General features: G+C 69.4%; 52 protein-coding genes (2 of these 52 cut by a window edge). 21 read left to right on the plus strand and 31 right to left on the minus strand.

Annotated elements, in window-relative coordinates:
- The 4 genes from wrbA to paoA form a co-directional block, all read right to left on the minus strand.
- Nucleotides 1-356, minus strand: partial view of an NAD(P)H:quinone oxidoreductase gene (gene wrbA, locus ASF49_RS13835; RefSeq protein WP_056473694.1) — the 5' portion only. 244 nt of this gene lie to the left of the window's left edge; 356 of the gene's 600 nt are visible here — the first part of the coding sequence; the start codon lies at nucleotides 354-356; its stop codon lies beyond the left edge, outside the window.
- A gap of 394 nt (nucleotides 357-750) precedes the next feature.
- Entirely contained in the window at nucleotides 751-2,970 is a 2,220-nt protein-coding gene (paoC, locus tag ASF49_RS13840; protein WP_056473696.1) for an aldehyde oxidoreductase molybdenum-binding subunit PaoC, read from the minus strand.
- A 3-nt stretch (nucleotides 2,971-2,973) separates the two neighbouring features.
- Nucleotides 2,974-3,924, minus strand: coding sequence for an FAD binding domain-containing protein (locus ASF49_RS13845; protein WP_056473697.1), 951 nt, complete (start codon nucleotides 3,922-3,924; stop codon nucleotides 2,974-2,976).
- Nucleotides 3,921-4,520, minus strand: a complete 600-nt coding sequence (gene paoA / locus ASF49_RS13850; RefSeq protein WP_056473698.1) for an aldehyde dehydrogenase iron-sulfur subunit PaoA — start codon at nucleotides 4,518-4,520, stop codon at nucleotides 3,921-3,923. Before paoA ends, ASF49_RS13845 begins: the two co-directional genes overlap by 4 nt.
- Before the next feature lie 591 nt (nucleotides 4,521-5,111).
- Between paoA and ASF49_RS13855 the strand changes: the two genes are divergently transcribed.
- Nucleotides 5,112-5,528, plus strand: coding sequence for a hypothetical protein (locus tag ASF49_RS13855; protein ID WP_056473699.1), 417 nt, complete (start codon nucleotides 5,112-5,114; stop codon nucleotides 5,526-5,528).
- Between the two features lie 12 nt (nucleotides 5,529-5,540).
- Here ASF49_RS13855 and ASF49_RS13860 read toward each other — a convergent pair whose 3' ends face one another.
- From ASF49_RS13860 to ASF49_RS13880, 5 genes are all read right to left on the minus strand, one after another.
- Complete coding sequence (locus tag ASF49_RS13860) at nucleotides 5,541-5,801, minus strand: hypothetical protein (protein WP_056473700.1); 261 nt, start codon at nucleotides 5,799-5,801, stop codon at nucleotides 5,541-5,543.
- A 269-nt stretch (nucleotides 5,802-6,070) separates the two neighbouring features.
- Entirely contained in the window at nucleotides 6,071-6,754 is a 684-nt protein-coding gene (locus ASF49_RS13865; protein ID WP_056473701.1) for an MgtC/SapB family protein, read from the minus strand.
- Between the two features lie 48 nt (nucleotides 6,755-6,802).
- Entirely contained in the window at nucleotides 6,803-7,813 is a 1,011-nt protein-coding gene (locus ASF49_RS13870) for an inorganic phosphate transporter (RefSeq protein ID WP_056473703.1), read from the minus strand.
- A gap of 8 nt (nucleotides 7,814-7,821) precedes the next feature.
- On the minus strand, nucleotides 7,822-8,478 hold the full coding sequence (locus ASF49_RS13875) for a DUF47 domain-containing protein (protein ID WP_056473705.1): 657 nt from the start codon (nucleotides 8,476-8,478) through the stop codon (nucleotides 7,822-7,824).
- Between the two features lie 99 nt (nucleotides 8,479-8,577).
- Entirely contained in the window at nucleotides 8,578-9,018 is a 441-nt protein-coding gene (locus tag ASF49_RS13880; protein ID WP_056473707.1) for an Lrp/AsnC family transcriptional regulator, read from the minus strand.
- A 198-nt stretch (nucleotides 9,019-9,216) separates the two neighbouring features.
- Here ASF49_RS13880 and ASF49_RS13885 point away from each other — a divergent pair, with 198 nt between their 5' ends.
- The gene (locus ASF49_RS13885; protein WP_056473709.1) at nucleotides 9,217-10,473 is read left to right on the plus strand and encodes a D-amino acid dehydrogenase; all 1,257 of its coding nucleotides are present in this window, start codon (nucleotides 9,217-9,219) and stop codon (nucleotides 10,471-10,473) included.
- Nucleotides 10,474-10,478: 5 nt separating this feature from the next.
- On the opposite strand, the gene ASF49_RS13890 is transcribed toward ASF49_RS13885, so the two are convergent.
- The gene (locus ASF49_RS13890) at nucleotides 10,479-11,408 is read right to left on the minus strand and encodes an AEC family transporter (protein ID WP_156653005.1); all 930 of its coding nucleotides are present in this window, start codon (nucleotides 11,406-11,408) and stop codon (nucleotides 10,479-10,481) included.
- Nucleotides 11,409-11,696: 288 nt separating this feature from the next.
- Between ASF49_RS13890 and ASF49_RS13895 the strand changes: the two genes are divergently transcribed.
- Genes ASF49_RS13895 through uraD form a run of 4 tightly spaced genes read left to right on the plus strand, consistent with a single transcriptional unit; the run spans nucleotide 11,697 to nucleotide 14,488 of the window.
- Nucleotides 11,697-13,037 (plus strand): MFS transporter, encoded by a 1,341-nt coding sequence (locus tag ASF49_RS13895; RefSeq protein ID WP_056473711.1) that lies wholly within the window; start codon nucleotides 11,697-11,699, stop codon nucleotides 13,035-13,037.
- 18 nt (nucleotides 13,038-13,055) lie between these two features.
- Complete coding sequence (locus tag ASF49_RS13900) at nucleotides 13,056-13,547, plus strand: hydroxyisourate hydrolase (protein WP_056473713.1); 492 nt, start codon at nucleotides 13,056-13,058, stop codon at nucleotides 13,545-13,547.
- Between the two features lie 51 nt (nucleotides 13,548-13,598).
- Entirely contained in the window at nucleotides 13,599-13,952 is a 354-nt protein-coding gene (uraH, locus tag ASF49_RS13905) for a hydroxyisourate hydrolase (protein WP_056473715.1), read from the plus strand.
- A gap of 5 nt (nucleotides 13,953-13,957) precedes the next feature.
- Nucleotides 13,958-14,488: a 2-oxo-4-hydroxy-4-carboxy-5-ureidoimidazoline decarboxylase gene (gene uraD / locus ASF49_RS13910; RefSeq protein ID WP_056474410.1), complete on the plus strand. Its 531-nt coding sequence runs from the start codon at nucleotides 13,958-13,960 to the stop codon at nucleotides 14,486-14,488.
- 6 nt (nucleotides 14,489-14,494) lie between these two features.
- On the opposite strand, the gene fghA is transcribed toward uraD, so the two are convergent.
- Nucleotides 14,495-15,328 carry an S-formylglutathione hydrolase gene (gene fghA, locus ASF49_RS13915; protein WP_056473717.1) on the minus strand — a complete coding sequence of 278 codons (834 nt, stop codon included), beginning with the start codon at nucleotides 15,326-15,328 and terminating at the stop codon, nucleotides 14,495-14,497.
- A 184-nt stretch (nucleotides 15,329-15,512) separates the two neighbouring features.
- The gene (locus ASF49_RS13920; RefSeq protein ID WP_056473718.1) at nucleotides 15,513-16,649 is read right to left on the minus strand and encodes an S-(hydroxymethyl)glutathione dehydrogenase/class III alcohol dehydrogenase; all 1,137 of its coding nucleotides are present in this window, start codon (nucleotides 16,647-16,649) and stop codon (nucleotides 15,513-15,515) included.
- Nucleotides 16,650-16,670: 21 nt separating this feature from the next.
- Between ASF49_RS13920 and ASF49_RS23695 the strand changes: the two genes are divergently transcribed.
- From ASF49_RS23695 to ASF49_RS13935, 4 genes are all read left to right on the plus strand, one after another.
- Nucleotides 16,671-16,832 carry a hypothetical protein gene (locus tag ASF49_RS23695; protein WP_156653006.1) on the plus strand — a complete coding sequence of 54 codons (162 nt, stop codon included), beginning with the start codon at nucleotides 16,671-16,673 and terminating at the stop codon, nucleotides 16,830-16,832.
- Nucleotides 16,833-16,865: 33 nt separating this feature from the next.
- Nucleotides 16,866-17,501 carry a DUF938 domain-containing protein gene (locus ASF49_RS13925; protein ID WP_056473721.1) on the plus strand — a complete coding sequence of 212 codons (636 nt, stop codon included), beginning with the start codon at nucleotides 16,866-16,868 and terminating at the stop codon, nucleotides 17,499-17,501.
- The gene (locus ASF49_RS13930; protein WP_056473723.1) at nucleotides 17,501-18,520 is read left to right on the plus strand and encodes an arsenic resistance protein; all 1,020 of its coding nucleotides are present in this window, start codon (nucleotides 17,501-17,503) and stop codon (nucleotides 18,518-18,520) included. Before ASF49_RS13925 ends, ASF49_RS13930 begins: the two co-directional genes overlap by 1 nt.
- Nucleotides 18,521-18,874: 354 nt before the next feature.
- Nucleotides 18,875-20,536: an OFA family MFS transporter gene (locus ASF49_RS13935; protein WP_056473725.1), complete on the plus strand. Its 1,662-nt coding sequence runs from the start codon at nucleotides 18,875-18,877 to the stop codon at nucleotides 20,534-20,536.
- Between the two features lie 57 nt (nucleotides 20,537-20,593).
- On the opposite strand, the gene ASF49_RS13940 is transcribed toward ASF49_RS13935, so the two are convergent.
- A complete protein-coding gene (locus ASF49_RS13940) occupies nucleotides 20,594-21,862 on the minus strand; it encodes an EAL domain-containing protein (protein ID WP_056473726.1) in 1,269 nt (422 codons plus the stop codon).
- A 177-nt stretch (nucleotides 21,863-22,039) separates the two neighbouring features.
- On the opposite strand from ASF49_RS13940, the gene ASF49_RS13945 reads away from it, so the two are divergent.
- Nucleotides 22,040-24,166, plus strand: a complete 2,127-nt coding sequence (locus tag ASF49_RS13945) for a CHASE2 domain-containing protein (protein WP_056473727.1) — start codon at nucleotides 22,040-22,042, stop codon at nucleotides 24,164-24,166.
- Between the two features lie 29 nt (nucleotides 24,167-24,195).
- On the opposite strand, the gene ASF49_RS13950 is transcribed toward ASF49_RS13945, so the two are convergent.
- The 10 genes from ASF49_RS13950 to ASF49_RS13995 all read right to left on the minus strand — a co-directional run bounded on the left by ASF49_RS13950 (nucleotide 24,196) and on the right by ASF49_RS13995 (nucleotide 34,086).
- Entirely contained in the window at nucleotides 24,196-24,591 is a 396-nt protein-coding gene (locus ASF49_RS13950) for a DUF3307 domain-containing protein (protein WP_056474413.1), read from the minus strand.
- A 122-nt stretch (nucleotides 24,592-24,713) separates the two neighbouring features.
- Complete coding sequence (locus ASF49_RS13955; protein WP_056473731.1) at nucleotides 24,714-25,361, minus strand: FecR family protein; 648 nt, start codon at nucleotides 25,359-25,361, stop codon at nucleotides 24,714-24,716.
- Nucleotides 25,362-25,676: 315 nt separating this feature from the next.
- On the minus strand, nucleotides 25,677-27,098 hold the full coding sequence (gene pyk, locus ASF49_RS13960; protein ID WP_056473733.1) for a pyruvate kinase: 1,422 nt from the start codon (nucleotides 27,096-27,098) through the stop codon (nucleotides 25,677-25,679).
- A gap of 338 nt (nucleotides 27,099-27,436) precedes the next feature.
- A complete protein-coding gene (locus tag ASF49_RS13965; protein WP_156653008.1) occupies nucleotides 27,437-27,679 on the minus strand; it encodes a hypothetical protein in 243 nt (80 codons plus the stop codon).
- A gap of 256 nt (nucleotides 27,680-27,935) precedes the next feature.
- Nucleotides 27,936-28,496, minus strand: coding sequence for a helix-turn-helix transcriptional regulator (locus ASF49_RS13970; RefSeq protein ID WP_243214446.1), 561 nt, complete (start codon nucleotides 28,494-28,496; stop codon nucleotides 27,936-27,938).
- Nucleotides 28,497-28,732: 236 nt separating this feature from the next.
- Nucleotides 28,733-29,263, minus strand: a complete 531-nt coding sequence (locus ASF49_RS13975) for a gamma carbonic anhydrase family protein (protein ID WP_056473740.1) — start codon at nucleotides 29,261-29,263, stop codon at nucleotides 28,733-28,735.
- A 30-nt stretch (nucleotides 29,264-29,293) separates the two neighbouring features.
- Complete coding sequence (locus tag ASF49_RS13980) at nucleotides 29,294-30,079, minus strand: enoyl-CoA hydratase (RefSeq protein ID WP_056473742.1); 786 nt, start codon at nucleotides 30,077-30,079, stop codon at nucleotides 29,294-29,296.
- Complete coding sequence (locus ASF49_RS13985) at nucleotides 30,076-31,311, minus strand: CaiB/BaiF CoA transferase family protein (RefSeq protein ID WP_056473745.1); 1,236 nt, start codon at nucleotides 31,309-31,311, stop codon at nucleotides 30,076-30,078. Before ASF49_RS13985 ends, ASF49_RS13980 begins: the two co-directional genes overlap by 4 nt.
- Before the next feature lie 64 nt (nucleotides 31,312-31,375).
- Nucleotides 31,376-32,632, minus strand: coding sequence for an MFS transporter (locus tag ASF49_RS13990; protein ID WP_200930050.1), 1,257 nt, complete (start codon nucleotides 32,630-32,632; stop codon nucleotides 31,376-31,378).
- 278 nt (nucleotides 32,633-32,910) lie between these two features.
- Nucleotides 32,911-34,086, minus strand: a complete 1,176-nt coding sequence (locus ASF49_RS13995) for a pyridoxal-phosphate-dependent aminotransferase family protein (protein ID WP_056473748.1) — start codon at nucleotides 34,084-34,086, stop codon at nucleotides 32,911-32,913.
- A gap of 264 nt (nucleotides 34,087-34,350) precedes the next feature.
- Between ASF49_RS13995 and ASF49_RS14000 the strand changes: the two genes are divergently transcribed.
- Nucleotides 34,351-35,079, plus strand: coding sequence for a GntR family transcriptional regulator (locus tag ASF49_RS14000; protein ID WP_056473751.1), 729 nt, complete (start codon nucleotides 34,351-34,353; stop codon nucleotides 35,077-35,079).
- 40 nt (nucleotides 35,080-35,119) lie between these two features.
- Here the strand turns inward: ASF49_RS14000 and ASF49_RS14005 are convergent, their stop codons facing one another.
- Nucleotides 35,120-36,166 (minus strand): threonine aldolase family protein, encoded by a 1,047-nt coding sequence (locus tag ASF49_RS14005; protein WP_056473753.1) that lies wholly within the window; start codon nucleotides 36,164-36,166, stop codon nucleotides 35,120-35,122.
- Between the two features lie 133 nt (nucleotides 36,167-36,299).
- On the opposite strand from ASF49_RS14005, the gene ASF49_RS14010 reads away from it, so the two are divergent.
- Nucleotides 36,300-39,293, plus strand: a complete 2,994-nt coding sequence (locus ASF49_RS14010; protein WP_056473754.1) for an FAD-binding and (Fe-S)-binding domain-containing protein — start codon at nucleotides 36,300-36,302, stop codon at nucleotides 39,291-39,293.
- Nucleotides 39,294-39,402: 109 nt separating this feature from the next.
- The gene (locus ASF49_RS14015; RefSeq protein WP_056473756.1) at nucleotides 39,403-40,233 is read left to right on the plus strand and encodes an oxidoreductase; all 831 of its coding nucleotides are present in this window, start codon (nucleotides 39,403-39,405) and stop codon (nucleotides 40,231-40,233) included.
- Between the two features lie 32 nt (nucleotides 40,234-40,265).
- On the opposite strand, the gene ASF49_RS14020 is transcribed toward ASF49_RS14015, so the two are convergent.
- Nucleotides 40,266-41,342 (minus strand): hypothetical protein, encoded by a 1,077-nt coding sequence (locus ASF49_RS14020; protein ID WP_243214443.1) that lies wholly within the window; start codon nucleotides 41,340-41,342, stop codon nucleotides 40,266-40,268.
- A gap of 260 nt (nucleotides 41,343-41,602) precedes the next feature.
- Between ASF49_RS14020 and ASF49_RS14025 the strand changes: the two genes are divergently transcribed.
- Entirely contained in the window at nucleotides 41,603-41,890 is a 288-nt protein-coding gene (locus ASF49_RS14025) for a hypothetical protein (RefSeq protein ID WP_056473758.1), read from the plus strand.
- A 27-nt stretch (nucleotides 41,891-41,917) separates the two neighbouring features.
- Here ASF49_RS14025 and ASF49_RS14030 read toward each other — a convergent pair whose 3' ends face one another.
- From ASF49_RS14030 to ASF49_RS14045, 4 genes are all read right to left on the minus strand, one after another.
- On the minus strand, nucleotides 41,918-42,637 hold the full coding sequence (locus ASF49_RS14030) for a spermidine synthase (protein ID WP_056473761.1): 720 nt from the start codon (nucleotides 42,635-42,637) through the stop codon (nucleotides 41,918-41,920).
- A gap of 354 nt (nucleotides 42,638-42,991) precedes the next feature.
- The gene (locus ASF49_RS14035; protein ID WP_200930051.1) at nucleotides 42,992-44,428 is read right to left on the minus strand and encodes an MATE family efflux transporter; all 1,437 of its coding nucleotides are present in this window, start codon (nucleotides 44,426-44,428) and stop codon (nucleotides 42,992-42,994) included.
- Nucleotides 44,421-46,334 (minus strand): monovalent cation:proton antiporter-2 (CPA2) family protein, encoded by a 1,914-nt coding sequence (locus ASF49_RS14040; RefSeq protein WP_056473766.1) that lies wholly within the window; start codon nucleotides 46,332-46,334, stop codon nucleotides 44,421-44,423. Before ASF49_RS14040 ends, ASF49_RS14035 begins: the two co-directional genes overlap by 8 nt.
- A gap of 189 nt (nucleotides 46,335-46,523) precedes the next feature.
- The gene (locus ASF49_RS14045; RefSeq protein ID WP_056473767.1) at nucleotides 46,524-46,853 is read right to left on the minus strand and encodes a DUF1127 domain-containing protein; all 330 of its coding nucleotides are present in this window, start codon (nucleotides 46,851-46,853) and stop codon (nucleotides 46,524-46,526) included.
- Between the two features lie 119 nt (nucleotides 46,854-46,972).
- On the opposite strand from ASF49_RS14045, the gene ASF49_RS14050 reads away from it, so the two are divergent.
- The 3 genes from ASF49_RS14050 (at nucleotide 46,973) to thrB (ending at nucleotide 50,606) form a co-directional block, all read left to right on the plus strand.
- Nucleotides 46,973-48,397 carry an aminotransferase-like domain-containing protein gene (locus tag ASF49_RS14050; protein WP_056473770.1) on the plus strand — a complete coding sequence of 475 codons (1,425 nt, stop codon included), beginning with the start codon at nucleotides 46,973-46,975 and terminating at the stop codon, nucleotides 48,395-48,397.
- A gap of 136 nt (nucleotides 48,398-48,533) precedes the next feature.
- Complete coding sequence (gene ispH / locus ASF49_RS14055; RefSeq protein WP_156653009.1) at nucleotides 48,534-49,535, plus strand: 4-hydroxy-3-methylbut-2-enyl diphosphate reductase; 1,002 nt, start codon at nucleotides 48,534-48,536, stop codon at nucleotides 49,533-49,535.
- 90 nt (nucleotides 49,536-49,625) lie between these two features.
- Entirely contained in the window at nucleotides 49,626-50,606 is a 981-nt protein-coding gene (thrB, locus tag ASF49_RS14060) for a homoserine kinase (protein ID WP_056473773.1), read from the plus strand.
- 102 nt (nucleotides 50,607-50,708) lie between these two features.
- Here the strand turns inward: thrB and ASF49_RS14065 are convergent, their stop codons facing one another.
- The gene (locus ASF49_RS14065) at nucleotides 50,709-51,191 is read right to left on the minus strand and encodes a peroxiredoxin (protein ID WP_056473774.1); all 483 of its coding nucleotides are present in this window, start codon (nucleotides 51,189-51,191) and stop codon (nucleotides 50,709-50,711) included.
- A 216-nt stretch (nucleotides 51,192-51,407) separates the two neighbouring features.
- On the opposite strand from ASF49_RS14065, the gene ASF49_RS14070 reads away from it, so the two are divergent.
- Nucleotides 51,408-52,016, plus strand: a complete 609-nt coding sequence (locus tag ASF49_RS14070) for a YqgE/AlgH family protein (RefSeq protein WP_056473776.1) — start codon at nucleotides 51,408-51,410, stop codon at nucleotides 52,014-52,016.
- Between the two features lie 10 nt (nucleotides 52,017-52,026).
- Here the strand turns inward: ASF49_RS14070 and ASF49_RS14075 are convergent, their stop codons facing one another.
- Nucleotides 52,027-52,998: a hypothetical protein gene (locus ASF49_RS14075; RefSeq protein ID WP_056473778.1), complete on the minus strand. Its 972-nt coding sequence runs from the start codon at nucleotides 52,996-52,998 to the stop codon at nucleotides 52,027-52,029.
- Nucleotides 52,999-53,438: 440 nt separating this feature from the next.
- On the opposite strand from ASF49_RS14075, the gene dnaK reads away from it, so the two are divergent.
- Nucleotides 53,439-55,352 (plus strand): molecular chaperone DnaK, encoded by a 1,914-nt coding sequence (gene dnaK, locus ASF49_RS14080; protein WP_056473781.1) that lies wholly within the window; start codon nucleotides 53,439-53,441, stop codon nucleotides 55,350-55,352.
- A gap of 154 nt (nucleotides 55,353-55,506) precedes the next feature.
- Nucleotides 55,507-55,910, plus strand: the 5' end (the start) of a protein-coding gene (dnaJ, locus tag ASF49_RS14085; RefSeq protein ID WP_056473782.1) for a molecular chaperone DnaJ. Its footprint extends 757 nt past the window's final position; the window shows 404 of its 1,161 coding nt (coding positions 1-404); the start codon lies at nucleotides 55,507-55,509; its stop codon lies beyond the right edge, outside the window.

The raw sequence follows: 55,910 nt of genomic DNA on the forward strand, positions 1-55,910 counted from the left end.
TGCTGGCTGGCCGTCGAGGTGAAGGCGCCCCCGACCTTGCCGATGAGCTTGCCCTGGAACCAGAGGCCGCCCGTGGTGTCCCAGAAGCTCGCCATCTGGCTCGGCATCCGGCCGTACCGGGTCGGCGCGCCGACGACGATGGCGTCGTAGGCGGTGAGCGCGTCGGGACCCTCGATCAGGGGATGCGCCGAGTCCGTCTTGAAATGCGCGGCCTCGACGACCTCCTTCGGCGCCGTCTCGGGAACGCGGCGGATGTCGACCTCGGCTCCGCCCTCGCGCGCGCCTTCCGCGACGGCGTCCGCCATCTGCGCGATATGGCCGTAGGACGAGTAGTAGAGCACCAGTACCTTGGTCATCGCATGTCTCCTGTGGGGTCCGTCGTTCGGCCGACCTGGATGTGGACGGCCCCCGCCACCATGGGGGCCGGCGCGCGCCGACGCGACCGACCCTGCACGTAGCCTCGCTCGCAGCTGGGTGTGAGCCCGATATCCGGCACTTCATGGTTGCGAGAACGGAAACCTCCGGGGGGCACCCTGGACGATCTGCGCGGGTTCTGCGCGGTCGTGGATCTGGGCACCGTTGCGGCGGCGACAAAGGTCGTCCGCGGCGCGCGGCGCGGGCGCGGCCGGTGACGGACAACCCCGGATCTCATCGTTCTCGGGCCAGCCTTCCGGCTCGAAAACGAGGCGATGGGGTCGGTCGCCCAGGCAGCCCGGCGCGTCAGCGGATCATCGCTGCTTGGCGGTTCCGTCAGGCCGCGTCGGGCATCTGGCCGAGGAGCTTGTCGAGGGTGATCGGATAGCTTCGCACCCGCACGCCCGTGGCGTTGTAGACCGCGTTCGCCACTGCCGCGCCGACGCCGCAGATGCCGAGCTCGCCCACGCCCTTGGCCTTCATGGGCGAGGATTGCGGATCGACCTCGTCGAGAAAGATCACCTCCTGATGCGGGATGTCGGCGTGGACCGGCACCTCGTAGCCGGCCAGATCGTGGTTGACGAAGAAGCCCCGCTTGGTGTCGACGGCGAGTTCCTCCATGAGCGCTCCGCCGACCCCCATCGTCATGCCGCCGATGACCTGGCTGCGCGCCGATTTCGGGTTGAGGATGCGTCCCGCCGCGCAGACGGCCAGCATCCGCCGCACCCGGATCTCGGCGGTGTCGACGTCGACGCCGACCTCGACGAAATGGCCCGCGAAGGTCGATTGCTGCTGCTTCTTGGCGAGGTCGCCGTACTCGATCGAGTCCTCGGCCACGAGTTCGCCGTCGCTGGCCGCCTTCGCCAGCGCCTCGGTGCGGTTGCCGGAGCGGACCTGCCCTTCCGCGAACACGACGTCGGCCGAGTTGAAGCCGAGGCGCTGCGCCACCGCCTCGCGGAGCTGGACGCACGCGGCGTAGACGCCGGCGGTGGAGTTGTTCGCGCCGAACTGGCCCCCCGAACCGGCCGAGACCGGGTAGGACGAATCGCCGAGGCGCACCACGACCTTGTCGAGGCCCACGCCCATCATCTCGGCGGCCGTCTGCGCGATGATGGTGTAGGACCCGGTGCCGATGTCGGTCATGTCGGTCTCGACCGTGACGATGCCGTCGCGCCCGAGGCGGACGCGGGCGCCCGACTTCATCAGCAGGTTGTTGCGGAAGCCCGCCGCCATGCCGATGCCGACGAGCCAGCGCCCGTCGCGAACCTGGCCGGGCTTGGCGTTGCGGGCCGACCAGTTGAATCTCTCGGCACCGAGCTTCAGGCAGCCGACGAGGTTGCGATGGGAGAACGGCCGCTCGGGATGTCCCGGATCGACCTGGGTGTCGTTGCGGACGCGGAAGGCGACCGGGTCCATGCCGAGCTTCTCGGCCATCTCGTCCATGGCGATCTCGAGCGCCATCAGGCCCGGCGCCTCGCCCGGCGCCCGCATCGAATTGCCCTCGGGCAGATCGAGATGGGCGAGCTTCATCGCCGTCAGGCGATTGGCCCCGGCGTAGAGGAGCTTGGTCTGATCCACCGCCGTCTCAGGCTTGCCCTTCGGCAGGTTGCCGGAGGTGCTCTCGTGGGCGATAGCGGTGATCGTCCCGTCCGGCGTCGCGCCGATGCGGATGCGCTGGATCGTGGCCGGCCGGTGCGTGGTGTTGTTGGCGACCAGCGGCCGGGTGAGCGCGACCTTGACCGGGCGGCCGGCGGCCTTGGCGGCCAGCGCCGCCACGACGGCATCGGAGCGCACGAAGAGCTTGCCGCCGAATCCGCCGCCGATATAGGGCGAGTCGACGCGGATCGACGCCTCCGGGATGTTGAGGATCTTGGCGATGCTGCCCTTGGTCCAGGCGATCATCTGGTTCGAGGTCCAGAGGGTGAGCTTGTCGCCCTCCCAGGCGGCGATGGTCGCGTGCGGCTCCATCATCGCGTGGCTCTCGTCGGGGGTCGTGTAGGTCTCGTCGAACGTGACGGCGGCCGACGCGAAGGCGCCCTCGAAATCGCCATGCCGATCTTCGCCGCCGCCGCCGCTTCCCTCGCCGCTGTCGCCGGGCACGGGCTTGGCGGACGACGCCACGGCGGCGAGGTCGAACTGACCGGCCTCGCGGGCATAATCGACCTTGACGAGGAAGGCCGCGGCGCGGGCCTGCTCGAAGGTCTCCGCCACCACGATTGCGACGGCCTGGTGGTAATGCTGGACCACGTTCCCGCCGAAGAGGTTCGCGGCGTTCATCCGGCCGAGGCCGAGTGCGGGCATGTCGAGGGTGGTGACGATGGCGACGACGCCGGGCGCAGCCTTCGCGGCTTTCGTGTCAATGGCGCGGATGCGGCCCTTGGCGATGCCGGCGCCGAGGACGTAGCCGTAGGCCTGGTTCGCCACGACGTCGTGGCGCTCGTAGGCGTAGGGCGCGGTGCCCGTGGTCTTGAACTTGCCGTCGATGCGGTCCGTGGCCTTTCCGACGCGCTTCAGCTGGTCGATCGGGTTCTGGCCGGCGGGGGTGTCGAACTTCATGGCTCAGGCCCTCGCTTCGGTCAGCGCCGCGCCGAGCGTGCGCTCGGCCAGCGTGAGCTTGTAGGCATTGTCGTGGGTCGGCTTGGCGCCGGCGAAGGCCTGCGCGGTCACCGCCTTGGCGCCCCTCGCCATCTCGCCCTCGGCTGCCTCGACCCGCCAGGGCTTGTGCGCCACGCCGCCGAAGGCCGCCCGGCCGCTGCCGTCGGGCTGCACCACCGCCGCCACCGAGACCAGGGCATAGGCGTAGGAGGCACGGTCGCGGACCTTGCGGTAGATGTGCGCGCCGCCCAGCGGCTTGGGCAGCGTCACGGCCGTGATCAGCTCGCCCGGCGCGAGCGTGGTGTCGACCTCCGGCCGGTCGCCCGGCAGGCGGTGGAACTCGGCGATCGGGATCTTGCGCGTCCCGCCCTTGGCATCGACGGTCTCGACGGTGGCGTCGAGCACCCGCATGGCCACCGCCATGTCGCCCGGATGCGTGGCGATGCAGGCCTCGCTGGCGCCGATGACGGCGAGCTGACGCGAGACGCCGTCGAGGGCCGAGCAGCCGGAACCCGGCTGGCGCTTGTTGCAGGCCTGGGCGGTGTCATAGAAGTACGGGCAGCGAGTACGCTGCAGGAGGTTTCCGGCAGTGGTCGCCTTGTTGCGGAGCTGGCCCGACGCACCCGCGAGCAGGGCGCGGGAGAGCACGGCGTAGTCCTTGCGCACGCGGGCATCGGCCGCGAGGTCGGTGTTCCGGACCAGCGCACCGACGCGCAGCCCGCCTTCCGGCGTGGCTTCGATCCGGTCGAGCCCGAGGCCGTTGACGTCCACGAGATGCGTCGGCGTCTCGATTTGCAGCTTCATCAGGTCGAGCAGGTTGGTGCCGCCGGCGATGAACTTGGCGTTCGGATCGCGGGACACGGCAGCGGCGGCTTCGGCGGGCGAGGTCGGGCGCTCGTAGGTGAAGGACTTCATGCGGGCCTCCCGGCGACCTCGGTCATCGCCTCGACGATGTTGGAATAGGCGCCGCAGCGGCAGATGTTGCCGCTCATGCGCTCGCGGATCTCGGCATCCGTGACCTGCATCGGGGCGTTGAGGTCGGCGGTGACGTGGCTCGGAATACCGGCCTTGATCTCCGCGAGCACCGCGACGCCCGAGCAGATCTGGCCCGGGGTGCAGTAGCCGCACTGGTAGCCGTCGTGCTTGATGAAGGCGGCCTGCATCGGATGCAGGTTCTCGGGCTGGCCCAGGCCCTCGATGGTGGTGATCTCCGAACCCTGGTGCATGACCGCGAGGGTCAGGCAGGCATTGATGCGCCGGCCGTCGACGATCATCGTGCAGGCGCCGCACTGGCCGTGGTCGCAGCCCTTCTTGGAGCCGGTCAGGTGAAGGTGCTCGCGCGCGGCATCGAGCAGGCTGGTCCGTGTGTCGAGCTCGAGTTCGCGGCGCTGCCCGTTCACCGTGAGCGACACCTTGGCGAGCACCGGCCGGTCGGGACCGGCGGCGTCGGGTCGACCTTCGGCCCGCGCCGGGACCGCCGCGAGGGCCGCACAGGCCGTCGCGCCGGCCATGACGTCACGTCGACTCAATTCGTTCTCTCCGAAACTTGGCATGGCGTTCTCTGAACCTGTTGCGGGAGGAGGCTGCCAGCGGACGGGCGCCCGGATACGTCGCAGGCCAGGAGAACGCGTGACGAGGCGAACTTGGTCCGAGGCGTGACACGGCACCACGCAGGTTCCGTCCAGGCGTGCGCCTGCCTTCTGCGAGGCGCGCTGACGGAAGAACGCGGAACGGCGGATACCGGTCCCTGGAATTTCTCCAGACTGACCGCCCTCGCGTCTTCGTGTGCGCACGAACACTTCGCGGCGTCGCACGAAGACGCCGAATCGGGCGCCCGATCTTCGCGAAATCGGTTCTGCATCGCCGGAACGAGAGCGAAGATCGCGGCTGGCGAGCGACGGATGCAATCGGCCGGCGGAACACTCTGGAAACCCTCGGCACCATCCGCACGCCGACGCCGCCGATCGCGAACCGACGCGGCCTCGCCCTGACCGATGGGGCGCCCTAGCTCCCTGCGCAGGATCTCGAAGCAAGTCGTCCTGGCAGCAAGTCGTCCTGGCAAAAGGTGCGTGATGCGAAACGGAATACGGTGGTTCGTCCGGATGGCGCTGCCCGTCGGCGCGCTGATGGTCGGCGCAGGCGCTGCGAGCGCCGATTGCATACGGCACGTCTACAACCGGTCGCCCCTGACCTTGGTGGGTTCGCAGCAGGGCGGTCCCTCCTTCCTGGTGCGCCCGGGCGCCTCGCGCGCGATCCGGCTCTCGGGTCCCGGCAGCCTCGACCTGTCGGGCTACTGCTCGGCCTACGGTGTCCCGGGCGGGCCGGCCGCGGTCCAGACGTCCCTGCGCTACACCGCCGTCCTCGACCGCTGCTACGTCGAGATCGGGCACGACTTCTTCGACCGCGAGCTCGGCCGCGGCTTCCTGCCCCGCGAGAGCCTGGAGCCGTTCTCCGTCAACAACCCGAAACAGGGTGACGTGGTGCTGTACACCGACCGCGCGATCTGCGGGCCGCGCTAGGCGGCGCGACCCTCAGATCGGGCGCGGCACCTCCGGCTGAAGCTTGAGCGGCCGCGCCAGCTTCTTGGAGAGGCGCCCCGCCGCCTCGACCGCGGCCCCCTCGGCGCTCGCGGCGGCCACGATGGCCAGGGCGTCGTCCTGGGAGGACGCCTGCACGGCATAGACCCGCAGGTCCTCGCGCCGCTGCTTCACCGCGACCAGGAAGACGTGACCTTTGGCCCGCTTGCGCTTGTCCTCGAGGGTGGGAATCGGGATCGTGCTCCGACGGCTCAAGGATGGACCGGCATCCGCCGGGGGTCTGCGACCCGTGCCGTCCGCGCCGCCATGCTTCGAAACCTCACGACTGGGCCTCCCGCGATCGCGTGAGGCGTGGCGCTCCCCGGAACTCCGGCGAAGCCAGGGCATCGCTGCGCCGGGCACCCGATCCGGGTCCGGCCAGCGCAAACGCTATGCACAGCATCGAAGCCTTTCGCCAGCACTTGTGTTCCATCCGGCCTGACGCCGCCGTCGTCCCGCCAGCGTCCGCGCGCCATCATGCATGCCTAGCCGGCGTCCGGAAGATCTTCGACCTTGATGACACCGGGATGATCCCGAAGTTTCTGTGCGATGTCTTCCACCGAGCGGCGCGAGAGCCGCGCGAAGGTGATCAGCGTCTCGTCGATTCCCGGATCGTCTCCGCGCCGGGTCACGAATTGTCGCACACGGGATGACCGCACCCCGGACACCGACTGCAGGACGTCGATGGAAATGCAGCCGGGCTCGGCGACCACCCGCAGGGGACGAATCCGCATCCGGTCGTGGTAGCGCTCCTGCAGCGGCTTCATGCCCGCGAGGATCACGAGCAGGATCACCGTGGTGGCGATGCCCGCCACGTAGAGGCCGCCGCCGACCGCGAGGCCCACCGCGGCGACCGCCCAGAGGCTGGCGGCGGTGGTCAGCCCCTTCACCACCTCGCCGCGCAGCAGGATCGTCCCCGCTCCGAGAAATCCGATGCCCGAGACGACCTGGGCGGCCATGCGCGAGGGATCGAGGCTGACGTTCTGCGTCCCGAGCACGTCGGCGAAGCCGAAGGCCGAGACGATCATGATCAGGCAGGCGCCGACGCCGACCAGCATGTGCGTCCGCAGGCCCGCGGCCCAGAGCAGGCGCTCGCGCTCGATGCCGATCAGCCCGCTCAGGATCGCGGCCAGGAGCAGGCGCCAGACGATCTCCACATTGCTCAGCATGCCTCCATCACCTCCGGTCGAGGGGTCGCGAGCGGGCGCGGCACGGCCTCACCCGAGCCGTGCGGTGAGCGCGTAGCAGGCCGCCGCGATCAGGGCGGCGGCCGGCAGGGTCAGCACCCAGGCGATCACGATGTTGCCGGCGATCCCCCACCGCACCGCCGAGGTCCGCCGCGCCGCGCCGACGCCGATGATGGCGCCCGTGATGGTGTGGGTGGTCGAGACCGGTATGCCGAGCCAGGTCGCGGTGAACAGCGTGATCGCCCCGCCGGTCTCCGCGCAGAAGCCCTGCATCGGGTTCAGCCGGGTGATCTTCGAGCCCATCGTGTGAACGATGCGCCAGCCGCCGAACAGCGTGCCGAGCGCCATGGCCGACTGGCAGGAGATCACCACCCAGAGCGGGACGTGGAACGAGGTCCCGAGATGGCCCTGCGAGTAGAGCAGCACCGCGATGATGCCCATGGTCTTCTGGGCGTCGTTTCCGCCGTGCCCGAGGGAGTAGAGCGAGGCCGAGACGAACTGCAGGGCTCGGAAGCGCCGGTCGACCGCGAAGGGCGTCGCGCGGACGCAGAGCCAGGACACGATCAGCACCAGGAGCAGGGCGAGGAGGAAGCCGAGGAGCGGCGAGAGCACGATGGCCGCCGCCGTCTTGGTCAGCCCGCTCCAGACCACCGCGCTGAAGCCCGCCTTGGCGACGCCCGCCCCGACCAGGCCGCCGACGAGGGCGTGCGAGCTGCTCGACGGGATGCCGTAGACCCAGGTGACGATGTTCCACGCGATGGCACCCAGCAGCGCGCTGAAGATCACCCGCGGATCGATGATCCCGGCATCGACGATGCCGGTTCCGAGGGTCTGGGCCACGTGCAGGCCGAAGAACAGGAACGCGATGAAGTTGAAGAACGCGGCCCAGAGCACCGCGTATTGCGGCCGCAACACCCGCGTCGACACGATGGTGGCGATGGAGTTGGCCGCATCGTGCAGGCCGTTGAGGAAATCGAAGAACAGCGCGACGGCGATCAGGCCGGCGAGGGCGGGCAGGGCGAGCGCGGTGGCCTCATTCATCGGGTCGCCTACACGTTCTCGATCACGATGCCGCTGATCTCGTTGGCGACGTCCTCGAACCGGTCGACCACGTCCTCGAGATGGCCGTAGATCTCGGCGCCGATGAGGTAGGCCATGGTGTCGCCGTCGCCGCCGTCGTTGCGGTGGGCCTGGTAGAGCGCCTTCAAACCGCGCTCCTGTAGCTCGTCGGAGAGGCCCTCGACCCGGGTGATCTGCTCGGTCAGCGCGTTGATCCGCCCCGCATGGGTGCCGACGGCGGTGAGGAGCGGAATGGTCTCGGCGGTCAGCCGGGCCGCCTCGATCACGGTGCCGCCCATCTCCCGCATCAGGGGCTCGAAGCTGCGGACCTCGTACAGGGCGATGGTCTTCACCGTCTTGTTCATCTGGTCGATGGCGTCGTCCATCGACTGGATCAGGTCCTTGATGTCGCCGCGGTCGAAGGGCGTGATGAAGCTGCGGCGCACGGCGAGCAGCACCTCGGCGGTGATCGCATCCGCCTCGTGCTCGCGCTCCACCACCTGCTGGCAGTAGCCCGGAACGGCGTCGCCGCCCTGGAGCACGCCCTGCAGCGCCTCGGCGCCGGCCACGAGGGTGCGCGAATGCCGCTCGAAGAGGTCGAAGAACCGGTCCTCGCGCGGCATCAATGCCTTGAACCAACCCAGCATTCCGGACTCCGGCCTCGACCCGCTTCGTTAGCCAACTAGGGTTCTGGCATGAACGGGACCAGGGCCGGCGCGTTCACGGCCACGCCATACGGAGGGGGGTCAGCGGCCGACGACGCTGCGGATGGTGAAACTCGACTGGATGCGGGCCACGCCGGGCAGCTTGGACAGCACCGAGCGATGAAGCCGTTCGTACTCCGCCATGTCGGCGACGCGGATCTTCAGAAGGTAGTCGGAATCCCCGGTCATCAGGTAGCAATCCTGGACGTCCGGGCAGCGCCGCACGGCCGCCTCGAAGCGGTTGAGGCAATCCTCCGTCTGCCGCTCCAGGGAGATCCGGGTCATCACCACGAGGCCGGCGGAGCCGGGGCCGTCGAGGAGCACGGTGTAGCCGCGGATCGTGCCGTTGCGCTCCAGCATCCGCAGCCGGCGCAGGCAGGCGGAGGCCGAAAGTCCGACGCGCTCGGCCAGGGCGGCGTTCGGGATCCGCGCATCCTCGCGCAGGACCCGGACGATGGCGGCATCGATCTCGTCCAGAGGCACGACCGGTCCCGAACCCGTTTCACAAGGATCGTGCGTCGATTCGCAGGATCGTGTGCAGAATGCCGCAAGTGCCGCAGGATCTGCAACGCATTCGCGGCACCGCTCGCAGGATTCGGTGTCTCTCCCCCGGGGGGATCGAGGCCGACGCGTCCTGGCCCCACCCATGCTTGGGGCCTTCGGCTCTGCGGGAGACGTGCGATGCGGGTTCTGGTGCTCGGAAGCGGCGTGGTCGGTGTCACCACGGCCTATTATCTCGCCAAGGCCGGTCACGCGGTCACGGTGGTGGACCGGCAGCCCGCCGCCGGGATGGAGACCAGCTTCGCCAATGCCGGCCAGGTCTCGCCGGGCTACTCGGCCCCCTGGGCGGCCCCCGGCATCCCGATCAAGGCCATGAAGTGGCTGATGATGCGCCACAGGCCCCTCGTGCTGTGGCCGACATTCGAGCCGCGCTTCTACGGCTGGCTCGCGCGCATGCTCGCGAACTGCACCGAGGACGCCTACATCCGCAACAAGGGCCGCATGGTCCGGCTCGCCGAGTACAGCCGCGACGTCCTGCGCGACCTGCGCGACGAGACCGGGATCGCCTACGATCACCGCACCCGCGGCACGCTCCAGCTCTTCCGCACGCAGAAGCAGCTCGATCATGTCGGCGACGACACCCGCGTCCTCGACACCTACGGCGTCGCCTATGCGGTGCTGGACCCCGCCGGGTGCATCGCGGCCGAGCCGGCGCTCGCCGCCGTGCGGGACAAGATCGTCGGCGGCCTTCGCCTGACCGGCGACGAGACCGGGGACGCGCACCTGTTCACGCAGCGCCTGGCGGTCCTGTGCGAGCGGCTGGGCGTGCGCTTCCGCTACGGCACCCGCATCGACGGCATCGAGACCGCGGGCGATGCGGTGACGGGCGTGGTCTGCGGCGGCGAGACCCTCCGGGCCGATGCCTATGTCGCCGCCATGGGCTCGTTCACCGCAGCCCTGCTGCATCCCCTCGGCCTGCGGCTGCCGATCTACCCGGTGAAGGGCTACTCGCTGACCCTGCCGGTCACCGACCCCGGCAAGGCGCCGGTCTCGACCGTCATGGACGAGACCTTCAAGGTCGCGCTGACGCGCCTGGGCGACCGGATCCGGGTGGGTGGCACGGCCGAGCTCGCCGGTTTCAGCGATGCCCTGCGCGCACCGCGCCGGGCGACCCTGGAGCGCTGCGTCCGCGACCTGTTCCCAGGGGGCGGCGATCTCTCGGCGGCCAAGTTCTGGACCGGGCTGCGCCCGATGACGCCGGACGGCACGCCCATCGTCGGCGCCACCCGCTACGCCAACCTCTACACGAATACCGGGCACGGCACCCTGGGCTGGACGATGGCCTGCGGCTCTGGGCGGATGCTGGCCGACCTGATGTCCGGGCGCGCGCCCGACATCGACCATTCCGACCTGGCGCTCGCCCGCTACGCCGCCTGAAGGCCTCAGGCGGTGAAGCCCTCCAGAATGAGCATCACCAGCGGAATGGCGAGCCCGGCGAGCACGGTCTGGAGGGCGAGGATGCCGGCCATCAGCGGGGCATCGCCGCCGAGCTGCCGAGCCATGATGTAGGACGAGGAGGCCGTCGGCAGGGTCTGGAACAGCAGGGCCGTGGCGGCGGCCGGGCCGTGCAGGCCGGCGGCGAGGCAGGCCAGGATCGTCACCGCCGGCATCAGGACGAACTTCGCGGCCGAGGCGACGAGGACCGGCCGAAGCCAGGTCCGCACCGTGCCGGGATCGAGGGCGGCGCCGACGCACAGGAGCCCGAGGGGGAGGGAGGCCTGGCCGAGCGCCTTCAGGGTCGGCTCCAGGCCCGGCAGCAGACCGAGGCCCGCGGCCTGCAGGGAGATCCCGACGGCGCAGGCGACCACCAGCGGGTTGAGCAGGAGCTGCCGAAGGATCGCCCGCGGTGACAGCCGGCCGCCCGAACCGAAGCGGGCGAAGACGAGGACGCACAGGATGTTGACGGTGGGCACGATCGCCGCGTTGGCGACGGCCGCGAGGGCGATCCCCTGCGTGCCGAAGAGCCCGGCCGCCGCCGAGACCCCGACATAGTTGTTGAAGCGCACCCCGCCCTGGAACACCGAGGTGAAGGCCGCTCCATCGAGGCCGAGCCGCGGCCGGACCGCCAGCAGGACCAGCGCCACCACGAGGGTCGACGCCACGAGGACCCCCGCGAGCGCCAGGACTGGGACGCCGTCGAGTCTAGCGGTGGCGAGGCCGTGTACGAAGAGCGCCGGCAGCAGCACGTAGTAGCCGAGGCGCTCCGCCTGCGCCCAGAACGACTCGGCCAGGAGCCCGTTGCGGCGCAGATACATGCCGAGGCCGATCAGCAGGGCGATCGGCACGAGGGCGAGGACGACCGTCGCGGTCACGCGGCGCGGCCGGATAAGGCGAGACCGGCGGCGGCGAGACCGACTGCGGCGAGACCGACTGCGGAATGCATGCGCATGGGACGGGGCTCGGGGGAGAGGGCGATGCGCCCTCTTACAGGGAGCGGATTGCGGAAGGGTATCCGGCTCGGCGCATCGCCGCCGCGCGGAGCCCGATCCGTGCACAGGCCTCGACGGGGACGTGACCGTCCCGGGCATCGCCATGGCCCCCGATTTGCATCATTTTGCTGCGTGACACCGGTGCGAATCGCCGGATCCGCGGAAGTCCTGATGGCGCCCGAACAGCCCTCGCCGGCCGGCCTCGACGAGACCTATCGCCGGATCACCGGGCGGCTGCTCCCCTTCCTCATGGTCCTCTGGATCCTGTCCTGGATCGACCGGGTGAATATCGGCTTCGCCAAGCTGCAGATGCTCGCCGACCTGAAATTCAGCGAAACCGTCTACGGCATCGGCGCCGGGATCTTCTTCATCGGCTACTTCCTCTGCGAGGTCCCGAGCAACCTGCTCCTCGAACGCATCGGCGCCCGCAAGACCATCGCGCGCATCACCCTGCTGTGGGGCCTGTGCTGCGTGGCGATGATGTTCGTCACCAGCGCCGGCCCGTTCTACGTCCTGCGCTTCCTGCTGGGGGTGTTCGAGGCGGGATTCTATCCGGGCGTGATCCTGTTCCTGACCTACTGGTACCCCACCCAGCGGCGCGCGAAGGTGTTCGGCCTCTTCATGTCGGCCTCCGCCATCGCAGGGGTGATCGGCGGGCCGCTCGCCGGCACGATCATGACGGGCCTCGACGGCGTGAACGGCTGGTCCGGCTGGCAGTGGGTGTTCCTCCTGGAGGGCATCCCGTCGATCCTCGCCGGGATCGTCACGCTGGTCTACCTCACCGACCGGCCGGAGAAGGCCGGGTGGCTGACGCCCGAGCAGCGCGCCCTGGTGAGCGCGGACCTCGCCCGCGACGCGGCGGCTCTGGGGCCGCGCGAGCACCGCATCCTGGCCTCCCTGCGGGACGGACGGGTCTGGCAATGCATCGCGATCTTCTTCTGCATCGTCACCGCGAACTCGGCCCTGACCTTTTTCGGCCCGAGCGTGGTCCGCGAGGCGGGCTACACCGATCCGCTCACCATCGGCTGGATCATGTCCGGCGCCTATCTCTGCGGCGCGACCGGGATGATCCTCAACGGCCGCCATTCCGACCGCTCGGGCGAGGCGCGGCTCCATTGCGGGGTGCCGGCCCTGATCGGCGCCGTGGCGATCGCGCTTCTCGGCATCCTCGTGCCGCTCAGCCCGGCGCTGTCGATCGTCGCCCTGACGGTGGCGATCGTCGGGACCATGAGCGCGATCCCGGTCTTCTGGCAGATCCCGGGCCGGTTCCTCGCCGGGTCGGCCGCGGCGGCCGGCATCGCGCTGATCAACTCGGTGGCGAACCTCGCCGGGTTCGGCGCGCCGGCTCTGATGGGAGCCCTGCGCGAGCAGACCGGCTCGGCCGCGACCGGCCTCTGGATCGTCGCCGGCTTCGAGGTCGCGACGCTCCTCCTCATCCTCGCCTTCATCCCGCCGGAACCCGCGGCCCTGGCCCGCCGGGCCGCCGCGCGCGCCGCGCACGAACCCGCCTGACCCGGAGGAACGGACGCCATGGATCCATCGGCCCTCACGCGCCGCAGCCTCGTCGGGGCGGGCCTCGGCGCCGTCGCCGCCCCCGGCGCGCGGGCGCAGGCCGGCCCGGCCCCGCCGAGCGCCCTCGCGACGGCGCCGAAATCCCAGGCCGGCCTCGGCCCGCGCCTGACCCTGCACGCCATCGACAACTTCCACGGCACCCCCGGCGCCGGCATGGTCTGCGACCTCGCGATCCGCGAGGGCGATGCCTACCGGACGCTCAAGACCGTGACGACCGCCGCCAACGGCCGTCCGGCCGAACCGCTCCTCGTCGACGAGGCCCTGAAGGTCGGCCAGTACGAGGTGCTCATGCATTTCGAGGCGTACTTCGCCGGGTTCGGCGTGGCGCTGCCCCGGCCGAACTTCCTCGGCCTCGTGCCGGTGCGCTTCGTGATCCGGGATGCCGGGCAGCGCTACCACCTGCCGGTGCTGTTCACCCCCTGGGGCTATTCCTACTATCGCGGCAGCTGACGCGCCGGCCGACCCGCCCGAGACCAGACCCTTCGCGGAGCCCGAGACATCATGGCCGGCATCACCACACATGTCCTCGACGCGGATCGCGGGCGCCCGGCGCCGGGGGTCCGCATCGACTTCTCGGTGCGGGAGGGCGGCGCCTGGCGCCTCGTGAAGAGCGTCGTCACCAACGCCGACGGGCGCACCGACGCGCCGATCCTGCCCGCCGCGGAGGCGAAGGCCGGGCAGTACCAGCTCGAGTTCCACATCGACGCCTACCTGAAGGCCAAGCCCGGCGTGGCCGAGGCCGACATCTTCGTCGACAACCCGGTGGTGCGCTTCGCGGTCTTCGATGCCGCGCAGCACTACCACGTGCCGATGCTGTGCGCGCCCGGCACCTGCGCCACCTATCGGGGCAGCTGACGGCCATGGCCGATCCTGGGAAGCTCGACCTCGCCGCCGTCAACCGGCTCGATGCCGCCGGCTTCGTCGTCCGGTTCGGCGGGGTGTTCGAGCATGCGGCCTGGGTGGCCGAGCGTGCCCATGCGCATGGCCCCTTCGCCAGCGTCGACGCCCTGCATGGGGCCATGATGCGGGCCGTCCGGGCGGCGCCGGCCGAGACCCGCATCGCCTTCCTGAACGGGCATCCGGAACTCGCCGGCCCCGAGGCGCGGGCCCGCGGCATGACGGCGGATTCGGCCAGCGAGCAGGGCAGCGCCGGGCTCGACCACATGCCGGCCGCGGATGCGGAGGCCTTCGATCGCCTCAACGCCGCCTATCGCCGGCGCTTCGGCTTTCCCTTCATCGTCGCGGTCCGCGGACGGGCGCGGGCCGAGATCTTGGCGATCTTCGAGGCGCGCCTGCGCGGGACCCCCGCCGAGGAGGAGCGGGCCGCCCTCGACGAGATCGCCCTGATCACCCGGATGCGCCTCGACCGCCTGGTCGCCGCATCCGGGTAGGCGCGCCTACTTCAGGCGGGCGGCCGCCCAGGCGATGTGGTCGGCCATGAAGGTCGAGATGAAGTAGTACGAGTGGTCGTAGCCCTCGCGCATGTTGAGGGTCAGGGGAATGCCCGCCGTCTTGCAGGCCTCCTCCAGCAGCCACGGACGCAAACCGTCGTCGAGGAAGCTGTCGGCGGTGCCCTGGTCGACCAGGAACTCGGAGAAGCGGTGGCCATCGGCGATCAGCGCGGTTGCGTCGTGGGCGCGCCAGGTGCTCGCATCGGATCCGAGATACTTCTCGAAGGCCGGCTTCGACCAGCCGGCGGTGGAGGGCTGGGCGATCGGCGCGAAGGCCGAGCAGGACTTGAAGCGGTCGGGATAGGTGAGGGCGATGGTCAGCGCTCCGTGGCCGCCCATCGAATGGCCGAAGATGCCCTGGCGGGACATGTCGGCCGGAAACGCCTTCGCGATGAGGGCAGGCAGTTCCTCGGTCACGTAGCTCCACATCCGGTAGTTCGTGGCGTAGGGGGCCTGGGTGGCGTCGAGGTAGAATCCGGCGCCGGAGCCGAACTGCCAGTTATCCGCCTCGTCGGGGATGCCGGCACCGCGCGGGCTGGTGTCGGGGGCCACGACGATGACGCCGTGCTCGGCGGCGGCCTTCCGGTACTCGCCCTTGTCCATGACGTTGGCGTGGGTGCAGGTCAGGCCCGACAGGTACCACAGCACGGGCACCGGACCGGCCTCGGCCTGCGGCGGCACGAACACCGCGAAGGTCATCGGGCAGCCCGTGGTCTGCGCATCGTGCTTGTAGACGCCCTGCGTGCCGCCATGGGCGCGGGCCTTCGAGATGGTTTCCATGAAGCTGCTCTCCTGATGGGGGCGAGGCTGTCGCCGTCGCCGAACGCGTCTCGGATCGGCGCCGCTCCTCCCCCTTTCAGGGAGGAGGTGGGGGTGGTTGGGCGATCCTGACGCTCCGAAGGCTGGCGGAGCCGCCCCCACCCCCGGCCCCTCCCCGCGAGGGGGAGGGGAAAGCGCGTCGTTCCTAGTAAACCACCACCGACCGGATCGACTTGCCCTCGTGCATGAGGTCGAAGCCGTGGTTGATCTGGTCGAGCGGCATGGTGTGGGTGATCAGGTCGTCGATGTTGATCTTCCCCTCCATGTACCAGTCGACGATCTTCGGCACGTCGGTGCGGCCGCGGGCGCCGCCGAAGGCCGAGCCCTTCCAGACGCGGCCGGTGACGAGCTGGAACGGACGGGTCGCGATCTCCTTGCCGGCCTCGGCCACGCCGATGACGATCGACTCGCCCCAGCCGCGGTGGCAGCACTCGAGGGCCTGGCGCATCACGTTGACGTTGCCGGTGCAGTCGAACGAGAAGTCCGCGCCGCCGCCGGTCACGTCGAGGATCGCCTGGACGACGTGATCGTTGCCGACCTCCTTCGGGTTGATGAAGTGGGTCATGCCGAACTTGCGGGCCATCTCCTGCTTGTCCGGGTTGATGTCGACGCCGATGATCTTGTCGGCACCGACCATGCGGGCGGCCTGGAGCACGTTGAGGCCGATGCCGCCGAGGCCGAACACCACGACGTTGGCGCCGGGCCAGACCTTGGCGGTGTAGATCACCGCCCCGATGCCGGTGGTGACGCCGCAGCCGATGTAGCAGATCTTGTCGAAGGGGGCGTCTTCGCGGATCTTGGCGAGCGCGATGGCCGGCAGCACCGTGAAGTTCGAGAAGGTCGAGCAGCCCATGTAGTGGAACAGGGTGTTCGACCCGTTCGGGCTGCCGCCGGTGGAGACGCAGGAGAAGCGTGAGGTGCCGTCCGGCATCACGCCCTGTCCCTGCGTCGCCCGGATGGCGGTGCAGAGGTTCGTGCGCTGCGACAGGCAGGACTTACAGTTGCGGCATTCCGGGGTGTAGAGCGGGATGACGTGGTCGCCCGGCTTCAGCGCGGTCACGCCGGCGCCGACCTCGCGGACGATGCCCGCGCCCTCGTGGCCGAGGATCGCCGGGAACTTGCCCTCGGAATCGAGGCCCGACAGGGTGTAGGCGTCGGTGTGGCAGATGCCGGTGGCCATCAGTTCGACGAGAACTTCGCCGGCCTTGGGTCCCTCGATGTCGATGGTCTCGATCGTGAGAGGCTTCTTGGCCTCCCACGCGACCGCGGCGCGCGTCTTCATAGCGTTGTCCTTAGAGCTGTGATGATCACGGACGGCGGCGATGGATGCCGGCGCTTCGCCTCGCTGCACCCGGAGGGTGGCGAGCCGAACGGCCCGAAAATCTGGGTGGTGTTTGATGCCTCCGGCGTCGAGATGCAACAGCCGTGCTCGCCCGTTTGCGCCAGGGATGCGAATTTGGAATGACGGGCGCGGCGCGGCAGCGGGATCGGACGGACCATGAAGGACTGGGATGTGGGACACAGCGCACTGGTCGCGCCGGCGGTGGCGCGCAACCGTGCGGCGATCCTCGCCGTGCTGCGGGACGTCCTGCCCGAGACCGGCACGGTCCTGGAGATCGCCAGCGGGTCGGGCGAGCACGCCGTGCACTTCGCCGCCGCCCTGCCAGGGCTGACCTGGCAGCCGAGCGACCCCGAGCCGGCCTATCGCCGCAGCATCGCGGCCCATGCGGAGGCCGCGGGCTGCACCAACCTCCGGCCGCCCCTCGACCTCGACGCCGCTTCACCGGCCTGGCCGATCCCGCACGCCGACGCCATCCTGTGCATCAACATGGTCCACATCGCGCCGTGGTCCGCCACCGAGGGGCTGATGGCGGGAGCGGCCCGCACGCTTTCGCCGGGCAGCGTCCTGTTCCTGTACGGCGCCTTCCGCGAGAACGGGCGGCACACCGCGGAGAGCAATGCCGCCTTCGACCACGACCTGCGCGCGCGCGATCCGCGCTGGGGCGTGCGCGACCTCGAGGCGGTCGTCGAGACGGCCGCACGGCGCGGCCTGCGCCTCGATTCCCGCCTGACCCTGCCGGCGAACAATCTGGCGCTGGTCTTCCGGCGCGATGCGTCGGCGGACGGATCCTGATGGCCGCCGCCCGCGAGAACCGATCCCTGCGCGACCGCGTCGGCACGCTCCGGGACGCGTTCGAGGGCCGCCAGATCGGGATCTACTTCGCCGCCATCGCCGCCGCCGCCGGCGCGGCGCTCACCGTGCCGGGAACCGCCGCGCTGGAAGCCGGGATCAACCCGGCCCTGGCGCTGATGCTGTTCGTGACCTTCCTGCAGGTGCCCCTGCGGGAGCTCGGCAGTGCCTTCACCCGTGCCCGCTTCCTGGCCGCCCTCATGGCCGTCAACTTCCTGGCGATCCCGCTGCTGGTCGCCGGTCTGGTTCAACTGCTCCCGGACGACCCGATGCTGCGTCTCGGCGTGCTGATGGTGCTGCTGACGCCCTGCATCGACTACGTCGTGACGTTCGCGCATCTCGGGCGCGCGGATGCCGGGATCCTGCTGGCCGCGACCCCGGCGCTCCTCGCGGCGCAGATGGCGTTGCTGCCGCTCTACCTGACCGCCTTGCTCGGCGAGGACGCGGCGCGGTTCGTGCGGGTCGGGCCGTTCGTCCAGGCCTTCGTCTGGTTGATCGCCCTGCCGCTGGCGGCGGGCGTCCTCGTGCAGGTCTGGGGAGCGCGCAGCCGCACCGGCCGACGGGCCGCCGCCGTGCTGGGGCTTCTGCCGGTGCCGGCGACGTCCCTGGTCCTGTTCGTGGTCATCGCGGCGGTGCTGCCGCAGCTCGGCCCGGCCCTGCCTCAGGCCGCACGGGTCGTTCCGGTCTACGCGGCCTTTGCCGTCGCGGCGCCGCTCATCGGCTGGGGAACCGGACGGCTGTTCCGGCTCGATGCGTCCGCCGGCCGGACGCTGGCCTTCAGCGCCGCGACCCGCAACTCGCTCGTCGTCCTGCCGCTGGCCTTCGCGGTCCCGGGCGGGATTCCCCTCCTGCCGGCCGTGATCGTCACGCAGACGCTGGTCGAACTGGCGAGCGAGCTGATCTATGTGCGGCTGCTCCCGAGACTAGGGCGCGGGGAAGCGGGACCGGCGCCCACGGAATGAAGAGCTTCCGTGCGCGTCTCCGATCCGCCCGCATCGGATGTTCGCAGGACGGCCGCGCAACGATGAACGATCGTCGAACCGCGCCCGGTCGCCTCGGTACATCCCTTCGGCTGATCTCTTAGGCTGATCTCTTCAGCGCGAAACATCCCCGAGCCGCGACATGGCATGCGGCTGAGGATCGCCCTAAATCCAAGATGGACCTGCGATCAATCCGTCGCAGCCCGTCACGGCACGCTGACAGGGCAAGCAATTCGTTCGACGAACGCGGCTGCCCGCCATGGCGTTACGTTTTTCCACGTGCTTTAATCCTTCGAAATAGCCGAATGGCGGCATATCCGGGGAGCAAAGCCAGCGATGAACGTTCGCGTAGCAGACGAGTCCTTATCGGACGCACACACGCCCGGGTGGCTCTCCCGCGAAGCGATCGTCGCCAAGCCCGGCTTCAACCGGTGGCTGGTGCCGCCCGCGGCCCTCGCCATCCACCTCTGCATCGGGATGTCCTACGGGCTGTCGGTGTTCTGGCTGCCCCTGTCCCGGGCGCTCAGCGTCGGCCAGCCGGCACCGGCCGCCTGCCCGGACATGAGCATCGCCACGGCGCTGTTCACCACCACCTGCGACTGGCGCGTCAGCGACCTCGTCATCGTCTTCTCCATCGGCATCGTCATGCTCGGCCTCTCGGCGGCGGTGTTCGGTGGCTGGCTGGAGCGGGCCGGCCCCCGCAAGGCCGGCCTCGCCGCGGCCCTGTGCTGGGGGGGCGGCTTCCTGATCGGAGCCTTCGGCGTCTACACCCACCAGCTCTGGCTGATCTGGCTCGGCATGGGCCTGATCGGCGGCATCGGCCTCGGCCTCGGTTACATCTCGCCGGTCTCGACCCTGGTGAAGTGGTTCCCGGACCGCCGCGGCATGGCCACCGGCATGGCCATCATGGGATTCGGCGGCGGCGCCATGATCGGTTCGCCCCTCGCCACCCTGCTGATCAACACCTTCAAGACCCCGGATTCGGCCGGCGTCTGGCAGACGCTCACGGTCATGGGCGGGCTCTACATCGTGGCGATGCTCTGCGGGGCCTTCGGCTACCGTGTGCCCCCCGCCGGCTGGCAGCCGGAGGGCTTCACCGCACCGGCGGCCAAGAGCGCGATGATCACCTCGGGCCACGTCCATCTCGACCGGGCGCACCGGACGCCGCAGTTCTGGCTGCTCTGGGCGGTGCTCTGCCTCAACGTGTCGGCCGGCATCGGCGTGCTCGCCCTCGCGTCGCCGATGCTGCAGGAGATCTTCGGCGGCGCGCTGATCGGCCAGCCCGGGCTCGGCTTCGGCCAGCTCGATGCCGGACAGAAGACCCAGATCGCGGCGGTGGCGGCCGGGTTTGTCGGGCTGCTGTCGCTGTTCAACATCCTGGGGCGCTTCTTCTGGGCCTCGATGTCGGACAAGATCGGCCGCAAGGTCACCTACGCGACCTTCTTCGCCCTCGGATGCCTGCTCTACGCGGGGGCGCCCTGGGCGGCGTCGATCGGCTCGAAGGCGCTGTTCGTGACGTTCTTCTGCGTGATCCTGTCGATGTATGGCGGCGGCTTCGCCACGATCCCGGCCTACCTCGCCGACATCTTCGGAACGCAGTTCGTCGGCGCCATCCACGGGCGGCTCCTCACCGCCTGGTCGACGGCGGGCGTGGTCGGGCCCTTCGTCGTGACGGCGATCCGCCAGGCCCAGGTCGATGCCGGCATCCAGGGTGCGGCGCTCTACACACGCACGATGTACATCCTGGCGGGCTTCCTGGCGGCGGGCTTCGTCGCCAACCTCCTGGTGCGACCGCTCGCGGCGCGCTGGTTCATGAACGACGCCGAACTCGCCGCGACGAGCAAGGGCGGCACCGCGACGGCGGGCCGGGCCGGCGATTACGGCATCGGCCGCGGCGGCGTCACGCCCCTCGCGGTGCTGGCCTGGGTCGCCGTCGGCCTGCCGATCGCCTGGGGCATCTGGAGCACGGTCTCGAAGGCCATGATCCTGTTCGGCTGACCCGCACAGGCACGCCGCCGGATTCCGGCGCCGCCCGGCCTCCGGGCGGCGCGTCGGTCAGGCGATCAGGCGGAGGCCGGCCGGCGCCGGCTCTGTCGCCGGCCAGTCGCGGATCGCCTGGAGCGCGCCGTCCAGGGGCGCCGGCCGTCCGAAATGGTAGCCCTGGCCGAAGGCGCATCCCATGCCCGCCAGGAGGTCGGCCTCGGCCCCCTGCTCGATGCCCTCGGCCACCACGGTGACGGCGAGGTCGTCGGCCAGGCGCAGGATCGTCTGCACGATGCCCCGGCTGGTCTGGTCGGCGAGCAGGGTCCGCACGAAGGCCCGGTCGATCTTCAGCGTCGTCACCGGGAGGGTGCTGAGGTAGCTCAGCGAGGAATAGCCCGTCCCGAAATCGTCGATGGCGATGCCGAGGCCGGCCTGCCGGCACTGGGCGAGGGCGGCCGCGGCGCGCTCCGGATCGTCCATCAACATGCTCTCCGTCACCTCGATCTTGAGGCTGCTGGGCGCGATCTCGGTGCGGTCCAGGAAGTCGGCGATCATCTGCGGGAACGAGGCGCCGGCGAGGTCGCGGCCCGAGACGTTGACCGTCATGAACAGGGGGCCGTCGAGCGCGTCCCGATGGTTCTGCGCGGCGAGCATCAGCTCGGGGAAGACGCGGCCGACCTCGTCGAAGGCGTAGGCCGTGAGGTCGACGATGAGGCCGGACGCCTCGGCCGCCGGGATGAACTCGATGGGGGCGACCAGACCGCGGGTCGGATGGCGCCAGCGCATCAGGGCCTCGAAGCCGGCGAGGCGCCGGGACGACAGCCGCACGATCGGCTGGAAGTACAGCTCGAACTCGCCGTTGCGCAGGCCGGCGCGGATCTCGCGCTCCAGGGACAGGGCGCCGAGGGCGGCCGCGAAGGTTTCGGAGGGCGGCGCATCGGCGCCGAGGATGGGCGGCGGCGCGGCGCCCTTCATCTGCTCCAGGATCGTCACGGTCTGGCGGTAGCGGGACAGCACCACACCGAGGCACATGCGCAGGATCGGATCCGTCTGGGCGATCCGGTGGGAGAGCTGCTCCTCGGTGATGACGACGAGCTCGCTGGCTTCCAGGGCGCGGACCGCGGCCGAGCGCGGCTGGTGGTCGAGGATCGCCATCTCGCCGACGATCTCGCCGGGACCGCGATGGGCGAGGATGAGGTCGCCTTCCGGGCGCTCCAGGACGATCTCCAGCCGGCCGCTGACGATCAGGTAGGCGGCGTCGCCCACGTCGCCGGCCGAGAACAGGCGTGCGCCCGCCGGCAGGTGAAGATGGTCCAGGGTCGTCGCTTGGGAACGCGGCACGGAAGGTTCCAGGCAGGGCGCAGGGATGGCCCGCGCCGGACCGTGGCCGTCGCCGGTTAAGGGCTGGCGAACGGCAGGCGCTTTCTCCCGCGCGCCGCGTCCTATCCTTAACGGGATCTCAGCACCGCGGCGCGAGACTGTGCGCGAAGACGTCCCCGCGCGGAGCCCGACGCCCCGATGATCCTGTCACGACGCCGCGTCCCGGTGGGCGCGGCCCTTGCGCTGGTTCTGGCGCTGCTCGGCCTGCGCAGCGCGATCCCGGCGCCGTTCGAGCGCCTGCGGCAGGCCACCTTCGACAGCTTCCAGCGTCTCAGCCCCCGGGTCACCCCGGACAGTCCGGTCCGGGTCGTGGACATCGACGAGGCGAGTCTGAAACGGTACGGCCAATGGCCCTGGCCCCGCCACGTGGTGGCGGACCTCGTCGCGGCCCTGCAGGATCTCGGGGCCGGCGTCGTCGCCCTCGACATGGTCTTCGCCGAGCCCGACCGCACCTCTCCCGCACTCCTCGTCCCGGAATGGGCGCAGCGATTCGGCTTTCGCGCGGCCGAATCCGCGACGGCCCTGCCGGATCACGACGCCGCCCTGGCGGCGGTCTTCGCGCGCGGGCGGGTCGTGGCCGGCTTCGCGCTCACCCCGGGGACGCAGGGCGCTCCCGTCACGCGCAGCGCCGGCTTCGCGACGATCGACGGCGATCCCGTCGCCACCGTCCCGCGTTTCGGCGGCTCCGTCTCCAACCTGCCGGTGCTCGATGCGGCGGCGGCGGGCCACGGCAGCTTCGGCGTCGGAGCGGGCAGCGACGAGATCAACCGGCGCCTGCAGCTCCTCATGTCGGTCGGCGGGCGCCTGGTCCCGTCCCTGGCCCTCGACGCCCTGCGGGTGATGCAGGACGAAGACATCTACAAGGTGCGGGCCGAGCGCGACGGCGCGGTCCTGACCGGCTACACGATCCGCGTCGGCGCGGTCGACGTCGCCGTGGACACCACCGGCGCCCTGGCCCTGCGCTTCCCGGCGGCCGGCTCGACGCCCACGATCCCCGCCTGGACGGTCCTCGATCCCGCGACGCGCGCCGGCCTGCGCGACGCGATCGCGGGCCGGGCGATCTTCGTCGGCACCAGCGCGCTCGGCCTGTCGGACCTGCGCCCGACGCCGATGTCGGCGTTCGAGCCGGGCGTGAACCTGCACGCCATCGGCCTCGACCAGATGCTCACCGGAGAGGCGCTGATCCGCCCGGCCTGGGCGCTCGGCGCGGAGGTCGTGGCGGCGCTGCTGCTCGGCCTCGCCGCGGCCCTGGCCTGCGCCTTCGCCCGCCTGCGCAGCGCCGGGCTCGGCATCGCCTTCCTGGCGCCCGTGCCGGCCTTCGCCGCCGTGGCGCTCTTCGCCCGAGGCGGCCTGCTCCTCGACCCGACCCTGCCAACCTTCGGCCTCCTCGTCGCCCATGCGGGCGGGAGTCTCGCCCGCTATGCCGGATCGGAGCGCGCGGCCCAGCGCCTGCGCGCGGCCTTCACGCACTACCTCTCGCCGGACCTCGTGGCGGTGCTGGCGAGCGATCCCGGCCGGCTCAAGCTCGGCGGCGAGAGCCGCGAGATGACGTTCCTGTTCACGGACCTCGAGGGCTTCACGGCGATGACCGAGGCCTCCGGCGCCGAGGCCCTGGTCAACCTGCTCAACGCCTATCTCGACGGGATGTGCTCCATCGCGATGGCCCATGGGGGCACCGTCGACAAGATCGTCGGCGACGCGGTGCACGTGATGTTCAACGCGCCCCTCGACCAGCCCGACCATGCCGAGCGGGCCGTGGCCTGCGCGCTCGCCCTCGACGATTTCGCGGAGACCTTCCGGCAGGGGCAGCGGGCCGGGGGCGTGCCCTTCGGCGCGACGCGCATCGGGATCAACACCGGGCGAGCCGTGGTCGGGAATTTCGGCGGCACGCGGCGCTTCGACTACACGGCCCACGGCGACGCCATCAACACGGCCGCGCGGCTCGAATCCGCCAACAAGGCCCTAGGCACCCGCATCTGCATCGCACGCACCACCTGCGACCAGGTCTCCGGCGTCAGCTTCCGCCCGATCGGGACCCTGATGCTGAAGGGCAAGTCCGTGGGCGTCGAGGTGTTCGAGCCGACGCGGCAGGCCGCCGGCACCCTGGGCGCCTATCGCGAGGCCTTCGGACGCCTGGTCGCCGGCGAAGCGGGAGCCGCCGAGGCCCTGCTGCGCCTGCACGAGGCCAACCCGGACGACCCGATCCTGGCGCTGCATGCCCGCCGGATCCGCGCCGGCGAGCGCTCGGTCCGCATGGCGGCCTGACCGGCGGCCCGAAGCGCCCGGCCGCCGGCTCAGCCGACGATCAGCAGCACCACCAGGGCGATGTTCGTGACCTGGTGCAGGAATTGGTCGAAGCCCATCAGCCACCAGAAGCGCGGGTCGGTCATGGGCCAGCGCGTCCGCTGGGCGACCAGGGTCTTGCCGCGGTCGATCAGCCCGTGGACGACGAAGTCGAGGAGGGCGAGCCACCACAGGGCCGGCCGATAGAGCAGGGCGATCGCCAGGGTGCCGAGGGCATGCGTGCCGGCATGGACGGCGAGCGGCGCGGCCCAGCCGTCGACCCGCTCCTTGCCGCGGGCCATCCAGTCGGTCTGCGCGACGAAGTCGATGAGGTAGTGCTTGGCCGCCATCGCGACCATGAGGGCGGCCAGCGTCGACAGGGGGACGGGCGTGTCGAGGGCCTGCACCAGGACGATCTCCAGGGGGTCGGGCGGACCGGGATCACCGCACCGCCCGGCGCCCACGTGGTCGAAAGGCTACCGGAACGGCAGGCGAAATCCCACCGCCCGGCATCCGGTTGCGCGGGGCGTCAGCGCCTCAGGGTCGGAACGAAGCGGGCCTGGTCGCTGATCGTGATCGTCGCCACGGCCCGCTTGGTGCGGTCCTCCGGCCAGGGGGCGGCCGCCTCGGGCGCCCGGCCGCCATACACCATGGTGCCCTCGCCCTTGCGCATCAGGACGCTGCCGCGCTTGGTCTTCAGCACCACCTCGCCGTCGAGGACGAGCACGCCGTAGCCCCCGTCGATGGCGCCGCCCCAGACCGTGGTCCCGCGCACGCCGAGGGTCCCGACGGCGGTCTTGATCGCGACGTTGCCGCCGCTCGGCCCCTCGATCTTGCCGCCCACGAAGAGGAAGGCGCCGCGGGCCACCGAGAGGGCGAGCTTCCCGCCCTGGGCGCCGGGCTTGTAGACGAATTCGTCCACCGTGATCTTGCCGTTCTCGCCGAGGGTCAGGACCGTGTCGTCCGCGAGCTTCGCCTCGAGGCGGGATTCGGCGCCGGTGCGGATCATGTCCTTGAAGAACACCGGTCCCTGCGGAGCCATGTCGCGGGCTTGGCCGGCCTGAGAGGCCACGGCCTGGCGGTCGACCTTGGCGACGACGCCGACCTGCTGAGGGGCGGCCTGGGCCGGCGCGAGCGCGGCGAGGGACAAGGCAGCGAAGGCGCCGGCAACTTTCATCGTCACGGTGATCGTCCACGAAGCAGGGGAAGGAAAAAGGGGGAAGGGAATCGGGCACGTCGACGGCGCGGCGCGCCCGTCCGCTGGGGCGAGGGACGGGACGGCCTCGGTGCACGTCCCGCCTGCCTACGGCCGATGCCCTTAAGGCATCGCTAAGTCACCGCACCCGACCGAGATGATCCGGCCGCTCTGCTTCACGAATTCCTGAGAGCAACTGGGGAATCCAAGAACAAGGCAAGGTTGTTGTGGGCGGGCGAACGTTGTGCCCGGTGTAGAGAGCCCCGCGGCGCCGGTGCTGCCGGGCCGTGGCGGCGCTCAGGCGGGGGGAACCTGCGCGACGCGGATGTTGTTCGTGGTGCCGGCCACCGCGAAGGGGATGCCGGCGGCGATCACCACGCGGGCATGGGGCAGGGCGAAGCCCTCCTCCACCGCGTGGGCGAGGGCGTTCTCCACCATCGCCTCGTAGGAGGCCACCTCGTCGGCGCGCAGGCTGTGCGCCCCCCAGAGCAGGCTCAGGCGGCGCGAGGTCGCCAGGTCCGGCGTCAGCGCCAGGATCGGCACCTGCGGCCGACGCCGCGCGATCCGGGCCGCGGTGGTCCCGCTGAGGGTATAGGCCACGATCGCCGCCGCCCCCACCGCGTCGGCCAGGGTCGCGGTGGCGCTGGCGACCGCGTGGGGCGGCGTCTCCTCCTCGCCCGGCTCGGTGGCGGTGATCAGCGAGCGGTAGAGCTTGTGCGTCTCGGTCCGGTGGATGATGCGCGCCATCATCGCCACGGTCTCGACCGGGTACTGCCCCGTGGCGGATTCCGCCGAGAGCATCACCGCGTCCGCTCCGTCGTAGATGGCGGTGGCCACGTCCGAGGCCTCCGCTCGGGTGGGGGTCGGGGCCGAGACCATCGAGTCGAGCATCTGGGTGGCCACGATCACGGGCTTCGCCGCCAGCCGGCAGGCGCGGATCAGTTCCTTCTGGCGCCCCGGCACGTCCTCGTGCGGGATCTCGACCCCGAGGTCCCCGCGGGCCACCATCACGGCATCGGAGAGGCGGATGATGTCGTCGATGCGCTCCAGGGCCTGGGGCTTCTCGACCTTGGTCATCACCCCGGCCCGGTCCCCGATCAGGGCGCGCGCCTCGATGAGGTCGGCCGGCTTCTGCACGAAGGAGAGCGCCACCCAGTCCACCCCGAGCTCGAGCCCGAAGGCGAGGTCGGCCCGATCCTTCGCGGTGAGGGGCGAGAGGTCGAGGAGGGTGCCGGGCAGGTTCACGCCCTTGCGGTTCGAGATCGTGCCGCCGGTGATCACCTCGGCGTCCAGGCTGTCGCCGGTCAGGCCGGTGACGCGCACGCGCACGCGCCCGTCGTCGATGAGCAGGTCCTGGCCCGGAGCGACCGCCAGGAAGATCTCGCGATGGGGCAGGGGGATGGCGTCCCGGTCGCCCTCGGCGCCGTCGAGCACGAAGCGCAGGGTCTCGCCGGGCACGACGTCGAAGCGTCCGCCCGCCAGGGTACCGACGCGGATCTTGGGACCCTGCAGATCCTGCAGGATGCCGATCGGACGGCCGGTCTCGCGCTCCAGGGCGCGGATCGCCGCGTGGACCCGGGCGTGATCGTCCTGGGTGCCGTGACTGAAGTTGAGGCGGAAGGTATCGACTCCCGCCAGGAACAGGCGGTGCAGCATCTCCGGCGTCGAGGAAGCCGGCCCGACGGTGGCGACGATCTTGGCGTGGCGGTTGCGGCGCATCTGTCCCGCGACCGCGCGCGGCCGCCTCCCTGGAATCGAGGGCGGAGGTCGCGGCGAGGCGCACAGTCGCGTCCCCGCCCACGCCTCCCAGGCGCCCGACCGCAACGGCCCGAAGGTCGCCGCGACCGAACACATGCCATGTTCCCGGAAGCCGGCCCGGCTGTAAACCGCCGGAGGGGGTGGTGCTGGGGCTTTGGTGGCGCGCAGGACCGTCCCGCAAGGCTGCCCGCGGGGTGGACACGCGCGCAAGGGACCCGCGCCCTGTCGCCCGGGGCGGGACTCCGATCCGGTGCGGATCCTTGATTCGGCGCAGGTCCGTCTCGGACCGGCTCGCGTCTTCAGAGGTGACCTTCGCCGTGATGGCTATCCTGCAGGCGGATCGCGATGTCGGTGCCGTCGCCGCCGAAGTCCTGGGCTGCGGTGATGGGCTGGACCGGCACGGTCGGTGTGGTGCGCTCCGCGTTCATTGAGGTGTATTGCGCCGGGGGACGGTGACGTTTCGCGGCGGCCGAGGCGGGTACGAAGGCCGTGGCGGCCAGGGACAGGCCGGCCAATACGATCACAGGAACTGAATGTTTCATCGCTTCCTCCCGTCGTCTTTGCGACAGTTCGAGAATCGATCAATCCGAAAACTTGTCATCCCTCATATTGATTACAGACGAACAATATTCGGAAAAAGATATATAGCATCGATTTTCGAATACACGCTCTCGTAGGCGCTGGTATTCCAGATCTCGGCAACCGGCCGGGTATCATGACTGGAAATGGCAGTCCGAAGACGGATCAACACCAAGACTTGCAGCGCTGTCGTCGATGGACGTGAAGGCAGCCTTCCCGTCAGGGAAGGCTGGAGAGGCGCGAGACCAGCATCACCAGTTCGGCCTGCCGATGGGTCTGCGTCTTGGTGAAGATCGAACGGAGCTGCGCCCGCACGGTGGCGACGCGCAAACCCTGGAGCGCGGCCGCTTCCGCCAGGGTGGCGCCCTGAGCCATCAGGATGGCGAGCTTCGCCTCGCTCGGCGTCAACCCGAAGATCTGCTTGAGTGCCCCGCAATTCAGGGCCGGCGTCGCGTCGAGGTCGATCAGGAGGAGGATCGAACGCGGTCCGTCGTCGCCTGTCGGCGGGACCGGAACGGCATTCATGATCAGCGGGCGCTGGTCGGCGCGTTCGACCAGGATCCAGCTCTCGCCGTCCAGCTGGACGCGGGGCTGGCCCTGACCGAGCAGCCGCTTGACGATCCCGCGTCCGAGGCCGTTCAACACATCGACCTCGACCTCCGAGCGGCTGAGGCAGAAGAGATTTTGAAAGATGCGCCGCGCGTGGTCGTTCATGGCGAGCACGTCGCCGCCGGTCGAGATGACGAGCCCGCCGTAGCCCATCCGGTCGAAGACCTGCAAGAATGGTATCCCGACGAGCATGGTCGCGACACGTCCCCCGTATGCCGGTTCGGCACAGAGCCTGTCATACAGGAGGTTAGGCAATATCCGGGTCGGGTCAATACACCCGCACTGTCATGGATACTTGTCGTATCGACGGATCGTTTTTCCGCGACTGCCGGATCCGCGATGAGGTCTCAATAGATCGGGAATCGCGGCCGGCCGTGATTCCCACCGCGCGGGGACCGGTGAAGGGTTCAGTCGAGTCCGTGCAGGTCCTGCCGGAAGCGGCGGCCATTGGCGACGTAGTTCCCGGCGGTCTGCGCGAGCCGCGCGGCGGCCTCGGCGTCGAGGGCGCGCACGGCCTTGGCGGGGGCGCCGACGATGAGGCTGTTGTCGGGAAACACCTTGCCCTCCGTGACTAGGGCATTGGCGCCGACGAGGCAGTTGCGCCCGATCCGGGCGCCGTTGAGGATGGTGGCGCCCATGCCAACCAGGGTTCTGGCCCCGATGGTGCAGCCATGCACGATGGCGCGGTGGCCGACCGTGACGTCCTCGCCGAGGTCCAGGGGAAAGCCGGGATCGGCGTGGAGCACGGCCCCGTCCTGGATGTTGGTGCGCGCGCCGATCCGGATCGTGTCGTTGTCCCCGCGGATGACCGCCCCGAACCAGACCGAGACGTCGAGACCGAGATGGACCTGCCCGATCACGTGCGCCCCGGGCGCGATCCAGAGGCGGGCGGCGTCGGCGATCTGCGGCCGGTGGGGGCCGAGGGCGAAGAGGGTCATGCGGAATCCATGGTGCTTCGGGGGGCCGGATCAGGACCCGGTCCAGGCGGCGGGGCGCTTGGCCAGGAAGGCCGCGACGCCCTCGGCGAAATCGCCGTTGCCATAGCATTCCGCGATCAGGTCGGTCGCCTCGGCACCGGGATCGCGCTCCAGCCGACGCAGCATCTCCCGCGTCACCCGCATGGTCACGGGGGCGTGGCCGAGGAGCCGATCGCAGATCGCCGTCACCGCGGCGTCGAGCTCGCCCGGTTCCGCCACGGCGGCGAGGTAACCGAGCGGCGCCAGGGTCTCGGCGGCGGGCATCTCGGCCAGCAGCATCATGCGGGTGACGAGGCCCTGACCCAGGGTCGCGGTCAGGCGCCGCAGGTTGGCCGGCGAGAGGCAGTTGCCCAGGGTGCGGGCGATCGGCACGCCGAACCGCGCGCCGACCTGCGCCACCCGGATGTCGCAGGCATTGGCGATGGCGAGGCCTCCGCCCACCGCGAAGCCCTCGATCACCGCGACGGTCGGCACGCGGCAGCGCTCCAGCCCGGCGACGTAGCCCTCGATGCGGGCCTCGTAGGCGACGCCGTCCGCGCCCGTGAAGCCGACGAACTGCTCGATGTCGGTGCCGGCCACGAAGGCCTTGCCGCCGGCGCCCCGCAGGACGGCGACGCGCACGGAGGGGTCGGCCTCGATCCGCGCGAGGCTCTCCGCCAGCGCGTCGTACATCGCGAAGGTGAGGGCGTTGCGGGCGGCCGGGCGGTCGAAGGTGAGGTGCGCGACGCCGCACTCGACCCGGTAGCGGACGGCGCCCGCGTCGGGACTCTCGCTCATGCGGCGAAGGCCCCCGCCGCGCGCAGGCGCTCGACCGCCTCGTCGGACAGGCCGAGCTCGGCCAGGATCTCGTCGGCATGCTCGCCCAGCAGCGGCGCGTGGCGGCGCACCTGGGCGGGTGTGCCCGAGAGCTTCACCGGGAAGCCGATGTTGGGCACGCTGCCCTCGATGGGATGGGGCACCGCGATGCGCATCTCGCGGTGCTGGCCATGCGCACTCTCGAAGGCCTCCGGGTAGGTGTTCATGCGCCCGGCCGGGATGCCGGCGGCCAGCAGGTCGGCGACCCAGTCCTCGGCGTTCCGGGCGGCAAAGCTTCTCTCCAGCTCGGCGATCAGAGCCTCGCGGTGGGCGAGCCGTCCGGCGATGTCCTGGAAGCGGTCGTCGGCGAGCAGGTCCTCGCGGCCGAGCACGTCGCAGAGCAGGCGCCAGAGCTTCTGGTTCGTCGCCCCCATGACGAAGTAGCCGTCCGCCGCCCGCACGGCCTGGTAGGGCGCGCTCATGCGGTTGGCGGTGCCGAGGGGCTCCGGAACCCGGCCGGTGCCCCAGTACTCGGACACGTCCCAGATCGAGAAGGCCAGCGCGGAATCGAACAGCGAGGCGTCGATGTACTGGCCCTCGCCGCCGGCCTGCCGGCCGATATAGGCGCTGAGGATGCCGTAGACCGCGAACAGGGCGCACCCGATATCGGCCACCGGCACGCCGGCCTTCACCGGCGGCCCGCCGGGATGGCCGGTGACGCTCATCACGCCGGACATGGCCTGGGCCATCAGGTCGTAGCCGGGGCGCTTGGCCCAGGGGCCGGTCTGCCCGAAGCCCGAGATGCTGGCGTAGATCAGGCCGCGGTTGCGCGCCCGCATGGCCTCGTAGCCGAGGCCGAGCCGGGCCATGACGCCGGGCCGGTAGTTCTCGACCACGATGTCGGCCCCCTCCGCTATGTCGAGGAGGAGGTCGCGCCCGGCCGGGCTCTTCAGGTTGAGGGCGAGGCTGCGCTTGTTCCGGTTCATGTTGAGGAAGCCCATGCTGTCGGGTCCCTTCATCTTGAACCCCATGGCGCCCCGGGTCTGGTCGCCGGTGCCGGGCGGCTCGATCTTGATCACGTCCGCCCCGAGATCGGCGAGCAGCATGCTGCAGACCGGCCCCGCCATCACCTGCGTGACGTCGAGGACGCGCAGGCCGGAGAGGGGCAGGGGGCGGGACCCGGGGCGGGGGGTGTCGTGCACGGCTTCGTCCATCGTGCTCAGATCCTGTGTGTTGCGCGACGCGGCCCTCCTCCCCCTCGCGGGGCGGGGAGGCCCGCTACTCCGCCGGGACGGCCCGCGCCAGCGGGGCCGCGGGCGCCTCCACGAAGGGGCGCTCGGGATGCATGGTGAAGGCGAGGCCGGCGCCCAGCAGGCAGAGGAAGATCGAGCCGACGAAGGGCAGGGTCCAGCTCCCCGTCATGTCGACGATCATCCCGAAGACGATCGGCGAGATGATCGCCGCCACCGCCGAGCCGGTGTTCATCAGGCCGGCCGCGGTGCCCGAATAGGTCGGCGCGATGTCCATCGGCACCGACCAGATCGGGCCGATGACGAGCTCGGCGAAGAAGAAGCCCGAGCTCAGGAGCAGCGCCACCAGGGTCAGGTCCTTGGTGAAGAACACCCCCGTCAGGCTCGCCGCCGCCCCGAGGAAGCCGACCACGATGACGCTGAGCCGGGCGAGCTTGAGATCGCCGGTCCGCTTGAGGATGCGGTCGCTGAAGACGCCGCCCAGGGTGTCGCCGACGACGCCGGCGAAGAACACGCCGGAGGCGAACAGGGCCGAGTTCTTCAGGTCGAGGCCGTAATTGAGCTTGAAGAAGCTCGGCAGCCAGCCGAGGAACAGCCACAGGGTCCAGCCGTAGCAGAAGTAGGTCAGGGTGACGGGCAGGATCCGCATCGTCAGGCGGCTCCAGGGAATGGTCTGCTTGGCGCCGACCTTGCGCGGTTCGGGCAGCACCGCGAGTTCCTCCGGGGTGATCGCCGGATGGTCCTTGGGATCGTCGCGGAAATACAGGTACCAGACCACGACCCAGGCGAAGCTCGCGACACCCAGGACGACGAAGCCGAGGCGCCAGCCCACATGGTAGATCAGCACCGCGACGATCGGGGGCGCCACCGCGTTGCCGAGCCGCGCGAAGGCATGGGTGATGCCCTGCGCGAAGCCGCGCTTGCCCGGCGCCGTCCAGTTCTGCATGGCGCGGGTGGCGGTCGGGAAGGTCGCGCCCTCGCCGAAGCCGAGCAGCACGCGGGCGAGGAACAGGCTGACCAGCCCGCCGACGAGGCCGGTCAGGATCGTGGCCGAGGCCCAGATCAGGCCGCAGACCAGCAGCGTGCGCCGGGCGCCGAACTTGTCGCCCACCGAGCCGCCGATGACCTGGAAGATGGCGTAGGGATAGGCGAAGGCGGACAGGATCAGGCCGAACTGGGTGTTCGACATGCCGAGATCCTTCATGATCTCGCCGCCTGCCGTGGCGATGTTCACCCGGTCGAGATAGGTGACGAAGTACATCAGGCAGAGCAGGAACAGGACCATGTTCGACGCGGAGACGCGTCTCTTGGCGGGTTTTGACGCGGAAACGCGTCCACTGGCTGGCGTCATCGGGGTTTCCTCCGGTTGAACGCATCCCCCCGCCCGATCTGATCGCCGGGCTTTCTGCGAAGGGCACGCGGGTGGTGTGATCGGCGCGGCTCTCCTCCCCGTTGCGGGGAGGGGTCGGAGGTGGGGGTGGTTGGGTGACCCTCAGGGGGCGAAGGCTGGCGGCGCCACCCCCACCCCTGACCCCTCCCGCGAGGGGGAGGGGAACCTGTCTCTCAATCGTCGAGGCCGGAACGGAGGGCATCCATCGCCGCCAGCACGCCGCCGCGCGTATGGGGCACGCCGCCGGCCTTGAGACCCATCTCGACGCCGGACAGGGCGGCCATCAGCGTGAGATCGTTGGTCTCGCCGAGATGGCCGATGCGGAAGACCTTGCCGGCGACCTTGGCGAGGCCGGTTCCGAGGGAGAGGTCGTACTTTTCGAGGATCAAGTTGCGCAGGGCGTCGGCGTCGTGGCCCTCGGGCATCACCACCGCGGTCAGCACCGGCGAATACTCGGACGGCTCCCGGCACAGCACTTCGAGGCCCCAGGCCTCGACGGCGGCGCGGGTGGCGGCGGCGAGGCGCTGGTGGCGGGCGAAGACCTGGGGCAGGCCCTCTTCCAGCAGCATGGCGACGGCCTCGCGCAGGCCGTAGAGCAGGTTGGTGGCCGGGGTGTAGGGGAAGTAGCCGGCCGCATTCGGCTTCAGCATGTCCTGCCAGTCCCAGTAGGAGCGCGGCAGGGTCGCGGTCTTGGTGGCGGCGAGCGCCTTGTCGGAGAGGGCGACGAGGCCGAGGCCCGGAGGCAGCATCAGGCCCTTCTGCGAGCAGCTCACCGAGACGTCGACGCCCCAGGCGTCGTGGGCGTACTCGGCCGAGCCGAGGCCCGAGATGGTGTCGACCAGGAACAGGGCCGGGTGGTTGGCCCGGTCGATGGCCTTGCGGATCTCCGCGATGCGGCTCGTGGCGCCGGTGGAGGTCTCGTTGTGGACCACCATCACGGCCTTGATCGACTTCGCGCGGTCCTCGGCCAGGATCGCCTCGACCTTGGCCGGGTCGACGCCCCGGCGCCAGTCGCCCGGCACGAACTCGACCTCGATGCCCCAGCGGGCCGCCATCTGGCGCCACAGGGTGGCGAAGTGCCCGGTCTCGAACATCAGCACCCGGTCGCCGGCCGAGAGCGTGTTGACGATGGCGGCCTCCCAGGCCCCCGTCCCCGAACCCGGATAGAGGATCACCGGGGCGCGGGTCTGGAACACGGCCTGCGCGCCTTCCAGCACCGCCCGCCCCAGCTTGGCGAAGTCGGGACCGCGATGGTCGATCACCGGCATGTCCATGGCCCGCAGGACGCGCTCGGGCACCGGGCTCGGGCCCGGAATGTGCAGGAAGTGGCGTCCGGTCCGTGTCGTCATCGGGGGCCTCGCAGGCTTTCAGGGGCGCCAGAGGAAGCTGGCGGATCGCGGCTGGCAGATCGCGGCCGGCAAATTGCGGTCGCTAGGTCGCGGGACGGGAGCAGCGCCGGGGCGTATGATCGCGAGCGGCACCGTATTGTCGTCGATACGATCCGCATCCGATTTGGTCGACCAAAAATTTGCATTCATTTCTGCGTGACACAAGCATTATTTTGCGCTCGATCGCCCTCGACCCCGGCGCCGCCGGCTGATAATTCTGGAACGATGATGCTCGATTCCGCCCCAGATTCCGCGGTCGACCCGGAGGCTCCGTCCCTGCCCCGGATCGCGGGAACGGTCGCGGCTTCCCTGCACGGGACCCTGCTGGCGCAGCTGCGCGACTACGTCGTCGAGGGCAACCTCGCCCCCGGTGCCCGGGTGCCGGAACGCCTCCTCTGCGAGCGCTTCGGAATTTCCCGCACGCCCCTGCGCGAAGCCCTCAAGGTGCTGGCCTCCGAGGGGCTGATCGACCTGCTCCCGAACCGGGGCGCCCGGGTCCGCCAGCTCGGACCCGAGGAGATGGTGGCGCTGTTCGACGTGATGGGCGGGCTCGAGGCCCTGGCCGGGCGGCTCGCCTGCGAGAAGATCACCGAAGCGGCCTTTTCCGAGATCGAACGCCTGCACCACGCGATGTACGCCGCCTACCTGCGGCGCGACCTGCACGGCTACTTCACCGGCAACCAGGCGATCCACGACCGGATCGTCGAGGCCGCCGACAACGAGCCCTTGGCGACGACCTACGCCAATTTCGCGGGCCGCCTGCGCCGGGTGCGCTACGCCGCCAACCTCGACGAGGACCGCGACCGCTGGGGCGAGGCCATGCGCGAGCACGAGGAGATCCTCGACGCCCTGCGCCGGCGCGCCGGCCCGGAGCTCAGCGACATCCTGTTCCGCCACCTGCGCAACAAGCGCCGCGCCGCGGCGGTGCGGGAGTCCGCGGCGGCCGAAGCCTGATGGCGGCGCCGGAAATCGCCTCCGGAGGCCGCCGGACCGATCAGCCGGCGCTCGCCGACAGGCGCTCGGCCTCGGCGCGGATCACCGCGGCCGCCCGGAGCACCTCGGCCTCGTCCACCTCGAGATGGGTCGTGGCGCGGATCTGATGTGCGCCGATCGCCCGGACCCGGATGTCGTGCGCGAGGCAGGCCTTCGCGAAGGCGGCGGCCGTCACCCCCAGGGGCTCCACCGAGAAGCACAGGATGTTGGACTGGGCCGCGCCGGCCTCGATGGCGAGGCCGGGCGCGCCCGCGATCCGATCGCGCAGCAGCGCCGCGTGGGTGTTGTCGCGGGCGAGCTGATCGAGGTGGTGATCGAGGGCGTAGAGGCCCGCCGCCGCCAGGATGCCGGACTGGCGCATGGCCCCGCCGAGCCGGTACTTCCAGCGCCAGGCTTCGGTGATGAAATCCTGCTTCCCGCACAGGACGGCGCCGACCGGGCAGCCGAGGCCCTTGCTGAGATCGATCCAGGCGCTGTCGAAGCCCTGGGCATAGTCCTTCGCGGCGATGCCGGTGGCCGCCACCGCGTTGAGGAGCCGGGCCCCGTCGATATGCGCCCGCAGACCCTTCCCGTGGGCGATGTCGCGGATGCGCCGCATGTCCGGAAGCGCCCAGACCGAACCGCCCGAGAAGCTCGTCGTCTGCTCGATCGACACCAGGGCCGAGCGCGGCGCCGTCCGGGCCGGCGGCCGGATCGCGGCCTCGAAGGCCTCCGGCGTGTAGACCCCCGCTCGCGTCTTCAGGGCCGCCACGGAGATGCCGCCGATGGCGGCCGAGCCGGCGGCCTCGGTGTTGTAGATGTGGGACTGGTCGTCGACGATGATCTCGTCGCCGGGCCGGGTCTGGACCAGGATCGCCACCAGGTTGCACATCGTGCCGGAGGGCATGAAGACGCCCGCCTCCTGGCCGAGCAGGTCCGCCACCCGCGCGCAGAGCGCGAGGGTCGTCGGGTCGGAATCCGACTGCTCGTCACCCACCTCGGCCCGCGCCATGGCGTCCCGCATCCCCGCCGTGGGCCGCGTCTGGGTGTCGCTGAACAGGTCGATCATCTTGCAAGCCCGTTTGCATTCAAAATATCACCGGTATCTTAGCTTCGGTGGCCCCGGCCGCCACCCCATCCGGCGCGCCGCACACCGGCATTCCGACCCGGATGGCCCATTCGCCACGCGAGGACGATGACCCATGACCGCCACGGCTGAGCCATCGACCACGCCCCGCGCGTCCGCCCGCCAGAACGCCGGACTCGCCCGCAGGCTGGCCGAGGCGCTGCAGGGCGAGGCCCGCTTCGATCCCTTCACCCGCGGACGCTACGCCACCGACGCCTCGATCTACCAGATCATGCCGGCCGGAATCGTCCTGCCCCGCTCCGCGGCGGACATCGCCGCGACGCTGAAGATCGCGGCCGAGCACGACGTGCCGGTCATCATGCGCGGCGGCGGCACCTCGCAGAACGGCCAGCCGATCGGGCACGGCCTCGTGGTCGACTGCTCGCGCCACTTCAACGGCATCATCGCCTACGATCCCGAGCGGGGCACCATCACGGTCGAGCCCGGCATGGTGCTGGAGCGCCTGAACACCCGGGTGAAGGCGGATGGCTGGTTCTTTCCCGTCGAGCCCTCCACCGCCACCCGCTGCACCATCGGCGGCATGGCCGGCAACAATTCCTGCGGCGCCCGCTCGCTCCGCTTCGGCAAGATGAGCGACAACGTCCTGGCGGTGGACGCGCTGTTTCCCGACGGCACACCCTTCGGCTTCGGGCTGACCGGCAACGACGTCAGCGGCGTGACGGGTCCGGCCCGGGCCGGGCACCTCGCCGCGGCGATGCGGGCGCTGGCCGAGTCGGAGCGCGACGAGATCCTGGCGCGCTACCCCCGGGTCCAGCGGCGGGTCGGCGGCTACAACCTCGATGCGCTCATCGAGCCCCGGCCGAACCTCGCCCATCTCCTCGTCGGCTCCGAGGGGACGCTGGCGGCCACCACCGGCGTCACCCTGAAGCTGTCGCGGCTGCCCGCCCACCGGGTCATGGGCGTCTGCCACTTCCCGTCCTTCCGCTCCGCCATGGAGACCACGAAGGCGCTGGTCGACCTCGACCCGGTGGCGGTGGAACTCGTCGACAACAACGTCCTGGTGCTCGGCGCCGACATCCCGCTGTTCCGCACGACGCTCGCCGACATCACCCGCGGCACGCCGAACTGCCTGCTGCTGGTGGAATTCGCCGGCGACGACCGCGACGCATTGCTGGCCGATCTCGGGCGCCTCGACGCCTGCATGAGCGACCACGGCTTCCGGAACGCCGTGGTGGAGGTGCCCGAGCCCGTCCGCCAGAAATCGGTCTGGGAGGTGCGCGAGGCCTGCCTCAACATCATGATGTCGATGAAGGGCGACGCCAAGCCGGTCTCCTTCATCGAGGATTGCGCGGTGCCCCTGGAGCATCTCGCCGACTACACCGACACCGTCACCGAGGTCTTCACCCGACACGGCACCCGCGGCACCTGGTACGCCCACGCCTCGGTCGGCTGCCTGCACGTGCGCCCGATCCTCGACATGAAGCAGGGCGGCGACGTCGCCAAGATGCGGGCCATCGCCGAGGAGGCCAGCGCCGCCGTGCGCCGCTTCAAGGGCTCCTATTCGGGCGAGCACGGCGACGGCATCTCGCGCTCGGAATACATCGCGCCGATGTTCGGCGCCCGGCTCACGCGCGCCTTCGAGGCGGTGAAGGACGGGTTCGACCCGGGCAACCGCCTGAACCCCGGCAAGATCGTCCGGCCCCTGCGCATGGACGACCGCGCGCTGATGCGCTTCCCGCCGGGCTACGCGGTGACGGCGCCCGCTGCGCCCGCCCTCGACTGGTCGGACTGGGGCGGATTCGGCCCGGCCGTCGAGATGTGCAACAGCAACGGCACCTGCCGGAAGCTCGCCGGCGGCGCCATGTGCCCCTCCTACCGCGTGACCAGGGAGGAGCAGCACCTCACCCGCGGCCGGGCCAATTCCCTGCGGCTGGCGATCTCGGGCCAGCTCGGGCCGGACGCCTTCACCGGCCCCGAGATGAAGCGGACCCTAGATCTCTGCGTCTCGTGCAAGGCCTGCCGGCGCGAATGCCCCACCGGCGTCGACATGGCCAAGATGAAGATCGAGTTCCTGCACCATTACCACGCCCGTCACGGCCTGCCCCTGAAGGAGCGCCTGGTGGCGGCGCTCCCGCTCTACGCGAGCACGGCGGCGCGGCTGGCGCCCCTCCTCAACCTGCGCGACCGCCTGCCGGCCCTGGCCCGGCTGTCCGAGCGCTGGGTCGGTCTCTCGGCCCGGCGGACCCTGCCGCAATGGCGCCGGCCCTGGCACGAATCCGGGGAGCCCGCGCATCCCGCCGACGTCTCCGGCGACTTCCGCGACGTCGTCCTGTTCGGCGACACCTTCAACCGGGCCTTCGAGCGCGAGAACCTGGAGGCCGCCGAGCGGGTGCTGGTCGCGGCCGGCTACCGCCTGCACCGGGTCTTCCCGCATCGCGGCCGCCGCCCGCTCTGCTGCGGGCGGACCTACCTCGCCTCCGGCCAGACCGACCGGGCCCGGGCCGAGGCCCGGCGGACGCTGACCGCGCTGCTGCCCTTCATCCGCGCCGGCGCCCGGGTCGTGGGCCTCGAGCCGTCCTGCCTCCTCACCTTCCGCGACGAGTTCGCCTCGCTCCTCCCGGGCGCCGAGGCCGCCGAGCTCGGGCGCGCGAGCTTCCTGTTCGAGGAGTTGCTCGCCGCCGACCTCAAGGCGGGCCGCATCGACCTGCCGCTCGCCGACCAGGGCGGCCGGGTCGCCCATCTCCACGGCCATTGCCACCAGAAGGCCTTCGCCGCCATGGGGGCCGTGGAGACGGTCCTGCGCGCGGTGCCCGGTCTCGACGTCCGCCCGATCGAGTCGAGCTGCTGCGGCATGGCCGGCGCCTTCGGCTACGGCGCCGAAACCATCGACGTGTCCCTGGCCATGGCCGAGCTGTCGCTGTTCCCGGCCCTGCGGCAGGCCGGCCCCGACGATCTCGTCGTGGCCGACGGCACGAGCTGCCGCCACCAGATCCACGACGGCCTCGGTCTGACCGCACGTCACGTCGCGCGCGTTCTCGACGAAGCCCTCGTGACGTCGACACGTCCTTCGCCCGCGTTGCGAAACGGAAAGCCCTTTTTGCCGCTGTGATACCAACGATGCGCGTGTGCCACGGCACCCGCATCGGCTTGCTGTTTTAAATTATTTACGTCATCTAAAAGGGGAGGGGCCGGCGGATCGGACCCGTCGGGAGAGCGTCATGAGCCAAGCCATTCGCAACCACGTCATTCGGAAGACCGCCATCGTCACCGGAGCCTCGTCCGGCATCGGTCTCGCCAGCGTGCGGGCCCTGCACAAGGCCGGCTATCGCGTGTTCGGGACGAGCCGGCGCAGCAGCACGGTCCTGGGCGATGCCGGCACCCTCCTGACCTGCGACATCACCGATGAGGCGTCGGTCGCCGGCATGGTGAAGACGGTCCTCGACGAGACCGGCCGGATCGACCTTCTCGTCAACAATGCCGGCTTCGGCATCAGCGGCGGCGCCGAGGAATCCTCGATCGCCCAGGCACAGGACCTCTTCGACGTGAACCTGTTCGGCGTGATCCGGGCCATCCGTGCGGTGCTTCCGACGATGCGCGCGCAGAAGAGCGGCCGCATCGTCAACATCAGTTCCGTGCTAGGCCTGATCCCGGCCCCCTACATGGCGCTCTACGCCGCCAGCAAGCACGCGGTGGAAGGCTATTCGGAATCCCTCGACCATGAAATCCGCAGTTATGGCATCCGCGTCGTCCTGATCGAACCGGCCTATACGCGCACGGCCTTCGACCAGAACCTGCTCGCTCCCGATGCTCAGCTGAGCCTCTACGCCGAGGCCCGGTCCGGTGCCGACCGGACGATGCGGGAGTCCATGGCGACGGCCGACGCGCCGGAGGTCGTGGCCGATACCGTACTCGCCGCGGCCGAGGCCTCCGTCCCGCGCCGCCGCTACACGGCCGGCAAGGTCGCGCGGCAGATCAGCCTGCTTCGGCGCTTCGTCCCCGCCCACCTCTTCGACAAGAGCCTCAGGAAGCAGATGAAGCTGCCGAACTGAAGCGCCTCCGGTGACGGTCCTGCCGGCATCGCTCAGAACTCCATGCCGAACTTGACCCGGACATTGTGCCGCTCGAATTGGTTCAGTCCGAGGGCACGACCGGCCAGGGTCGGGTCGGCATCGCGACCCCAGACCTGTCCGGCATACGCCACCGTCAGCCAGATCTTCTCGGTGAAGCGATGGTGCAGGGCGGGGCCGACGAACAGCGCCTCGCTCTCCAATTCGTTGAGGAAGGTGCCGTTGTAGCCGCGCAGGTAACGAACTTCCGGCCCGAGATAGGTGTTTTCTCCGACGCGAGCGACCAGGGCGTTGGACCAGAGAAAGGTCGATGAGCGGTAACCGGGTGCACCCGGGCCGCGCTGACGACCGGCCGCCGGCTCGAAGCTGATATTGCTGCCATACCAGAGCTTATTCGGCACGAGTTGGAGATCGAGCTGGAGCACGGTCTCCATGTCGAAGATGTCGGCTCCATGTCCCTCGATGGGCAGGACGCGGGAGAAGCGCGGCCGAAGTTCGAGGGCGAGCCCGAGCGGCTGATCCTTGTCGCCCTTCAGGAACTGGTACTTCACCTCCATGGAGACCCCATCGAACGTCCCGTAGGACTTGTCGTCGAGATCGATGATGTTGCGGACCTGACGAAACGTCCCGAACGCGCCGAACTCGATGCTCAGGCGGTCGATCGGGTCGAACTGATAGCCAAGCTTGGTGTCGAGGACGCGATATCGCCCCCCGCCGGGTCCGGACGGCCGCTTACCCAACCGTGAGACCGTATCGACGACGACTTCCTGCTCTCCCTTCTCTCCTGCGTCCGAGCCTTCGGTGAAGCCGAAGAGATGCTCTGTGTCGACGTCCTTGGACTGCCCGCCGTCGCCACCGCTTCCCTTTGCGTCCTTCGAGGCCTCGCCCGCCTTGGAGCCTTGGCCGCCGGTCTGATCCTTCCGTGCCGGAGCACCCTGGCGTGCCGTGCGGGATCGCCTCTCCGTCGACGCTTGCGCCGTAGCTTTGGCAGCGGCTGGAGCGTCGGTCTCAGTGGCACCGACCGTCTGTGAAGACAGTGCCACGACGACACTGACGATGCATAGGATCGGACGCACGCAACCGGAAGTCATCTCGCGAAATCCTGTCCCGGCCCCCGCTGCGATGACTGGTGGACCCTGTTCTTCACCTTAGACACGCCCTCGCTTATCCTGCCTGCTGCGAATGAGACACAGATCGAGAAATTGGCGATGGCCGTGGATTAAGAACACAGCTTCCTGCTCGAGCGGGCTCCGGCAGAGGTCGGACCAAGAATTTCTCGGATCCTCCCAGGCCGGTCGGAACGCGAAGAGTGCGGGACGGTTTCCTCGACGCATCAGCCGGGAGATTGAACATGCGGATCATTGCGACAGCGTCGGCCCTCGCGCTCCTCACCTTCGGCAGTGTCGGTGCGGCCGAGGCCAAGGGCTGCATCAAGGGCGCGATCATCGGCGGGATCGCCGGGCACTACCTCGCCGAACGCGGTGTGGTCGGCGCGGTCGCGGGATGCCTCGGCGGTCGCTACCTCGCGAATCGTCAGGCGAAGCGGCAGCGGGACATCGACTACGGCTCTCGGGTCGAGCCACGCGGTGCGGGGTACGGGCAGGTCCAGGGTCCGGCGCGCCGCAACTACAGCTACTGACGCGCCCCCCCAGGGCGGCAGACGGCATCAGGCCCTGTTTTCGGGCGACGCGAACCGTAGCGGTGCGGCGGGGCGCGTCGCCATCCAGAGAACGTGGCGGGGGCCGTCCGTGCCGCCATTGGCGTGGATGCGGAACTCGTCGACCGCGAAGCCGTGCAGGCGCAGCCGCGCCTTGAAGCGTCGGTCCGGCTTGCCGGACCAGACGGCGAGGATGCCGCCGCTCCGCAGAGCGTAATGGGCGCGCCTCAAGCCCCAGGCATCGTAGAGGCGGTCGTTCTCCCGCCGGGTCATGCCCGAAGGACCATTGTCCACATCGAGCAGGATCGCGTCGAACAGCTCGGGTCCCGACTGGATCACGCGATTGACATCCGTCTCGGTGATCTCGACCCGTGGATCGTCGAGGCTGTCGCCGAAGAGATGGGCGAGGGGGCCACGCGCCCAGGCCACCACGGCCGGGATCAGTTCGGCGACGACGACCTTCGCATCTGGGCCGAGGGCGCCGAGGGCGGCCCGAAGCGTGAAGCCCATGCCCAAGCCACCGATCAGGATGCGGGGCGCCGAACGACCGGTGAGGCGTTCGCAGGCGATGGTCGCCAACGCCTGCTCCGAGCGGCGGTCCAGATTGGTCATCAGCTCCGCCGTCCCGACCTGAATCGAGTAGGCGTCGCCCTGCCGCAGAAGGTTCAGGCGGGTGGAACTGCCCGGAATGGCGCTGGTGTCACAGAGGACCCAGGGTGTTGAGGACATCGACGCTGGGCTCCCTCCACGACTCCGTACGGCCGTGGCTGCCACCGCGTCATCCGAAACACCGCACAGGTCAACCGGACGGGGAATGTATCCGATGGCTGGAGGGGTTTTCTCCCGTTGCATGAAGCCCGTCGATGCGAGGGCTGCGCGATGCGCTCGCACCCCTGATGTCAGGCGCCAGTCGGGGATGGTTGGATCCGAGGCGGCCGACCGATTGCCCACCATTTCCACGATTCCGATGTACGCGACAACGCCGCCTCGTCCCTTTCGACGTCGTCCTCGATACCGGCGAAGGGACGGCTTCGGCACGGTCCTGAGGCGTTGTTCGCGGAGAAGTCTGACGAGTGGCGGCGTTCAGACCAGCGCTCCCGATTGCGCCGGTGCGGCAGCCCGCGCTGCATCCGTGCCGGGATTGGGCGGCTCCGCGGCGTCGAGTTGGCGGGCTGCGGTACCGGCGCGCCGCTCTAGGGTGACCACCGTGCGGAAGGCGAGGGTGATACCGACGAGGCCGAAGAGGACGGAACCGAAGCCAACCCCGGCAATGACACCCTTCGGACCGTAGAAATGCGCGCCGATCAGGGCCGGCGGCACGGTGCCGAGGGTGGCGCGCCCCCAGTTCAGGGCAGTGGAGTAGAACGGGAATCCGAGGTTGTTGAACGAGGCGTTGGCCAGGAACAGGAGCCCGGTGAAGAACCAGACGCCTCCGCTGACCATACAGAAGAACCCGAACAGGTCCGCCGCGACGCCTTCGAGGGCGAAGAGACGGGTCAGGGGACCGGCTCCCAGGATCAGCGCAACCCAGACGACCAGCACGTAGGCGGCGGTCACCAGGGTGCCGTCGCGCAAGACGCCGCGCATCCGGTCGAAGCGGGCCGCCCCCCAGTTCTGGCCGAGGATCGGGCCGATCGAGCCCGACATGGCGAAGAGGCCACCGAAGGCCACGGGAGTGAGGCGGTCGACCACGACGTTGCCGGCCACCGCCACAGCGCCGAACTGCGCCAGCGCATGAGCGATGAACGCACTTGCCACCGATGGGGCGAGGTTCGTCAGCACCGCCGGCAGGGCGATCCGCATGACGATGGGCGCGTCGGCGATGACGCCGGTGAGGTTCGGGCGAGCGAGCATGCGATGCTGTCGCACGCCCCATAGGCCGATGACCGCGAAGGTGGCCCGGGCAAGGCAGGTGGTAATGGCTGCCCCATCGACGCCCAGACCGGCGCCGAAGATCAGTAGCGGATCGAGACCGGCGGTGACGATAGCGCCGCCGAGGGTAACGTACATGGCCTGACGGGCGGCCCCGACCGCGCGCAGCAGGCCGGAGAACATCATCCCCGGTCCCATCAGCAGGTTGGAGGGCAGGGTGATCCAGAGGAAGCGGGTCGCCACCGGCAGGGTCTCGGCATCGGCGCCGATCCAACCGAGGAAGGTGGGTAGGAACGGGAGCATCGCCAAGACGAGGAGACCGGAGACGACGATGCCCTGGATGGTTCCCGAGGTAGCGAGGCGCCGGGCTCCCTCCGCGTCACCGGCCCCGATCGCCCGCGAGACCAGCGCCCCGGCCGCGATCATCAGGCCGATATTGATAGCGATGGCAAAGAATTGGACGATGGTGGCAAAGCCCACGGCCGCTGTCAGCGTTGGATTGCCGAGCTTGGAGACGTAGAGCAGGGACAGAAAGTCGACGACGAAGATTGCCATCAGCCCGACCGAGCCGGTGGCGCTCATCGTCACCACGTGACGCAGGATGGAGCCCTCGACGAACCGCGCCGAACCGGATGTCGCCTCAGGCATCCGTGCGGGCATCTTGGTGCTCGTCGTTCTGCGCGTCCTGGGGCTCCAGAGTCCGGGTGGCCGCCTCTCTCCGCTGGGATCCGATGATGTCGCGGGTCTCGGCGTTGAGTGCGCGCGAGGGCCTCTTCGGCTCGGTCAACGGCTCCGGCTTGATCTCGTTGAGGCCGCGCGCCCAGGTCATCGCGTCCGGAAGCGCCCCCGCCTGCTGCAGCACGAGCCGGGCGACGTCGCGCTTCCGTACGTCCTCGGCGGTCGCGGCGGCCGCCTCGGCGCCGAGGCCGAGGCCTTCCAGGGTGGCACGCCCGAAGGCGAGGGCGGATTCCACCGTCTCGCGCAGCTGGAAGTCGACGTCCCGATTCATGAGTTCGACAGCGTGCATCCGATCATAGGCCCGCACATAGCTGCGCACGCTCGCGAATTCCTCATGCACGATATCGACGATCTTGAGCGCGGCCTCGGAGTCGTCGACACAGACGCAGACGAGTTCGGCTCGCCCAATTCCGGCGGCACGCAGCACGTCGAGGCGGGTGCCGTCACCGTAATAGATACGAAACCCGAAGCGCGCGGCGCTGCGGATCTGCTCGACGTCCTTGTCGATCACCGTGACGCTGATGCCCTCGGCGAGAAGCACTTGCGTGAGGATCTGGCCGAAGCGACCGAAGCCGATGACCAGGACGCGGGCCTCCGTGCTCTCGATGGCTTCCGGCATCGCTTCGGGGCCTTCGGGGCGCCTGGCGAGCACGGCATCGAGAGCCTTCGCCGCCACCGGACCGACCAGCATGGTCAGCGCCGCGAGCGCCACCGCAAAGCGGGTGCTGGCCGGGTCGACGAGGCCGAGCTCTCCCCCTGCCGGCAGCAGCACGAAGGCGAATTCGCCGGCCGGCGCCAGGATGGCACCGCCCCGCACAGCGTCGAGCCAGGGTGAGCCGAACAGGCGAAACAGGCCGGCCACGAGGGCGACCTTCAGCAGGATCGCGCCCGCCGTCGCCCCGACCAGGGTGGGCCATTCGGCCTTGAGCAGGCCGCCGTCGATCGACATGCCCACGCTCATGAAGAAGAGGCCGAGCAACATGCCGCGGAACGGCTCGATATCGGCTTCGAGCTGGTGGCGGAAGTTGGATTCGGCCAGCAGTACGCCGGCCAGGAACGCCCCCATCGCCATCGACAGGCCGACATGCTCCATCAGCATCGCAGTGCCGAGCACCACGAGGAGAGCGGCTGCCGTCATGACCTCGCGGGCGCCGCTGGCCGCCAGCAGACCGAAGAAGGGGTTGAGTCCGTAGCGCCCGACCAGCACCACGGCCAGGATCGCCGCGCCCACGGTACCGGTGGATTGCAGGGCCGAGAGGAGCCAGCCGTCGCCACCGCCCGTGCCGGACGAGGCGGCCAGGGGCATCAGCGCCAGGATGGCGACGACGGAAATGTCCTGGAACAGCAGCACCGCGAAGGCCCGCCCGCCATAGGGCGTTCCCATGTCACCGCGCTCCTCCAGCAACTGAAGGGCGACGGCGGTGGCCGAGAGCGCCAGCGCGATGCCGATGACGAGGCTCGCCGAGGGCTTGGCGCCCATGAGGATACCGACCCCTGCCAGGGCCGCCGAGCAGACGATCAGCTGGGCGGTGCCGAGACCGAAAATGTCCCTTCTCATCGAGACGAGCCGGGAAATCTGCAATTCGAGACCGACGATGAAGAGCAGCAGTACGACACCGAGTTCGGCGACACTCGCGGCTGTTTCGGGCTCCGCGATCAGCGAGAAGCCGAAGGGCCCGATCACCACACCGGCCACGAGATAGCCGAGAACGGCACTCTGACCGATGAGGCGGAAGATCGGCACGCCGATCACCGCCGCCGACAGGAACGTCAGCACGGGGGGAAGGAAGCTGACGTGGGTCGCGGCGCTTGCCATGAAAATCCGAGGTTGGATGGGAATCCAAGGCGGCGAAGGCCGGATCCGTTCGGAGCGATCCAAGCGTGCCAGCGGCCCCGTCTTAACCAGTGGGAGACCAGCCGTCACGTCCGGGGAGACGGGGCAGGCTCCCGCAAACACCCCGGTAAGCCTTCCGCAGTGCGAATCAGCACCCGCTCAGAGTCCGTCTCAGGCGCGTCGCGGCGGCCACTGACCGCGCGGGACCCGACGGCCTGCCCGGCGCTCGTTTCGGCGACCCACTAGGAAGCTCGACGCATCGCCTTCCAGGAGCAAGAGTTCAGAATCGAGGACGTCCTGACGGACGAGACCGATGTCCCGGAGTTCGCGGTCCGACATCACCGACAATTGCCGCACGACCCGGCGATTGATCGCGGCGCGCGACATCCCGGCGGCGGCCGCCGCCGCCACACCCAACAGCCATGCCTTGACCGACGTCAGGGTGGCCGAGGTCCTGCCTTGGGTGACGGATGCAATGGGCCGAGTGGTGAAGCCGTCCATGATGCGCGTCCTTTCCTGATGCGCGTGTCGATGTCGGAACCATGCGGGCAGGCTTCTGGTCGAGACAGGGACAATCCAGTACGATATGATCAAATTGTCCGGTACCAGGAACAGGACAGATGAAGGCCTCATCCCTGTCAGCGTCCACTTTGGTCAAGACTGTCGCGGCAGCGATCACGGAGCGGATCGCGAGCCGCCAGCTGATGCCGGGCGCTCGCCTGCCCTCGGTCCGCGCCTTCGCGGCGGCGATGGGCGTGTCGAAATCGACGGTGGTTGACGCCTACGATCGATTGGGTGCGGAGGGTGCCATCGTGGCGCGACGAGGCTCGGGTTTCTACGTGTCGGGCAAGACGCGTCCGCTCTGCCTCAAAACGGTGGGTCCGCAACTCGATCGGGCAGTGGACCCGCTCTGGATCACGCGCCAGTCCATGCAGGCCGGCCCCGACCTGGTGATGCCTGGCTCCGGCTGGCTGCCGCCCTCCTGGATGCCCGATGACGCGATCCGGCGCGGACTGCGCCAGCTCGCACGCGGCTCGGAGACAAACCTCGTCTCGCACGACCAACCCCTCGGCTTCCCGCCGCTGCGCGCGCAGATCGCCCGTCGGTTGGCGGAGAGGGGGGTCGAGGCCGGGGCCGATCAGGTCGTCCTGATCGACTCCGCGACGCAGGCCCTCGACCTACTCTGTCGGTTCCTTCTCGAACCGGGCGACACCGTGCTGGTGGATGACCCCTGTTACTTCAACTACCACGGCCTGCTTCGCGCACAGCGCGCGCGTATCGTCGGCGTTCCGATGACGCCGAACGGCCCGGACCTCAATGCTCTCGCGACTTTGCTGGCCGAGCACCGGCCGCGCTTCTACGTCATCAACTCCGCGCTCCAAAACCCGACGGGATCAACACTGGCACCGGCGATCGCGCACCGCATCCTGAAGCTGGCCGAAGTGCATGACACCCTCATCATTGAGGACGACATCTTCGGCGATTTTGAAGGTGAACCGTCCCCGCGGCTCGCGGGCTTTGACGGGCTGGAGCGCGTGATTCAGATCGGCAGCTTCTCGAAGACGCTCTCGGCGGCCGTCCGCTGCGGGTACATCGCGCTGCGCGAGGATTGGATGGAGCCCCTCATCGACCTCAAGCTCGCCATGAGCCTGGGCAACAGCCACCTGTCGGCGAGCCTCATGCACGGCCTTCTCACCGACGGGACCTACCGTCGGCACCTCTCGGAAGTGCGAGAGAAACTGGGGCGGGCGATGGCGCCGGCCCTGCGGCGGCTGGAGGGATGCGGACTGAGTGCCTGGCTGGAGCCGTCCGGTGGATTCTTCCTCTGGATGCGTTTGCCCGTCGGCGCAGATTCGGCGGACGTCGCCCGACACGCCCTCGCGCGCGGGCTCGTTCTCGCCCCGGGGGGCGCCTTCAGCCCATCATCGCTCGGCAACAATTACCTGCGCTTCAACGTGGCCCAGTGTGCCGACCCGCGCATGATCCCGATGCTGGAGGCTTCCCTCGACGAATGCGCGGCGGCAACGTCCACCCAAGCGGCCTGAAGCCGATTTCCATGGGACCTTCCGGGTCCTGCGTGCCACGCGGACCCGCTTTCATGGGACCTTGGGTGCCCGCGCAGGAGTTTTCCGCTATGACAGGTTGACAGGGGCTCCCCCGCCTCGCCACATCCCGGCTATCATGAGCGACGCGAATCTGACGACTTCCCCCGCCCCCAGCGATGCGGTCAAGCCGCCCCTGGAGATCCTGCTCTGCGCACCGCGCGGGTTCTGTGCCGGTGTCGTGCGGGCAATCGATGTCGTCGAGCGGGCACTCGCCATCTACGGACCCCCGGTCTACGTTCGCCATGAGATCGTCCACAACAAGTACGTGGTCGAGAGCCTGAAGCGGAAGGGCGCCGTGTTCGTGCGCGAGCTCGACGAGGTTCCGGACGGCTCCGCTCCGGTGATCTTCTCGGCCCACGGCGTCGCCAAGACTGTGCCGCACAATGCGGATTCCCGCGGCCTCACCACCATCGACGCCACCTGCCCCCTGGTGACCAAAGTCCACCGCGAAGCGGAGATCCACCACAAGCGCGGTCGCCACGTGCTGCTGGTCGGCCATTCCGGGCACCCCGAGGTGGTCGGCACCATGGGTCAGTTGCCCAAGGGCTCGATCACCCTGGTCGAGGATCTGGAACAGATCGCTGCCCTGGAGCCGGAGAACCGCGACAACCTTGCCTGGGTGACGCAGACGACCTTGTCGGTTGACGACACGCACCACATCGTCGAGGCGCTGAAGAAGAAGTTCCCGACCATCACTGGTCCGCACAAGGACGACATCTGCTACGCCACCACCAACCGCCAGGAGGCGGTGAAGCAGGTGGCGCCGCTCGTCGATGCGGTCATCGTGGTAGGCTCCTCGAATTCCTCGAACTCGCAGCGCCTGCGCGAAGTCGCCGAGCGCGTCGGCTGTCCGATCACCCGTCTGGTGCTCCGCGCCGAGGAAATCGACTGGCCCGCCTTCGAAGGCATCCGCAAGCTCGGCCTCACGGCTGGCGCGTCCGCTCCGGAAGTGCTGGTGGAAGAAATCATTGATGCCTTCGCGGCTCGCTACACCGTGACGGTGGACACGGTCTCGACGGTCGTCGAGGACATGTCCTTCCCACTGCCGCGCGAACTGCGCAGCGAGGCCGCCGAATAGGCTTGAGGCCGTCAGGAACACCAATCATCAGCAGGGGCGCCGTTCGGCGCCCCTGTCCATTTCGTCCCCGAAAATTCAAGCGAACGTGACGTGGCTGTCTACACCGAGGTCTCCGACGCGGCGCTGACCGCCTTCCTGTCCGCCTACGACATCGGCACGCTGCTCTCCTACAAAGGCATCGCCGAAGGTGTTGAGAACACCAACTTTTACCTCCACACCACGGGTGGCTCGTTCATCCTCACGCTCTACGAGAAGCGGGTCCGGGCCGACGACCTGCCGTTCTTCCTCAACCTGATGGAGCACCTCGCCGCGCGGGGACTCGCCTGTCCGCAGCCAATCCGTGACCGCGCGGGCGTGGCGCTCGGAGAGCTCTGCGGGCGGCCCGCGGTCATCGTCACCTTCCTCGACGGCGTCTCGGTGAAGCGGCCCGGCCTGGATCATTGCCGCGCACTCGGCCGCGCCCTTGCCGGCCTGCACGCTGCAGGCGCAGATTTCGGCATGCAACGGGCCAACAACCTGTCTGTGGACGCCTGGGAACCACTATTCCGCCTCGCGGAACCCCAGGCGGACACCGTATCACTTGGACTCACCGACCGGGTCCTCGCCGATCTCGCCGTCCTCCAGGCTTCCTGGCCGACCGGCCTGCCATCCGGCGTGATCCACGCCGACCTCTTCACCGACAACGTGTTCTTCATCGGCGATGAGTTGTCGGGGCTGATCGACTTCTATTTCGCCTGTACCGACGCGTTCGCGTACGACTTGGCGATCTGTCTCAATGCTTGGTGCTTCGAGGCCGACGGCACGTTCCACCGCGACATGGGGGCGGCCCTGATCGCCGGCTACGAGGCAGTGCGCCCTCTCGTTCCGGCGGAGGTCGCGGCACTGCCGATCCTGTGCCGGGGAGCGGCCCTCCGCTTCATGCTGACCCGACTCGTCGACTGGCTTAACGTGCCGGCCGGCGCCTTGGTCCAGCCGAAGGACCCGCTGGAATACGACCGCCGGCTGACATTCCATCGCAGCGTGATCGATGCTCGAGACTACGGCCGGGCCGTCTCGGACCGGCGTTCCTGACTGTCTCCGCGGATCGATCGGCGATCCCTTCCGGCCCGCCTTCCGGCATCTCGGATGGTGTGGCCGGATGCCGACGGATGTGCGGCATCGGCCGGCGAATGGTCAGATGACCTTGAGGAGCGCCTCAGCGCCGGAAAGCTCCGTCTTGGCCGGAGAGTCTTCCACGTTGAGAATGCGCACGACACCGTCCTCGACGAGCATGGCATAGCGCTTCGAACGGGTGCCGAGGCCGAAGCCGGCGCCGTCCATATCGAGGCCGACGGCCTTGGCGAATTCGGCATTGCCGTCGGCAAGAAACTCGAGCGCCTCGGCGCCGCTCGCCTTCTGCCACGCATCCAGCACGAACACGTCATTGACCGAAGTGATCGCGATGGCGTCGACGCCCCGCGCCTTGATCTCGGCCTGCTTCTCGACGAAGCCGGGCAGGTGATTGCGATGACAGCTCGGCGTGAACGCACCGGGCACGCCGACGAGAACGACGCGGCGGCCCTTGAACAGGTCGTCGGTGGTCTTGGCTTCCGGACCGTCCGCCCCACTCACGCGAAACGTGACCTGGGGGAGGTGGTCGCCAACCTGAATGGTCATCCGTCGTCTCCTTGAGATCGTCGAGGCATCCGCACAAGCGGCGTCTCGGTCCTTGTCACATCGTTGCGCGCGGCCGGCACGACGTTCCGACACACGGAAAACCGTCTAGCTCGCGGGGGTTAGCCTGTCGAGGTTCGATCGCCGCAAAGCAATGGATATCGATCCGATGCCGTGCCATGCCCTGGACAATGCGGCCTGCCCGCGTAGCATGGGTTGATGCAGCGTTCACAGGCCCGTGCGGGTGACCCCGCCTATCTCGACGGTCAGTTCCTCGTGGCGATGCCGGGCATGACGGATTCGCGCTTCGCCCGGTCGGTGATCTATCTGTGCGCGCACTCGGCCGATGGGGCGATGGGGATCATCCTTAACAAAGCCGTCTCCGACCTGAACATGCCCGATCTGCTGATTCAGCTCGACATCGCGAGCGAGACGGACGCGATCCGGCTGCGCGAGCGCGTAGGTCATATGCCGGTGCTGATGGGCGGTCCTGTGGACGCGAAGCGCGGCTTCGTGCTCCACACCGACGACTTCCACATCGATCAGTCGACGCTGATCATCGACGATGGGATCTGCCTCACGGCGACGGTGGACATCCTCCGGGCGATCGCGGCGGGAGACGGACCGGCCAGCGCGGTCCTGGCCCTCGGCTATGCCGGCTGGCAGGCGGGACAGCTGGAGAACGAGATCCTGGCCAACGGCTGGCTGGTCTGCCCCGCCGACCCCGACATGATCTTCCACACCGCCCTCGACGCCAAGTACGATCGCACGCTGCGCAACAACGGCATCGACCTGGCGATGCTCTCGGTCAGCGCCGGCCACGGCTGAGCATTCCTGGCTATTGATCGGCGAAGGGCGTGCTACCCGAATCAGGGTTCATGCCTTCGACCGGCGGCTTGCGTCGCGGGCGCGGCGGGGCCGCCGAGGCGCTCGGTGCCGCGGTGCTGGTGTTGACACCGAGGCGGGTAGCGAGAGCGAGGGCCCGCGCCTCGGTGAAGCGCAGGTTGCAAAACCCGTGCGCGCCCTCGCGGGCATAGGTTCGGCACATCTGCTCGCGATCTGAGGAGAAGGCCGCCTGCTCGGTCACGACGGGGCGGAGCTCGGGACCGCGCAGGCGCTGGCTCATCAGCTTGTAGTTCTCGCGCACTGCACGGTCGGCGCCCCCCCGTGAGGCCTCAAACTCGCCGGCCCGTGTGATGAGTGTCGCGGCGGCTGGTCCCCAGAGGCCGGTCGGTGTCGTCGCGCAATCGGCCGCCGCGAAGGTGCAAACGGAACCGGAGAGCGACTGCACCAGAACGGCCCCCTCGAGCACATCGAGTCTCAGGGGACACTCGCCCCCCGAAACCTCGAACCGGCCTACGCCCTCGGGTCGCCCTTCCGACGAGAGAGTCAGCGGCGAGCCGGCGTTCAGCGGCACCTTGCAGGTCTCCACCGGCTGCGAGATCTTGTTACCCGGCAGCACGATGCGCGCCGTGGCTCCAGTGCCCGCGCGCTCCAGCTTCAGGCTGCCGTTGAGCCCGTTGAGCAGCAATTCCTGCCCCATCACGTTGTCCTCGGACGGAGCCTTCAGAACGACGGGCTGTCGTGGAACCGGTGGCGCCCTGGGCGCCTCGACGGTGGACGGCGGGACGGAGTCAGTCGGCGCACTCGGCACCGGCGCGGGCGGAGCGCTGGGAACCCCACGCGGTGGCACGGGCGGCCTGGCCGCCCGCCCGATCCCGAACAATTCCTCGAAAAACGATTGCGCACAGGCCGGGTGCGGGACTGATGCCAGCACTGGCAGGAGAAGGAGTACGCGGGTCAGACGCATCGAGACTTTCGGGCCCATTTCCGTGGAGGCGGCGGGATGCGCAGCCAAGCACGTTCACACACGACTTACCATGTGCGAACCAACCTGCCACGGCGGCGATGGTGGTTATCATCGATCAGGGTTCGGTGAGCGATGCCAGCTCCATGGGCACGCGAACGGCCTTTAGGACATTCGAATGTCGCCCGAAGCCCAGGCCGATGAAGGGGATAACGCAGATCGAACGGTTCCGATGCACGTCGTCGCGGTGCGTCGCCTTGCGGCGTCGCGACACCCTTCTTATATCGGCCGAGACGCGGGATTAAGACCCGGCTCTGCACCGTTCCGGGGTGCGAACCGGTGCCCAAACCCGTTCTCACACAATCAGTTTTGCACAGCCATGGGCCGAGCTGCTTCGGGGCTCGGCGGTCTGCTTGACCAAACGACAACAGAGGGATCCCACCATGGGTAAGGTAATCGGTATCGACCTCGGCACCACCAATTCCTGCGTGGCCGTCATGGAAGGCACGCAGCCCAAGGTCGTCGAGAATTCGGAAGGCGCGCGCACCACGCCGTCCATCGTCGCGTTCACCGACGAAGGCGAGCGTCTCGTCGGCCAGCCGGCCAAGCGTCAGGCAGTCACGAACCCCGAGCGCACCTTCTTCGCGATCAAGCGTCTCGTCGGTCGCACCTACGACGATCCGATGACGCAGAAGGACAAGGGTCTCGTCCCCTACAAGATCGTCCGTGGCGACAACGGCGACGCCTGGGTCGAGGCTGATGGTAAGAAATATTCCCCCTCCCAGATTTCCGCCTTCACTCTCCAGAAGATGAAGGAGACGGCCGAGGCGCATCTCGGCCAGCCCGTGACGCAGGCGGTCATCACGGTACCCGCCTACTTCAATGACGCTCAGCGCCAGGCCACCAAGGATGCTGGCAAGATCGCCGGCCTGGAGGTGCTGCGCATCATCAACGAGCCGACTGCGGCCGCGCTCGCCTATGGTCTCGACAAGAAGAAGGCCGGCACCATCGCGGTCTACGACCTCGGCGGCGGCACCTTCGACGTCTCGATCCTCGAGATCGGTGACGGCGTGTTCGAGGTGAAGTCCACCAATGGCGACACCTTCCTCGGCGGCGAGGACTTCGACAACCGCGTGGTCGAGTACCTGACGAGCGAGTTCAAGCGCGAGCAGGGTATCGACCTGACGAAGGACAAGCTTGCCCTTCAGCGTCTCAAGGAGGCCGCTGAGAAGGCCAAGATCGAGCTGTCCTCGGCGACGCAGACCGAGATCAACCTGCCCTACATCACAGCCGATGCAACAGGCCCGAAGCATCTCGCGCTCAAGCTCAGCCGTGCCAAGTTCGAATCCCTGGTTGACGATCTGGTTCAGCGCACGATCGAGCCGTGCCGCAAGGCACTCAAGGACGCCGGCGTCTCGGCTTCCGAGATCGATGAGGTGGTTCTGGTCGGCGGCATGATCCGCATGCCGAAGATCCAGGAAGTCGTGAAGTCCTTCTTCGGCAAGGAGCCCCACAAGGGCGTCAACCCGGATGAGGTCGTTGCCATCGGCGCAGCGGTCCAGGCCGGCGTGCTCCAGGGCGACGTCAAGGACGTACTGCTCCTCGACGTGACCCCGCTCTCCCTCGGCATCGAGACGCTCGGCGGCGTGTTCACCCGCCTGATCGATCGCAACACCACGATTCCGACGAAAAAGTCCCAGACCTTCTCGACGGCGGAAGACAACCAGAACGCGGTCACCATCCGGGTCTTCCAGGGTGAGCGCGAAATGGCGGCCGACAACAAGCTGCTCGGCCAATTCGACCTGATGGGCATTCCGCCGGCCCCGCGCGGCATGCCGCAGATCGAGGTGACCTTCGACATCGACGCCAACGGCATCGTGAACGTGACGGCCAAGGACAAGGCGACCAACAAGGAGCACCAGATCCGCATCCAGGCCTCCGGCGGTCTTTCGGACGCCGACATCGAGCGGATGGTCAAGGACGCCGAGGCGAATGCCGAGGCGGACAAGAAGCGCCGCGAGCTCGTCGAGGTGAAGAACCAGGGCGAAAGCTTGATCCACGCCACCGAGAAGTCGGTCAAGGAGTACGGTGACAAGGTCTCGTCCGACGACAAGGGCGCCATCGAGACCGCGATCACGGCACTCCGCACGGCCCTTGACGGAGACGACGTGGAGGTCATCAAGGCACGCACCACTGACGTGATGCAGGCCTCGATGAAGCTCGGAGAGGCGATGTACGCCGCCAATCAGGCCGGTGAGGCGGGTGCCGAAGCTGGTACTGGCGAGGCGAAGAAGGACGATGTCATCGACGCCGACTTCCAGGAAGTCGATGACAAGGACCAGAAGAAGCGGGCATAACGCCTGCATCTGAGGACGGGGCCGGAGCGATCCGGCCCCGTGCCATGTCCGGCTGGCGCCATGGGCGGAGCCGAGCGGGTATCAAGAGCACCGCGTGTGACGAGGACGGCGCGATCTCGTTGGATCGGCGCGCCGGTGGACTTTGAGGACGGGAATGTCGAAGCGGGACTATTACGAGATCCTGGGCGTCTCCAAGACCGCGACCGACGGCGAGATGAAAGTCGCCTTCCGCAAGCTCGCCATGACCTACCACCCCGACCGGAATCCGGGGAATGCGGAGGCGGAGCTCAAATTCAAGGAAATCAACGAGGCCTATCAGTGCCTCTCGGACGGACAGAAGCGCGCCGCCTACGACCGCTTCGGCCACGCCGCCTTTCAGCAGGGTGGCGCCGGCGGCCCCGGATTCGGCAACGAGTTCGGTGACTTCATGTCGGACATCTTCGACAACTTCTTCGGCGACGGTCGGGCCGGCGCCGCTGCCGGGCGCGGTGGGGCACGTGGAGGCCCGACCCGCGAGCGCGGCGCGGACCTGCGCTACAATCTCGAGATCTCCCTGGA

The sequence above is a fragment of the Methylobacterium sp. Leaf104 genome, from assembly GCF_001422885.1.
In the GTDB taxonomy this organism is placed as follows: Bacteria; Pseudomonadota; Alphaproteobacteria; order Rhizobiales; family Beijerinckiaceae; genus Methylobacterium.

Bases quoted from the DNA above. Each gene is read 5' to 3' on its own strand.
- ASF49_RS13900 (WP_056473713.1), top strand. From the start codon at position 13,056: ATGGATCCATCGGCCCTCACGCGCCGCAGCCTCGTCGGGGCGGGCCTC.
- pyk (WP_056473733.1), bottom strand. From the start codon at position 27,098: ATGCGCCGCAACCGCCACGCCAAGATCGTCGCCACCGTCGGGCCGGCT.
- ASF49_RS13920 (WP_056473718.1), bottom strand. From the start codon at position 16,649: ATGAAGACGCGCGCCGCGGTCGCGTGGGAGGCCAAGAAGCCTCTCACG.
- ASF49_RS14025 (WP_056473758.1), top strand. From the start codon at position 41,603: ATGCGGATCATTGCGACAGCGTCGGCCCTCGCGCTCCTCACCTTCGGC.
- ASF49_RS13865 (WP_056473701.1), bottom strand. From the start codon at position 6,754: ATGCTGAGCAATGTGGAGATCGTCTGGCGCCTGCTCCTGGCCGCGATC.
- ASF49_RS14075 (WP_056473778.1), bottom strand. From the start codon at position 52,998: ATGCGTCTGACCCGCGTACTCCTTCTCCTGCCAGTGCTGGCATCAGTC.
- ASF49_RS14035 (WP_200930051.1), bottom strand. From the start codon at position 44,428: ATGCCTGAGGCGACATCCGGTTCGGCGCGGTTCGTCGAGGGCTCCATC.
- ASF49_RS13845 (WP_056473697.1), bottom strand. From the start codon at position 3,924: ATGAAGTCCTTCACCTACGAGCGCCCGACCTCGCCCGCCGAAGCCGCC.
- ispH (WP_156653009.1), top strand. From the start codon at position 48,534: ATGAGCGACGCGAATCTGACGACTTCCCCCGCCCCCAGCGATGCGGTC.
- paoA (WP_056473698.1), bottom strand. From the start codon at position 4,520: ATGGCCGGCGCGACGGCCTGTGCGGCCCTCGCGGCGGTCCCGGCGCGG.
- ASF49_RS13870 (WP_056473703.1), bottom strand. From the start codon at position 7,813: ATGAATGAGGCCACCGCGCTCGCCCTGCCCGCCCTCGCCGGCCTGATC.
- ASF49_RS14045 (WP_056473767.1), bottom strand. From the start codon at position 46,853: ATGGACGGCTTCACCACTCGGCCCATTGCATCCGTCACCCAAGGCAGG.
- ASF49_RS13985 (WP_056473745.1), bottom strand. From the start codon at position 31,311: ATGGACGAAGCCGTGCACGACACCCCCCGCCCCGGGTCCCGCCCCCTG.
- uraD (WP_056474410.1), top strand. From the start codon at position 13,958: ATGGCCGATCCTGGGAAGCTCGACCTCGCCGCCGTCAACCGGCTCGAT.
- ASF49_RS14015 (WP_056473756.1), top strand. From the start codon at position 39,403: ATGAGCCAAGCCATTCGCAACCACGTCATTCGGAAGACCGCCATCGTC.
- ASF49_RS13925 (WP_056473721.1), top strand. From the start codon at position 16,866: ATGAAGGACTGGGATGTGGGACACAGCGCACTGGTCGCGCCGGCGGTG.
- ASF49_RS13980 (WP_056473742.1), bottom strand. From the start codon at position 30,079: ATGAGCGAGAGTCCCGACGCGGGCGCCGTCCGCTACCGGGTCGAGTGC.
- ASF49_RS13955 (WP_056473731.1), bottom strand. From the start codon at position 25,361: ATGAAAGTTGCCGGCGCCTTCGCTGCCTTGTCCCTCGCCGCGCTCGCG.
- ASF49_RS13895 (WP_056473711.1), top strand. From the start codon at position 11,697: ATGGCGCCCGAACAGCCCTCGCCGGCCGGCCTCGACGAGACCTATCGC.
- dnaK (WP_056473781.1), top strand. From the start codon at position 53,439: ATGGGTAAGGTAATCGGTATCGACCTCGGCACCACCAATTCCTGCGTG.
- ASF49_RS14010 (WP_056473754.1), top strand. From the start codon at position 36,300: ATGACCGCCACGGCTGAGCCATCGACCACGCCCCGCGCGTCCGCCCGC.
- ASF49_RS14000 (WP_056473751.1), top strand. From the start codon at position 34,351: ATGATGCTCGATTCCGCCCCAGATTCCGCGGTCGACCCGGAGGCTCCG.
- uraH (WP_056473715.1), top strand. From the start codon at position 13,599: ATGGCCGGCATCACCACACATGTCCTCGACGCGGATCGCGGGCGCCCG.
- ASF49_RS13990 (WP_200930050.1), bottom strand. From the start codon at position 32,632: ATGGTCCTGTTCCTGCTCTGCCTGATGTACTTCGTCACCTATCTCGAC.
- ASF49_RS23695 (WP_156653006.1), top strand. From the start codon at position 16,671: ATGATCACGGACGGCGGCGATGGATGCCGGCGCTTCGCCTCGCTGCAC.
- ASF49_RS14070 (WP_056473776.1), top strand. From the start codon at position 51,408: ATGCAGCGTTCACAGGCCCGTGCGGGTGACCCCGCCTATCTCGACGGT.
- fghA (WP_056473717.1), bottom strand. From the start codon at position 15,328: ATGGAAACCATCTCGAAGGCCCGCGCCCATGGCGGCACGCAGGGCGTC.
- ASF49_RS13995 (WP_056473748.1), bottom strand. From the start codon at position 34,086: ATGACGACACGGACCGGACGCCACTTCCTGCACATTCCGGGCCCGAGC.
- ASF49_RS13965 (WP_156653008.1), bottom strand. From the start codon at position 27,679: ATGAAACATTCAGTTCCTGTGATCGTATTGGCCGGCCTGTCCCTGGCC.
- ASF49_RS13935 (WP_056473725.1), top strand. From the start codon at position 18,875: ATGAACGTTCGCGTAGCAGACGAGTCCTTATCGGACGCACACACGCCC.
- ASF49_RS14030 (WP_056473761.1), bottom strand. From the start codon at position 42,637: ATGTCCTCAACACCCTGGGTCCTCTGTGACACCAGCGCCATTCCGGGC.
- ASF49_RS13875 (WP_056473705.1), bottom strand. From the start codon at position 8,478: ATGCTGGGTTGGTTCAAGGCATTGATGCCGCGCGAGGACCGGTTCTTC.
- ASF49_RS14050 (WP_056473770.1), top strand. From the start codon at position 46,973: ATGAAGGCCTCATCCCTGTCAGCGTCCACTTTGGTCAAGACTGTCGCG.
- ASF49_RS14020 (WP_243214443.1), bottom strand. From the start codon at position 41,342: ATGACTTCCGGTTGCGTGCGTCCGATCCTATGCATCGTCAGTGTCGTC.
- ASF49_RS13855 (WP_056473699.1), top strand. From the start codon at position 5,112: ATGGCGCTGCCCGTCGGCGCGCTGATGGTCGGCGCAGGCGCTGCGAGC.
- ASF49_RS14040 (WP_056473766.1), bottom strand. From the start codon at position 46,334: ATGGCAAGCGCCGCGACCCACGTCAGCTTCCTTCCCCCCGTGCTGACG.
- ASF49_RS13945 (WP_056473727.1), top strand. From the start codon at position 22,040: ATGATCCTGTCACGACGCCGCGTCCCGGTGGGCGCGGCCCTTGCGCTG.
- ASF49_RS13975 (WP_056473740.1), bottom strand. From the start codon at position 29,263: ATGACCCTCTTCGCCCTCGGCCCCCACCGGCCGCAGATCGCCGACGCC.
- ASF49_RS14005 (WP_056473753.1), bottom strand. From the start codon at position 36,166: ATGATCGACCTGTTCAGCGACACCCAGACGCGGCCCACGGCGGGGATG.
- ASF49_RS13885 (WP_056473709.1), top strand. From the start codon at position 9,217: ATGCGGGTTCTGGTGCTCGGAAGCGGCGTGGTCGGTGTCACCACGGCC.
- ASF49_RS14065 (WP_056473774.1), bottom strand. From the start codon at position 51,191: ATGACCATTCAGGTTGGCGACCACCTCCCCCAGGTCACGTTTCGCGTG.
- ASF49_RS13930 (WP_056473723.1), top strand. From the start codon at position 17,501: ATGGCCGCCGCCCGCGAGAACCGATCCCTGCGCGACCGCGTCGGCACG.
- paoC (WP_056473696.1), bottom strand. From the start codon at position 2,970: ATGAAGTTCGACACCCCCGCCGGCCAGAACCCGATCGACCAGCTGAAG.